The sequence below is a fragment of the Streptomyces sp. NPDC030893 genome (assembly GCF_055571535.1).
Map to the genome: position 1 here is coordinate 323,837 of NZ_JBVIFC010000003.1, position 56,952 is coordinate 380,788.

Sequence of the window (56,952 nt, forward strand, 5' to 3'; positions counted from 1 at the left end):
ACACGGCGCCGCCCCACACGTCGGCGGGCAACACGGGGGCACACCACACACAGGTGGGCACCATGACGGCGCCCAACACCTCGGCGGGCACCACGGCGGCACGCCACACGTCGGTGGACGACACCCCGGCACTCCACCCCCCGTCGAGGGACCACCGCCACCGCCACCGCCACCTCCGCCGCCACCGCCGGACGCGTACCCCGCTCCCCCGCCCTGGGCGTCCGCGTCGGACCCGGCCGTGTACCCGCCGCCTCCCGCCGCGCCGCCGGCGTCCATGCCGCGGTCCGCCGACGGCGGCATGGACGTGCGGCAGCCGGAGGGGGTACCCGCGGACCGGCTGACCTCGGCGCACCGGTCCCTGCTGGAAATGGACGCGCTGCCGGCGTTCCTCGACGGGCACAACACGGAGCGGTCCGTCCCCAAGCGCCGTTCCCTGGGTCGCAGGGAGCGACGGGAGCGCGCCGGCACGGCGGAGATCCGGCGCCTGGTGGACGACCTGACCTGCGCGGTGAACCCCTCGGGGCACCACGAGGACCTCCGTCGCGCGGTCGAGGAACGCCTGGACCGGGTCCACCACGAGGACCTGCTGGACCTGCTGGCCCAGCGCATGCCGTACGCGGCGCAGAACATCGTCCTGTCACGGCTCCCCGGAGCGGTACGCTCGGACGACGCCGCGCACGACCTGCTGCGCCGGCTGCTCGCCAGCGGGTTCGAGGTCGCCCCGGCGCCCGAGGAGGAGTCCCTGCGGCAACTGCACGCGCAGCGGGTCGCCCACATGGTCGGCTGGTTCTTCCACTGGCTCGTCGAGCCGCGCGCCGACGCCCACGCCGACGCGATCGCCCACTATCTGCGGACGGTCGCGTCGGACGCGGAGGACGGTGCCCAGCGGATCCTCCAGGAGCTCCTCGTCTACGCCCGCCACGACCGGATCCCCGAGCTGCCCGGAGCGGCATGGCTGGCGGTCGTGCGCGCGCTGTACGAACGCTGCGGCGAGCCCCGTGCCACGCCCCACGGGTACTGAGGAGGGCGGCCCCGGGCCGGGGTCGGTCAGGGCCGTCCGAGACCGTTCACGAACGCCTTGGTCAGGGCGGTCGGGGCCGTGATGGCGGTGCCCACGACGACGCTCGAGGCGCCCGCCGCGAGGGCCTGGGCGGCCTGCTCCGGGGTGGCGATGCGGCCCTCGGCGATCACCGGGACGGTGAGCGCGGCGGCGAGGTCGGCGACGAGGGCGAGGTCCGGGGCGGTCTGCACCGGCGAGCCCGGCACATAGCCGGAGAGCGTCGTCCCCACGAAGTCGGCGCCCTGCTCGGCGGCCGTACGGCCCTCGTCGAAGGTCGACACGTCGGCCATGACGAGGGCGCCGGCGGCGTGGACGGCCTCGACGAGTTCGGCGAAGGTGCTGCCGTCGGGGCGCGGGCGGGCGGTGGCGTCGGCCGCGACGACCGTGGCGCCGGCGTCCACGAGGGCGAGGGCGTGGCGCACGGTCGGGGTGATGAAGACGCCGCTGTCGCCGTCCTTCCACAGGCCGATCACGGGGAGGGCGACGGCCGCGACGGTGGCCGCGACGACGTCGGGGTCGTTGACGCGGACGGCCGCCGCGCCGCCGGCCTGTGCCGCGAGGGTCATGCGGACCAGGGTGTCGGTGTGCCGCATCGGGTCGCCGGGCGGGGCCTGGCAGGACACGATCAGTCGGCCCTCGAGGGCGTCGGCCAGGGGCGGGGTCATCGTGGGGCTCCGGTGGTGGTGTGGGGGTGGTGCAGGGGCAGGGTGCGGGTCAGCGCGGCCGCGCCGAGGACCGCGGCGTCGGGTCCGCCGCGCGGCGGCACGGGGCGCAACGTGCGCAGGGGGGCCATGAGTTCGGCGGCGAATCCCGCGTTCAGGGCGTCCGTGTACAGCGCGCCGATGCGCGGCACGCCGCCGCCGACGACCACGCGGTCGGCCCCGAGGGTGTTGGCGAGGCCGCCGAGGGCGCGGCCGGTGGCCCGGGCGCCGAGGACGATGGCGGCGGTGGCGTGCGGTTCGCCCTCGGCGGCCCGGGCGGCCACGGTCTCCAGGCGGTCGGCCGGGACTCCGCTCATCCGTGTGTAGTGGGCGGTGATGCCGGGGCCCGCCGCGATGGCCTCCAGGTGCCCGGTGGCGCCGCAGGTGCAGGGCAGTCCGTCGGCCTCGGGGCTGGGCAGGTGTCCGAGGTGTCCGGCGATCCCGGCCGCCCCGTGCAGCATCCGGCCGTCCACGGCGACGGCACCGCCCACGCCGGTGCCGACGGCGGCGTAGATCATGGTGATCCCGGGCCCGTCGGCGTCCCCGTGCGGGCCTGCCAGTTCCGTCGCCGCCGCCGCGCGGACGTCGTTGTCGCAGGCGACCGGCAGGCCGGTGCGCCCGGCGAGGCCGGTGGCCAGGGCGGTGCCGGCCCAGCCCCGGATGGTGTCGGTGGCGCTGGTGACGGTGCCGGTGGCGGGGTCGACGACCCCGGCGGCGGCGACGCCGATGGCCGTGGTACCCGGTGTCCACACCGTCCGGGCGGCCTCGGCGAGCGCGTCGAGCACCGCCTCCGCGCCCTCGGTCGCCGGGGTGGGCAGGGAGTGGCGGGCCAGGACGGTGCCGTCGGCCGCGACGAGGGCGGCGGCGATCTTCGTACCGCCGAGGTCGAGGCCGATCACCGGGCCGGCGTCGTCCGGGTGCGGTGCCGTCATCGGACCGGGAGCAGGCCGGCGCCGCGCAGCCGCTCCTCGACGAGGGCGACCGAGGCGTCGCCCAGCTGGATCTGCGGGGCGGCGGTGGTGCCCTCGGTGAACACCCCGAGCAGCCGCAGGGCGTGCTTGAAGGCGCCGATCGCGGAGGAGTTGCGGCCCATCTCGTTCTCCGGTCCGGCGTCGACCATGCCGAACAGCTCGACGAGCCGCTCCTGTTCCTTGACGGCGCCGTCGAAGTCGCCGCCGCGGACGGCCTCGTAGAGGCGTACGTAACCGGCCGGGTCGACGTTGCCGAGGCCGGGCACGACGCCGTCGGCGCCGGCCAGCAGGGCGGCGTCCACGGTGAGTTCGGAGCCGGTGAGGATGCTGAAGGCGGGGGCGGGGCCGTCGGCACGGCCGTGGCGTCCGCCGAGTGCGACGATGAGCCGGCGCAGGCCGCCCTCGTCGCCGCTGCTGTCCTTGAGGCCGGCCAGTGTGCCGTCCTCGGCGAGTTCGCGCACCAGGGCGGGCGAGAGCTTGCTGTGCACCGAGACGGGGAGGTCGTAGGCGTACAGCGGCAGGCCGGACCGCTCGCGGACGGTGCGGAAGTGGAGGGCGATCTCGCGGGGGTGGGTGCGGGCGTAGAAGGGGGCGGTCGCCACCAGGGCGTCGGCGCCCGCCTTGCGGGCGGCCTCGGCGTGGACGAGGACGCGGGGGGTGGTCATGTCGATGACCCCGGCGAGCACGGGGACGCGGCCGGCGGCGGCCTCGACGACCGTCTCCAGTGCCACGGCGCGCTGCCGTTCGGTGAGGAAGGCGACCTCGCTGCTGGAGCCCAGGGCGAACAGCCCGTGCACTCCCCCGCCGACGAGGTGCTCGACGAGCCGGGTGAGCGAGGCGGTGTCGACCTCTCCGGACGCGTCCAGGGGGGTGCAGACGGGCGGGACGACGCCGCGCAGGGGCTGGGACGAGGACATGGTGTCTCCTGGGGCTTGCGAGTGGTGGTACGGGGTGGACGGGCCGCCCGGCGCCGGGGTTGCCGGCGCCGGGCGGCCCGTGGCCCTACGACGCGGTGACGGTGAACGTCGTGTCGCCGTAGGAGTGCTGCCGGCCGCGGACTTCGTATTCCGCGGTGGCCTTCACACTGCCCGCGGCGGTGTTCGCGGGGACGGTGACGGGGATCTTCATGTTGGCGCCCTGGCCCGGGTTGAGGGCGGGGACGGCCACCTCGGGGGCGCTCCAGCCGGCCGGCAGGGCGAGGGAGACCGTTCCGCCGGGGAGGGTGACGTCGTTCTGGCTGACGACGCGGACGGTGACGGTGGTGGTCTTCCCGGCGGGCAGGGAGGCGGGCGGGGTGACGGTGACCGGCGCGCAGACCCCGCCGAGCCACTGGAGGTCGAAGGAGGAGTAGGTGATGTGGCTGACGCCGCCCCGCTCCCACAGCATGCCCACGCGGGGGTTGGCGCCGGTGCCGTCGCTGAGCTGCGTGAGTGTCGAGTAGGCGGCTCCGCCCGGCTCGACGGTCTTGCGCACGGGCCAGTTCCGTCCGTTGTCGCAGGAGAGCCGGACGGTGAGGTTGCTGCGGCCGCCCGAGTTCGCGGTGTTGCTGAACATCAGCCAGGAGGCCCGCGGATGCGAGGCGGGCACGTCCGGCGCGAAACGCATGACGGAGCCGTTGTTGGCCGGGTCGGGCAGTTCGGTGTCCTGCTGGAACGGGGTGTAGGTGACACCGCCGTCGGTGGAGTAGGCGACGGTGCGGTACGGCTTGGAGCGGTTGTTGAGCATGACGCGGCCGTCGGACAGTTCGACGGTCTTGTTCTCGTCGCCGCCGGGGCCGACGGGGGTGCCCATCCGCCAGGTGGCACCGTGGTCGTCGCTGTAGGCGCTGACCGCGTAGTTGGCGCCGTTGTTGCGGATGGCGTACTGCTGGATGAGCCGGCCCTTGTAGGTGCCGTGCCGCAGCTGGATGCCCTCGCCGGAGGCGGCGAAGATGCCGGCCCAGGCCGGGTTCTTGATCTCGGCGGTGATCCGTTCGTGCTTCCAGGTCACGCCGTCGTCGTCGGAGTAGCTGTAGTCGGCCTGCAGGACGTCCGGGTCGTTCTCGTCGTTGCCGGTGGCCGAGCCGAAGAAGCCCTGGTTCACGGAGGCGGCGTAGAAGACGAAGACGCGGCCGGTCTCCCGGTCGACGAGGAGGCTCGGGTCGCCGAAGCCCTTGGGGGCGGCCTCCTTGCGGATCACCTGCTGGGCCTGCCAGGTGGCACCGCCGTCGGTGCTGCGGCGCAGCACCACGCCCAGGTTGCCGGGCAGGTCGCCGAGGGTGGGGCGGGCGTCGTATGCGGCGAGCAGGGTGCCCTTGGTGGTGCGGGTCAAGGCGGGGATGCGGTAGTACGGGGAGCCCGTGCCGGCGGTGGCGATGTTCTGGGAGACCAGGGTGCCGGGAGCGGGGGCGGCCTGCCGGCCGGCCGTGTGCGCGGCGGGGGTGCCGGCGGCCAGCAGGGCCAGGGTGGCGCCCGCGGTGACGGTGGCCAGGGTGACTCTACGCTGCATGAACGGGCCTCTTCTCGGGTGAGGGGTCAGGCGAGCTGGGGATCGTGCAGGGTGGAGATTCCGGGGTCGTCCAGGGACCGGGTGGCGGTGAACCGCTCCCGGACCCAGGTGAGTTGCTCGCGGCGGTGGTGGCCGCCGCCGCCTTCGTGGCCGTTGAACTCGTAGACCCGCAGGTCCTTGGCGCCGCCGTAGCGGTGGTAGGCGGCGAAGCAGGTGGAGGGCGGGCAGATGTCGTCCATCATGGCGATGGAGAAGAGCGAGGGTGCCGTGGCGCGGGAGGCCAGCAGGGCCGCGTCGACGTAGGACAGGGTGGTGAGGACGGTCTCGGTCCGGTCGCGGTACAGGCTCAGGTACTCGGCGATCTCGGTGTAGGGGGGCGCGCCGGCGATCAGTGCCCCGCGGCGGATGTCGCACAGGAACGGGGTGTCGGGCATGACGCCGGCGAGGCCCGGGACGAGTCCGGCGACCGCGAGCGAGATGCCGCCGCCCTGGCTGTGTCCGGTCACGACGATGCGGTCCGGGTCGACGGCCGGGTGGGCGCGGGCGGCCTCGACGAAGCGCACGGCGTCGGTGTAGACGCGCCGGTAGTAGTGGTTGTCGGGGCTGTCGACGCCCCGGGTCAGGAAGCCGGGGACGTCGCCGTTGAGGGAGACCGTGTCGGGGGTGTCGCCCCCGGCGGTGGACCAGCCCTGGCCGCGGGTGTCCATGATGAAGTGCGCGTAGCCGGCGTTCGCCCAGAGCACCTGCTCGTGCGGCAGGCCGCGGCCGCGTCCGTAGCCGAGGAACTCCACGACGCAGCCGAGCGGTCCGTCCGCCCCGGCGGGCAGGTGCAGCCAGCCCCGGACGGGTTCGCCCGCGAAGCCGGGGACGGTGACGTCGTAGGTGGTGACCTGGGTCAGGCCCGTGTCGACGGGGGTGAAGCGGGGGGCCGCGCCGGTCGCGCGGGCCGTTCGCAGGGTCCGGTCCCAGAACGCGTCGAGGTCGGCGGGTTCGTCGAGGTCGGGCCGGAGGGCGAGGCACTCGGCGAGGGTGAGGTCCGTCAGTGGCATGGAGAGGGCCCCGGTGGGTGAGGCGTGCGCGCGGCGCAGCGCAGCGAATCGGGTCAAGAGCAGACGTCTGATGTCTGTTGTCCTGGGACCCTAGAGATCCGGAAGACGACCGTCAAGTGCCCCCGCCCGCCGGTCCGGCCGGCCGCCGGACGCCGGTACGACACGGCGGAGGCACCCCCGCACCGGGGCTGCCTCCGCCGTGGAAGTGCCTGGTCAGCGCCGGGCCCGCGCCTCCGCGATCCGGTGCCGTACGGGCGCGTAGTGCTCGGTGAGGGCGGCCGCGAACTCGGCGGGGTCGCGGTCGCGCACGGCGTCCACGATGCGCTGGTGGTTGGCGATGGTGGCGGCCTCGTGTTCGTGGGTGAAGACGTCGAGGTGCGGCGCGACGATGACGTAGACGTCCCAGAACGCCGAGGACAGCTGCCCGATGAGGTCGTTGCCGAGAGGGGCGAGGAGCAGCGTGTGGAAGGCCCGGTCCGCTTCGACGAAGCCGTGCCCCTCCCCGGCGCCCGCCCGGCGCATGTCGTCGACGAGCGCGGCCAGGCGGTCGATCTGCTCGCCGCTGAGGGACTCCACGAGCCGCTCCGCCATGCCGCGCTCGAACAGTTCGCGCACCTCGATGAGGTCGCTCATCACCTGGAAGTCGTCGTCGGGGCTGAGCAGACCGCGGAAGGCCAGGCTCTCCACCAGGGCGGACAGGCTCAGCCGGCCGACATAGGTGCCGTGGCCGTGCCGCACCTCGACGATGTCGAGCGCGGTGAGGATCCGGATGGCCTCCCGCACGCTGGAACGGCTGGCGCCGAGCGCCTCGCACAGGGCGGGCTCGGTCGGCAGCGGATCCCCCGGGCGCAGCTCATTGCGGAGAATGTACGACTTGATCCCGTCGACGACCTCCTGCCGCAGCGGTTGTCGTGCCGCTCTGGGCTCCGGTGCAGCACCCCGAATCGCCCTTTGTCCCACCGCCACCTCTTGACCCCTCTCCCTTGCCCGACTACGTTCCCACGCTATCAAGCATCAGACATCAGACGTCTGATGCATCCTGAACGAGATACGTTCGCGCCAGCCCCTTCGTAAAGAACCAGCCATTCCGCTTCCTCGCCCGTCAGACTCCCCGCCAGGAGGGTTCCTTGTCACCGCGCAGCGCAGCCGGCGTCGACCGCCGCACCTTCATGAGATACACCAGTGCCATCGGTGTGGCGACCGCGATCACCGCGGGCCTGTCCGCCTGCGGCGGCCCGAGCAGCACCGGTGACGACTCCGGCGGTTCCGGCGGCGGCACCGACACCATCGAAGCCGGGCTCTCGTACCCGCTGTCCACGGGCTTCGACCCCATGATCACCTCCGGCGCGACCCCGTTCGCCGCCAACATGCACATCTTCGAGGGACTGGTGGACCTCGACCCGGCCACGCTCGTCGCCCGGCCGACGCTGGCCACCGAGATGCCGAAGAAGATCAACGCGACCACCTACCGGGCCACGCTCCGCAAGGATGCCACCTTCCACGACGGCTCCCCGGTCACCGCCGAGGACGTGGTCTTCAGCTTCGAGCGGGTCCTCGACCCGAAGAACGCCTCGCTGATGGCGCAGTTCGTGCCCTTCATCGACCAGGTGACGGCGGTCGACACCTCGACGGTCGAGTTCAGGCTGAAGCACCCCTTCGCGCTCTTCCCGTCGCGGATAGCCGTGGTGCGGATCGTGCCGAAGAAGATCGCCGGCGCCGACGCCAAGGCCTTCGACGCCAAGCCGGTCGGCTCGGGCCCGTACCGCTTCGTCTCGGCGGTCCGCGAGGACAAGATCGTGATGGAGGCGTACGACAAGTACAACGGGCCGCACCCGGCCAAGGCCAAGAAGATGGTCTGGTACCTGATGTCCGACCCGTCGGCCCGGGTCAGCGCGCTCAAGTCCGGCCGCGTCCAGGCCATCGAGGACGTGCCCTACATCGACGTCAAGGGCTTCACGGGCCAGGACAAGGTGGAGTCCGTCCAGTCCTTCGGCCTGCTCTTCCTGATGTTCAACTGCAAGGACAAGCGCTTCGCGGACAAGCGGGTGCGCCAGGCGCTGCACTACGCGCTGGACACCGAGAAGATCATCTCCACGGCTCTGCTGGGCAACGCCGAGCCGGCCACCGGGTACGTCCAGGCCACGCACCCCGACTACCGCAAGGCCGCCACCGTGTACGGCCACGACCTCGCCAAGGCCAAGAAGCTGCTCGACGAGGCGGGCGTCGGCAAGCTCTCCTTCACCCTCCTGGTCACGGACACCGGCTGGGTCAAGGACATCGCGCCGCTGATCAAGGAGAGCTGGGCGGCGGCCGGTATCGACGCCGAGCTGGACATCGCCCAGTCCCCCGCCCAGTACGCCAAGGTCGACAAGGGCGACTTCGAGGTGCTGGCCGCGCCCGGCGACCCGTCGGTCTTCGGCAACGACGCCGACCTGCTGCTGCGCTGGTTCTACTACGGCTTCTGGCCGGAGAAGCGGTACGGCTGGACCGGCACCCCCGCCTACAAGCAGGTCAAGTCCCTCCTGGACAAGGCCGCTTCGGAGGCCGACGCCGAGCGGCGCAAGGAGCTGTGGGGCCAGGTCACCGACCTCGTCTCCGACGAGGCGGCCCTCTACCCGGTGCTGCACCGCAAGCTGCCCACCGCCTGGCGGGACGGAGCGCTGCAGGGCTTCAAGCCACTGCCCACGACCGGTCTGTCCTTCGTCGACGTCGGCCGCGCCTGAGCCCCACCCGCACAGGTCGCCGGTCCGCCGCCGCGCCACGGGGGCGGCGGCGGACCGGCCACAACCCCTAGGAACCTCACGATGGTTGCATTCCTCCGGCTCGCGCTGCGCCGCGTCGCGATGATGCCGGTGATGGTGCTCGGCATCGCGCTGCTGGTCTTCGTGGTGCTGCAGTTCTCACCGGTCGACCCCGCGTACAACGCGCTCGGGGACAGCGCGAGCCCCGAGGCGCGTGCCGCGTTCGCCGAGGCGCACGGTCTCAACGACCCGCTGCCGGTGCGCTACTTCGCCTTCCTGACCGATCTGGTCCAGGGAGACCTCGGGGTCACCGTGCCCCCCAGCCAGCCCGTCGCCGACCGGATCGCCACCGCGTTCCCGCTCACCCTTCAGCTGACGCTGCTCGGTCTCACGCTGGCCGTCGTGCTGGCCCTGGTCCTCGGCGTCACCAGCGCCATGTACCGGGACCGCTGGCCCGACCAGGTCTTCCGCGTGCTGTCCATGGCCGGCATCGCCCTGCCCTCGTTCTGGCTCGGTGTGCTGCTCATCCAGCAGTTCGCGCTGAACATGCCGCTGTTCCCGACAGGCGGTTACGTCAATCCGGCCGACTCCTTCGGCGGCTGGCTGGAGAGCATGACCCTGCCCGCGGTCGCCCTCGCCCTGCCCGTCGCCTCCTCGCTGGCCCGGCTGATCCGCACCGCGATGGTCGCCGAACTCGACCGGGACTACGTGCGCACCGCCCGGGGCAGCGGCCTGCCGCCGTTCCTGATCATCCGGTCGGTGCTGCGCAACGCCCTGGTCACCCCGCTGACCGTGCTCGGCGTCAAGGTCGGCTACATGCTCAGCGGCGCCGTCGTCATCGAGGCGATCTTCGACCTGCCCGGCATGGGCAAGCTGATCCTCGAAGGCGTCAACGGGGGCGACGTCGGGCTGGTCCAGGGCACGGTGCTCACCATCGCCATCGCGTTCCTCGTGGTCAACGTCGTCGTCGACCTGCTCTACCTGCTCGTCAACCCGCGCATCAGGACGGTGTGATGTTCGCCCCACGCTCCCTCGCCGAGCGGCTGAAGCCCGGCACCCGCCTGCGCCGCCTGCCCGTGCCCTCCCGGATCGCCCTCGGGATCCTCCTCGTCGTGGTGCTGGGAGCGGTCTTCGCGCCGCTGCTCACCCAGGACCCGCTCACCACCGGCACGCCCGCCCTGCCGCCGAGCTCCGAGCACTGGTTCGGCACCGACCGGGCGGGCCGCGACGTGTTCGCGCGGGTCGTCCACGGCGCCCGCTACTCCCTCGTCATCGGCCTCGGCGCGACCCTGCTCGCGCTGGTCATCGGCTCGGTGCTCGGCGCCCTCGCGGCCACCTCGCGCAAGTTCGCCGACGAGTCGGTGATGCGCACGCTCGACGTCGTGATGTCGTTCCCGCCGATCGCGCTGGCCGCCGTGCTGGTCGCCGTGTTCGGTCCCAGCGTCCCGGTCATCATCTTCACCATCGCCTTCGTCTACTCGCCCTCGCTCGCCCGTGTCGTACGGGCCAACGTGCTGGAGCAGTACGGCGAGGACTACGTCGCCGCCGAGCAGGTCATCGGCGCCCGCCGCCACTACATCGTGGCCCGGCACGTCGCCCTCAACTGCGCCGCTCCGGTGCTGGTGTTCGCGACCGTGATGGTGGCCGATTCCATCATCTTCGAGGCGAGCCTGTCCTTCATCGGCGCCGGTGTGCAGGACCCCGACCCCAGCTGGGGCAGCGTGCTGGCGTACGGCCGGCAGATCCTGCTCTCGGGCGGCTGGTGGGCGACCCTCTTCCCCGGTCTGTGCCTGCTGATCACGGTGCTCGCGCTGAACGTCCTGTCCGAGGGCATGACGGACGCCGCCGCCTCCCCGGACAAGGCCCGCGCCGACGGCGGCGACCCCGCCGTGAAGACCGCCGCCGAGGCCGCGCCGGCCGCCGACCGCGCCGACGTGGACGCCGCGCTCACCCGTCTCGCCACCCGCCTGGAGGCCATGGAGCCCGCGGTGCCGCCGCTGGCCGAGGACGCCCCCGACCTGCTCGTCGTCCGCGACCTGGCGATCCGCTTCCCCGACCGCTACGGCGACATCCGCGTCGTCGACGGCATCTCCTTCACCGTCCGCGAGGGCGAGACCCTGGGCCTGGTCGGCGAGTCCGGCTGCGGCAAGTCCATCACCAGCCTCGCGATCATGGGCCTGCTGGCCCGCAACGCCGAGGCCGCGGGCGAGATCCTCTACCGGGGCCGCGACCTGCTGAAACTGTCGCCGAAGGAGCGCCGGGCGCTCATGGGCCCGGAGATCGCGATGGTCTACCAGGACGCCATGTCGTCGCTGAACCCGTCGGTGCTGATCGGCACCCAGCTCAAGCGGCTCACCTCCCGGGGCGGCACCCGCACCCCGTCCGAACTGCTCGAACTGGTCGGCCTCTCCCCCGAGCGCACCCTGCGCAGCTACCCGCACGAGCTCTCCGGCGGCCAGCGCCAGCGCGTGCTCATCGCGATGGCGCTCTCCCGCAGCCCGCGGCTGCTCATCGCCGACGAGCCGACGACCGCGCTCGACGTGACCGTGCAGGCCCAGGTCGTCGAACTGCTGGTGAAGCTGCGCGACGAGCTCGGCTTCGCCATGGTCCTGGTCTCGCACGACCTGGCCCTGGTCGGCGACCTCGCCCACCGGGTCGCGGTGATGTACGCCGGCCAGGTCGCCGAGGCCGGCGACACCCGGGCCCTGCTGACGGACCCGGCGCACCACTACAGCCGGGGCCTGCTCGGCTCCGTCGTCTCGCTGGAGGCGGGCGCGCGGCGGCTGCACCAGATCCGCGGTGTGGTGCCGGCGCCCAAGGCGTTCGGCGCCGGCTGCCGGTTCGCCTCCCGCTGCGCCGCCGCGACCGAGCTGTGCGCCACCACCCCGCCGCCCGCCGCCGACCGCGACGGCGCGCCGGACCACCTGTTCGCCTGCCACCACCCGGCGCCCGTGCGCCCGTCGGCGAAGTCGCTGGAGGGTGCCCGATGACCGCCCCGAAGGACACCACGATGGACCAGCCGGCCACCACGAAGGACCCCCTGGACCGTACGGCGGGCTCCCCGGCCACCGCGGCGGACCCGCTCGTCCGGCTCGACCGCATCCACGTCCGGCACAAGGCGCGCAGCGGCGGCATCCTGCGCCGGGACGCGGTGCACGCCCTGACCGACGCCTCGCTGGAGGTCCGGCGCGGCGAGATCCTCGGCCTGGTCGGCGAGTCGGGGTGCGGAAAGTCCACCCTGGCCCGCGTGGTCACCGGGCTCCAGCGGCCGACCGAGGGCCGGGTGTACTTCAAGGGCCAGGACCTGTGGGAGATGCCGGCCGCGGAACGCCGCACCCGCTTCGGGGCCAGTGTCGGCGTGGTCTTCCAGGACCCGTCCACCGCCCTCAACCCGCGCCTGCCCGTACGGCGGATCCTGCGCGACCCGCTGGACGTGCACGGCCGCGGCACCCGGGCGGAGCGCGAGCAGCGCGTCGAGGAGCTGCTGGACCTTGTCGGCCTGCCCGGGCACACCCTGGGGGCGCTGCCCGGCCAGCTCTCCGGCGGCCAGCGCCAGCGGGTGGCGATCGCCCGCGCGCTGGCCCTGGAGCCGGAGCTGATCGTCGCCGACGAGCCGACCAGCGCCCTGGACGTGTCGGTGCGCGCGCAGATCCTCAACCTCCTGGTCGACCTGCGCTCCCGGCTCGGTCTCGGCATGGTCTTCATCTCCCACGACGTGCAGACCGTGCGTTACCTGGCCGACCGCATCGCGGTGCTGTACCTGGGCCGGGTGGTGGAGGAGGGCCGGGCCGCCCAGGTCTCCGGGGACTCCCGCCACCCGTACACCGAGGCGCTGCTGTCGGCCACGCCCAGCCTGCTGGAGCGTCCCGAGCGGATCGTGCTGCACGGCCCGGTGCCCTCGGCGACCAACCCGCCCTCCGGCTGCCCGTTCCGCACCCGCTGCTGGAAGGCGGACGACGCGTGCGCCACCGCGTTCCCGGCCGCCTCCGAGGGCCCGGACGGACACCGCTGGCACTGCGTGCACCCGCAGGAGGGAGCGGTGCCGGCCGCCGTCTGACCTGCCGGTACGCGGGTCCGGGAACGGGGACCGGAACGGGGGCGGGGAACATTCCCGCCCCCGCCGGTGTTTCCGGGTGCGGAGTTGAGGGAAAGGCGGAGCGGTGCACGGTGAGTACAAGGTTCCCGGCGGCAAGCTGGTCGTCGTGGACGTGGATGTGGAGGACGGGGCGCTGCGCCGCGTGCGCGTGGCGGGGGACTTCTTCCTGGAACCCGATGAGGCGCTGGACGCCGTGAACCGCGCCCTGGAGGGCGCCCCCGCCGACACCGACGCCGCCGGTCTGGCGGCGCGGATCGACGCGGCCCTGCCGGAGGGGACCGTGATGTACGGGCTCACCTCGGAGGGCGTCGGCGTCGCGGTCCGCCGCGCGCTGGCCCGTGCCACCGACTGGACCGACTACGACTGGCAGCTCGTCCACGAGGGCCCGCAGCCCCCCGCGCTGCACATGGCCCTCGACGAGGTGCTGACCGCCGAGGTCGCCGCGGGCCGGCGTCCGCCGACGCTGCGGGTGTGGGAGTGGGGCGCCCCGGCGGTGATCATCGGCAGCTTCCAGTCGCTGCGCAACGAGGTCGACGCGGAGGGCGCCGGACGGCACGGCGTCGAGGTCGTGCGCCGGATCTCCGGCGGCGGCGCGATGTTCGTGGAGCCCGGCAACACGATCACGTACTCGCTGTCGGTGCCGGAGTCGCTGGTGCAGGGGCTGTCGTTCCAGGACAGTTACGCCTACCTCGACGACTGGGTGCTCGGCGCGCTCGGTGAGCTGGGGATCCGCGCCTGGTACCAGCCGCTGAACGACATCGCCACCGACCAGGGCAAGATCGCCGGCGCGGCGCAGAAGCGGCTCGTCGGTCAGGACGGCGGCCCCGGCGCGGTGCTGCACCACGTGACGATGGCGTACGACATCGACGCCGACAAGATGGTCCAAGTGCTGCGCATCGGGCGGGAGAAGCTGTCCGACAAGGGCACCCGGAGCGCGAAGAAGCGGGTGGACCCGCTGCGCCGGCAGACCGGTCTGCCGCGCGAGGCGGTCATCGACCGGATGATCGACTCCTTCCGCGCCCGGTACGGGCTCGCCTCCGGCAAGGTCACCGACGAGGAGCTGTCCCGCGCGCGGGAGTTGGCGCGGACGAAGTTCACCTCGCCGGAGTGGATCGCGCGCGTGCCCTGACGCGCGTCCAAATCCGCTGTTTCCCAGAGGAATCCGAGCAACCGGCCCGCCCGGGCGGTACGCCCCCGTCACCACGCGCCTACGGAGCGAGTTGACCCTTCCGCGCCACAACAATGCGTGTGACACTGGCGTCCCGTCCGCAGTGCGGGCCCCTTCCGCACCAACCCCACGAGAAGTGCGCCGTGCGTTCCTTTCCTCTGCCGATCGCCCTGACCGCGCGCCTGTCCCCGGTGGTCGTCCTCGCCGCGGCGGGTTGGGCGCTGTCGTCCGGCCCGCTGGCCGCGCCCCAGGCCGCCGAGAACGAGCCGGCCCGGAAGACGAAGACCCAGTCCGCCTCCGCCCCTTCGGAGACCCAGGCGGTGAAGACGTACGCCGCCGCGCCGGCGCCGTGCGACAGCATCGCCGAGAAGAGTGTCAAGTCCCTTGTGCCGGGGGCCAAGACGGCCGGCAAGGAGATACCGTCCACCGACTCCGAGCTGCGCCGCACCTGCTCCTGGAACGCGCTCAAGGGCTACGAGTACCGCTGGCTCGACGTCTCCTACGAGGTGCTGGAGTCGGACCAGGCGGCGGAGGAGTCGTACCAGGGGCGGCTGGGGGAGAAGAGCGGCGGGGGCGAGGTGCCCGGGCTCGGGGACGCGGCGTACTCCGTCGTGAACCTCACCACCGAGGACAAGCAGCAGACGCGCGAGGGCGTGGTGCTGGCGCGCGCCGCCAACGCGCTGGTGATCGTGACGTACAACGGCAGCGACTTCGAGTCGAAGAAGGCGCCGGGCACGGACGAGATCAACAAGGGGGCGATCAAGGCCGCGAAGGAGGCGGTCGCCGCCCTGGGGAACGCTCCGAAGTGATCCGGAATTGACGGTTCCGTGACATCTGTCACACCGCGTTTCCGATCTGTGCGGGTCGCTTAGTAGGAACCGCCCCGACGACATGGGGGACTTGTCCGTCTTGCCGTGAAACCGGCCCGGGCGGGGAGGAGGGGCGGTGCGGCCGGGGGCCGGGCATCGGGTCTTCTTCGCGGTGCGGGCGATTCTGACGGGGCGGCAGGCCGTCCGGGCCGCCCCTCACCAGGGGGTCGGCACGCTCTTCCGCCCGCCGCAAGACCCCCGGGGACCTACGAGGCGAGGTAGTAGGAAGGCTCTTTGCGCCCGGTGCCGGGCCGTCCCAAGAATGACCAGCCTCCGGACAGCAGGGGTGAGGTCACGCATGGGAAAGCACCGCCATCAGCAGCAGTACCGCCGGACGGTCGTCGCGGCAGTCGCCATCGGCGTCATAGGCATACCCTCGGTCGCCATGGCCTGTACCGACTGGCCCGGCGGCGGGGAACGGCAGGGCAGGGACGGCGCCGCGCCGGCCCTGGACCACGACCGGTGGGGCGGTCCGGGCTGGTACCGCGAGTGGAGCGGCCAGCAGCACGGCACGCCCTCGCCGGCACCGTCGGACACCCCGGCCGCCACGCCGGGCCCGTCGAAGCCCGGCGCGCCGAAGCCGGGCAGCACCGAGCCGTCGCACAAGCCGACGAAGAAGGCCCCCGGGGCTTCCCCCTCCCGGCCCGCCACCACGGCCGCCCCGAAGCCCACCACGGCCGCCCCGAAGCCCACCACCCCCGCCCCGAAGCCGACCACGGCGGCTCCCGAGCCCAGCACTCCCGCCCCGAAGCCCACCACGGCGGCTCCCGAGCCCACCACCACCGCCCCGGGTCCCGCCGCGTCCGGCGCCGTCGCCCGGGTGGTGGAACTCGTCAACGCCGAGCGCGGCAAGGCCGGTTGCTCCCCGGTGAAGGTGAACTCCACCCTGACGAAGGCCGCGCAGGACCACAGCGAGGACATGGCGGCGAGCGGCACCATGTCGCACACCGGCTCCGACGGCTCCTCCCCCGGTGACCGCATCACCCGCGCCGGCTACACCTGGAGCACCTACGGCGAGAACGTCGCCTACGGCTACTCCACGCCCGAGCGGGTGATGCAGGGCTGGATGACCAGCCCCGGCCACAAGGCGAACATCCTCAACTGCGCGTTCAAGGAGATCGGCGTCGGCCACGCGCAGCCCGGCGACTACTGGACCCAGGACTTCGGCACGTCCCGGTAGCCGACCGCGGGCTCACGCCCGCCGCCGCCCCGCCATCAGCGCCACGTACACCACGAGCGACGCGGCGAGACCCACCGCCCAGCCACGAGGGGATGTTGTGTGCCATCCCCACCCACAGGGCGGTGAAGTTGTACGTCGTCCAGCGGCGCCGGGCCAGCGGCACGGGCAGCAGGTCGTCGTTGACGAAGCGGCTGTCGGTGAGGGTGGTGCCCGGCGGGAGCTCGACGCGTCCCGCCGGGTCGGGTATCGGTCTGTCGGACGGCGTGGGCGGGACGGTCGCGGTCATGGGCGTGCCCTTCGGCGGAGGCGGAGGTACGGGTTCAGCGGCTGAGTGCCGGGATGATCTCCGCGCCGTAGGCGTCGATCGTCGTCTCCTGCGCGTCGTGCATGTCGTAGACGGCGAACTGGTCCACGCCCAGTTCGCGCAGTGTCCTCAGCTTCTCGATGTGCGCCTCGGCCGGGCCCAGCAGACAGAACCGGTCGACGATCTCGTCGGGCACGAAGTCGGTGGACGGGTTGCCGGCCCGCCCGTGGTGGCTGTAGTCGTAGCCGTGCCGTTCCTTGATGTACGCGGTCAGCGCCTCGGGGACCATGCCGGAGTGCTCGCCGTAGCGGGAGACCAGGTCGGCGACGTGGTTGCCGACCATGCCGCCGAACCAGCGGCACTGCTCCCGGGCGTGCGCCAGGTCGTCACCGACGTAGGCGGGAGCGGCGACGCAGACGGTGACGGAGGCGGGGTCGCGTCCCGCCTCCTCGGCGGCGGCACGTACGGCCTTCACCATCCACTCGGTCAGGTACGGGTCGGCGAGCTGGAGGATGAAGCCGTCGGCCTTCCGTCCGGTGAGGGCGAGCGCCTTCGGCCCGTACGCGGCCATCCAGACGGGCAGGCTGCCCTCCTTCACCCACGGGATGCGCAGCCGCTGCCCGTCGACCTCGGCCTCGCGTCCCTCGGCGAGGTCGCGGATCGTGTCGATCGCCTCACCGAGGCGGGCCAGGGTGTTGGGCCTGCGTCCGGCGACCCGCATCGCGGAGTCCCCGCGGCCGATACCGCAGACGGTGCGGTTGCCGAACATGTCGTTGAGGGTGGCGAAGGTGGAGGCGGTGACCTCCCAGGTGCGGGTGCCCGGGTTGGTGACCATCGGGCCGACCTTCAGTTTCGTGGTGTTGGCCAGGATCTGGCTGTAGACGACGAAGGGTTCCTGCCACAGCACGGCGGAGTCGAAGGTCCAGCCGTGGCTGAAGCCGTTGCGCTCGGCGCGCTTCATCAGGCTGACCACCCGCGAGGCCGGCGGGTCGGTCTGGAGGACGAGTCCGAAGTCCATGCGCGGGGCTCCTAGGTGAGGTACTGGCAGGTGGAACGCGGGGTGTAGACGCCGTGTCCGGCACGCCCGGTGTACTCCCGCCCGGTGATGACGGGGACCCCGCGGGAGAGGACGGTCTCGACCCGGCCGGTGATCCGCCTGCCCTCGTAGGCCGAGTAGTCGACGTTCATGTGGTGGGTGTCGGCGGAGATGACCTGTTCGGCGGCCGGGTCGTAGATCACGACATCGGCGTCGGCGCCCGGGGCGATGGTGCCCTTCTTCGGGTAGAGGCCGAACATCCGGGCAGGGGTGGCGCAGGCGATCTCGATCCAGCGGCGGCGGGAGATGTGCCCGTCGACGACGGCCTGGTGGAGCAGGTCCATCCGGTTCTCCACGCCCGGCAGCCCGTTCGGGATCCTGGAGAAGTCGCCGCGGCCGAGTTCCTTCTGGCCGGCGAAGCAGAAGGGGCAGTGGTCGGTGGAGACCACCTGGAGGTCGTTGGTGCGCAGGCCCCGCCAGAGTGCCGCCTGGTGGTCCTTCGGCCGGAGCGGGGTGCTGCACACGTACTTGGCGCCCTCGAAGTCGGGCTCGGCGAGGTTGTCGGTGGACAGGAACAGGTACTGCGGGCAGGTCTCGCCGAACACGTTGAGGCCCTCGTCGCGGGCGCGGGCCAGTTCGGCGACCGCCTCGGTGGCGGAGACGTGCACGACGTACAGCGGGGCGCCGGCGACCTGGGCGAGCCGGATGGCCCGGTGGGTGGCCTCGGCCTCCAGGAGCGCCTTGCGGACCTCGCCGTGGTAGCGGGGATCGGTCTCCCCGCGGGCGAGGGCCTGTTCGACGAGCACGTCGATGGCAATGCCGTTCTCGGCGTGCATCATGATCAGCCCGCCGTTCTCGGCGGAGCGCTGCATGGCGCGCAGGATCTGGCCGTCGTCGGAGTAGAAGACGCCCGGGTACGCCATGAACTGCTTGAAGCTGGTCACGCCCTCCTCGACCAGCAGGTCCATCTCCTTCAGCGTCTCCTGGTTCACATCGGAGACGATCATGTGGAAGCCGTAGTCGATCGCGCAGTTGCCCTCCGCCTTGGCATGCCAGGCGTCCAGGCCCTCGCGCAGGGAGCGGCCGACGCTCTGCACGGCGAAGTCGACGATGGTGGTCGTACCGCCCCAGGCGGCGGCCCGGGTGCCCGTCTCGAAGGTGTCGGAGGCGAAGGTGCCGCCGAAGGGCAGCTCCATGTGGGTGTGGGCGTCCACGCCGCCCGGGATGACGTACTTGCCGGTGGCGTCGATGGTGCGGTCGGGGTCGGCGGTGAGGACGCCTGCGGCGGCGAGGGCTGTGATGCGGCCGTCCTCGATCAGGACGTCGGCGTGGATCTCGTCGGAGGCGGTGATGACGAGGCCTCCGCGGATGACTGTGCGGGTGCTCATGTCGCTCCTCGCGGTGTCGGGGGCGGGTGGTGGGTGGCTGGTCGCGCCCGCGCGGCGGCAGCCGCACAGGGGATACGGTCCCGCGCTCCTGGGGGTGTGCCGCTCTTCAGGGCGCTGTCAGGGGGCCGTACGTGCCCGGGGCGCGGTCCCGGTAGAACTGCCAGCGGTCGCGGACCTCCCTGAGTTTGGCCATGTCCAGGTCGCGGACGACGAGTTCGGTCTCCTTGTCGCTCGCGACGTCGCCGACGAACCGGGCCTCCGGGTCGACGAAGTAGCTCGTGCCGTAGAAGTCGTTGTCGCCGTACTCCTCGACGCCCACCCGGTTGATGGCGCCGACGAAGTACTCGTTGGCGACGGCCGCGGCGGGCTGCTCCAGTTGCCAGAGGTAGCCGGACAGGCCGCGTGAGGTGGCCGAGGGGTTGAAGACGATCTCGGCGCCCGCGAGCCCGAGGGCGCGCCAGCCCTCGGGGAAGTGGCGGTCGTAGCAGATGTAGACGCCGACCCTGCCGGCCGCGGTGTCGAAGACGAGCCAGCCGCTGTTGCCCGGGCGGAAGTAGAACTTCTCCCAGAACCCCCTCACTTGGGGGATGTGCGTCTTGCGGTACTTGCCGAGGTAGGAGCCGTCCGCGTCGATCACTGCGGCCGTGTTGTAGAGGACGCCGGGCTGTTCCTCCTCGTACATCGGCAGGACCAGGACGATTCCCAACTCCCGGGCGAGGGACTGGAAGCGCTGGACGATCGGCCCGTCGGGGATGCGTTCGGCGTACTCGTAGAACGCCGGGTCCTGCACCTGGCAGAAGTACGGCCCGTAGAACAGCTCCTGGAAGCAGAGCACTTGGGCGCCCTGGGCGGCGGCGTCGCGGGCGGCCTGCTCGTGGACCTGGATCATCGACTCCTTGTCGCCGGTCCAGGCGGTCTGGAAGACGGCGGCACGGATCACTCGGCTCATCGGGACCTCCGGTCGCTCGGTGTGCGGTGAGCCTAGGGAGGGGACGAGCCTGCCGTGAGTTGCACCGTGTCACGTCCGCGGGGGTGCGGCGTGTCACCGTGTCACCCGTCGACGAGCCCATGTGTCACCGCCGTTGTCGCTGGTGGGTCGCTTGTTTCAGCGCTGTTGCGCGTCGTGCGCGAGGAGCGCGATGTGTACCGAGGCGGCCTGCTCGAAGTCGTCGAGGTCCACGCCCAGCCGGGCCTGTATCGCTTCCAGCCGGCGGTAGAGCGCGGGCCGGGAGACGTGGTGGAGCTGGGCGGTGCGGGACTTGTTGCGGCCGGTGGCGAGGTAGGTGCGCAGCACGGACAGCAGGTCCTCGTCCGGGTCGCGGAGCAGGCCGTCCAGCTCCCGTTCCGCGAAGGACTGCACCTGGGGGTCGTCCCGCAACAGCCGGATCAGCCCCCGCAGATGGACGTCGCGCAGACGGACCACGGGCGGCAGGTCGAGCGCGGCGGCGGAGTCCGCCACGGCGTCGGCGACGTGCCGGGCCTCGCGCAGCCCGGCGGGCACGTCGTCGAAGGAGACGCGGGCGGCGGCCGCCGCCACCACGGCGGGCCCGGCTCCCGGCTCGGCGCGCAGCCGGGCCGCGAAGTGGCCGGTGAGGGCGTCGGCGTCCTGGTCGCGGGCGAGGCTGAGCAGGACGGCGGTCGCGGTGTCGCCCAGTTCGGCGGCGATCCCGGGCAGTCCCAGCAGACGCAGTACGCGGTCCAGCCGGGCCGCGTCCCGGCCGCGTACGACGAGCGGCACGAAGGTGCGCCGGTTCACCGGAAGCCCGGCCGCGCGCGCCCTGGGCAGCAGTTGCCGGGCCGGTACGACACCGCCGACCAGGTCGGTGAGCAGGCTCCGCGCGGACTGTTCCTCCCAGGAGCGGGCGGCGCCGCCGCCGAGCATGCGGTGCAGGACGAGGGCCTCGGCGGCCCGGTCGGCGAGCAGCCGTCCGGTGGCGGTGTCGCCCCGGTAGCCGCACAGTACGATCCGGCCCCACCGCTCGCCCCGCCCGCCGAGTTCGGCGCGGATCCAGCCGTCGCCCTCGCTGCCGCCGGCCTGCCGGGCGACGCGTTCCCAGTCGCGCAGGACGTCGTCCACGGCCGGCCGCTCCCCCGCCGTGCCGAGGACGCGGTGGGCGAGGTTGGCGACGACGACGGGGCAGCCGCTGTGCCGGGCGACCTCGTCGAGCAGGCGCTGCAGCGGGGCGCCGGTGGTGATCAGGGCGGTGAGTTCGGTGCGGACGGCCTCGGAGAGGCTGACGGCGGCGAACTTGCGCCGCACCAGCCGGGACTGCACCTCCTCGGTCAACTGGGCGAAGGGGAAGGGGCGGTGGAGCACCACCAGCGGCAGTCCGCACCGCTCCGCCACGCGCCGCATCGCCTCCGGCGGGGCCGGGAAGGCCCGGCCGAGTCCGAGGACCACGGCGGACGCCTCGGCGCGGTGCATGGAACGGACGTACTCGGCCTGTTTGACCTCGTCACCGGCGAGCAGCACCCCGGTGGTGAGCACCATCTCGCCGCCGCTGAGCATCACCCCGACGTCGGCCGCCTCGGCGACGTGCACCCAGCGCACCGGCCGGTCCAGCCGGCCCGCGCCGGCCACCACCTCGGGCTCCCCGGCGAGCACCCGCTCCAGGGCGAGGACCTGCCGGACCGAGAGGGCCGGTGCCGGTGGCTCCCAGGTGGTCATGGCAGCGTCCTCCCGCTCGGGTACCGCTCCTACCGGATGCTGCGCAGCGCGTGTTCGAGGATGTCGGCGCCTTCCTCGGCCTCGGCGACGTTGAGGGACAGCGGCGGGGCGACGCGCAGGGCGCTGGTGTCGTGTCCGCCGCCCTTGCCGATGAGCAGGCCGCCCTCGCGGGCCGCCTCCAGGACGGCGGACGCCGCCTCGGGGTCGGCCTCGTCGGTGCCGGGCCGGCTCAGTTCGATGCCGATCATCAGCCCGCGTCCGCGCACCTCCCGGACGGCCGGGACGTGGGCGGCGGCGGCCCGCAGCCGCTCGATGAGCAGTCCGCCGACCCGGCGGGCGTTGCCCTGCAGGTCGTGATCGAGCAGGTAGGTGAGGTTGGCCAGGCCCGCCGCCATGGTGATCTGGGTGCCGCCGAACGTCGAGATGCTGTTGGCGTCCAGGCAGTTCATGATCTCGGCGCGGGCGACGACCCCGCCGATGGACATGCCGTTGCCGATGCCCTTGGCGAAGGTGAGCATGTCGGGCGGCCCGCTGCGGCTGTGCGCCTGCCAGCCCCAGAAGTGCTCGCCGGTACGGCCCCAGCCGGTCTGCACCTCGTCGGCGATCCACAGGATGCCCCGCTCGTGCAGCACCTCGCGGAAGGCCGCGTAGAGCCCGTCGGGGGGCGAGGTGAAGCCGCCGACGCCCTGGATCGGTTCGGCGATCAGCGCGGCGGGCGGGCGGGTGTGGCCGAGGAGGTCCTTGAGGTCGTCGACGCAGGCCGCGACGTAGTCGTAGTCGTCGAGCGCGGCGAACGGGCCCCGGGTGCGCACGCCGCCGTGGACGTAGAGCGTCTGGAGCGGGGAGAGGGAGGTGGGGGACCAGCCGCGGTTGCCGGTGATGCCGACCGAGCTGAAGGAGCGGCCGTGGTAGCTGTTGCGCATCGCCAGGACCGTGTTGCTGCGCCGGTAGGTGGTGGCGAGCAGCAGGGCGGTGTCGTTGGCCTCGGTGCCGGAGGTGGTGAAGAAGACCCGGGCGTCCGGGATGCCGCTCAACGTGGCGATGCGTTCGGCGAGTTCCACCATCGGCCGGTTGAGGTAGAGGGTGGAGGAGTGGACGATCCGGTCGGCCTGCTCGCTCACCGCCTTGGTGATCTCGGGCAGGGCGTGGGCGGTCATGGTGGTGAGGATGCCGCCGAAGAAGTCGAGGTAGCGCTTGCCCCGTGAGTCCCAGACGTGGCGTCCCTCGCCGTGGGTGATCTCGAGGGGCTCCTCGTAGTAGAGGGCGAGCCAGTCGGGGAGCACGGAGCGGTGGCGGCCCAGCAGGTCGTCGGTCACGGCCGTACCAGCCCTTCGTAGGCGTCGGGGCGGCGGTCGCGGTAGAAGGCCCACTGCTGCCGCACCTCGTCGATGAGGCCGAAGTCGAGGTCGCGGACCACGAGTTCCTCCTTGCTGTCGCTGGCGACGTCACCGACGAACTGTCCGCGCGGGTCGACGAAGTAGCTGGTGCCGTAGAAGTCGTTGTCCCCGTACTCCTCCTGGCCGACGCGGTTGATCGCGGCGACGAAGTACTCGTTGGCGACGGCCGCGGCCGGCTGCTCCAGCCGCCACAGGTACGACGACAGGCCCCGGTGGGTGGCGGACGGGTTGTAGACCAACTGGGCGCCGTTGAGACCGAGTTGCCGCCAGCCTTCGGGGAAGTGGCGGTCGTAGCAGATGTAGACGCCGACCTTGCCGACGGCGGTGTCGAAGACGGGCCAGCCGAGGTTGCCGGGACGGAAGTAGAACTTCTCCCAGAAGCCCTTGACCTGGGGGATGTGGTGCTTGCGGTACTTGCCGAGGACGGTGCCGTCGGCGTCGATCACGGCGGCGGTGTTGTAGTAGTGGCCCGGCTGCTCGACCTCGAACACCGGAACGACGACCACCATGCCGGTCTCGCGGGCCAGCTCCCGCATCCGGTGGGTGGTGGGTCCGTCGGGGACCGGTTCGGCCCAGCGGTAGTGCCCGGGGTCCTGGACCTGGCAGAAGTAGGGGGCGTTGAACACCTCCTGGAACCCGATGACCTTCGCGCCCCGCCGGGCCGCCTCACGGGCGTGCTCCTCGTGTTTCGCCAGCATGGACTCGGTGTCGCCGGTCCAGGTCGCCTGGACCAGAGCGGCACGTACGACGTGGGTCATGAGCTGCTCCTTCGACGCGACGTCAGCGCCTCTACGCCCGTAGAAACGGGTCGTAGAGGGACGAACGTAAGCCCCTCGGACGGCCTTGCCAAGACCATCGTCGTCAAGGCCGCGGAGTCGATCACGTTTGACACCCCTGTGGGCGAGTCGGCCGGACCTCCGGACGACTCGCCGCGCCGCGAGGGGCGCCCGCTCCCGTCTGCCAGGGCAACGCGGTCTCCGCCCGACACCCGCCCCGGAGCGAACCGGTCCGACCGGGCGGCAGCGGGGCCGCCTCCCCACCCACCCCGCACGGGGACCGGCCCCCGTCCCCTCACGCCGCCATGCCCGCACGGCACCCGGCCCTTGGCAACCGCACGGGCGGGACGCCGGAAACCCACGACCGGCGCGAACCGCCCGCACACAAGCCGTCCCACGGCGGCTCACCCCGCGGTACGGCGGAACCCCCACCGCGCCGAGCGGGCAACCGGAACGAGCAGCCGGACGGCGGACAGCGTGGCCGCCTGGCCATGCGTCGGAAACCCACGACAACCGCACGCCGCCCTGCGGCGGAAACCGCCGGCGAGCGGGCGACCACAGTCACGGGTGCGTGCGCCCCCGGCCCGATCAGGCGGGCACCCTCCCCCGACAGGGCCACCCCCGCCCCCACACAAGCCGGCCCACGGCAGCCGCACACCTCCCCCACGCCGGAAACCCACCGCCGGCGAGCGGGCGAACCCGGGCAGGGGTGACGGCACCCCCCGCCCGCCCCCGGCAGGGGTCAGGCGGCGACGGACGTGCTGGGTGGTGCGCAGCGCCCCACCAGGTCGTCCATCGACAGGCCGAGCTCACCCGCCAGGGCGGCCACCGTGAAGAATGCCGGGGTCGGGGCCCGCCCCGTCTCGATCTTGCGGAGGGTCTCCGCGGAGAGGCCGGCCCTCGCCGCCACCTCGGTCATGCTGCGGCTGCCGCGCGCCTCGCGCAGCAGCCGGCCGAGCCGCTCGCCGCGTTCGCGCTCTTCGGGGGTCAAGGGGGTGCGCACCATGGCACCCATTCTAATACCGGTATAGTAATTGGCATGGTGGAACTCAAGACCGACACATCGATCGAGGCCATGCGCGAGGCCGGCCAGGTCGTCGCGAGCGCGCTGACGGCCGTACGGAAGGCCGCCGGCGTGGGCGTCTCCCTGCTGGAGCTGGACGAGGTGGCGCGGGACGTGCTGCGTGCGGCGGGTGCGACCTCGCCCTTCCTGGGCTACCGGCCCTCCTTCGCACCGACCCCGTTCCCCGCCGTGATCTGCGCCTCCGTCAACGACGCGATCGTGCACGGCATCCCGGACGGCTACCGGCTGCGCGACGGGGACCTCGTCTCCATCGACTGCGGCGCCCAACTGGGAGGCTGGGCCGGGGACTCGGCGATCAGCTTCGTCGTGGGCACCCCGCGCCCGGCCGACCTGCGGCTGATCGAGACCACGGAGCGGGCGCTCGCGGCGGGCATCGGTGCGGCCGTCGTCGGCAACCGCATCGGCGACATCGCGCACGCGATCGGCACGGTGTGCCGCGAGGCCGGGTACGGGATCATGGACGGCTTCGGGGGGCACGGCATCGGCCGCCGTATGCACGAGGACCCGTCCGTGCCGAACGAGGGCCGGCCGGGCCGGGGGATGCCGCTGCGGCACGGCATGGCGCTCGCGATCGAGCCGATGCTCATCGCCGGCGGCGGCGACACCTGGCACGCCGACCCGGACGGCTGGACCCTGCGCACGACCGACGGCACGCGAGCCGCCCACGCGGAACACACGGTGGCCATCACCGAAGCAGGCCCCCGCATCCTCACGGCATAACAAGCCCCAGCCCTCTCCCGCCTCCGCGGACCACCCCCTCCGCCTTCCGCGGGCAGTCGTGCCGCAGGGCGGCACGGGTGGGCGCGACGGCACCCCGCAAACGCCGGGCTGCGCAACACCCCCCGCCCAGCACCCGCACCCGCGCTCACACCGGCACACGCACCCACCCGCACCCGCACGCTGAACATGCCCACCCCAACGGATCGTGCCATCGTGGGCATGAGCGAGCCCAGACCGGGTTACCCGGCCCCGGCACGTCGACCCAGCGAAGGAACGGATGACGATGACGAGTGGTTTCGCCGGCCCGGAGGGTGACCCGTTCGCAGAATTCCTCGCCCGCTTCTTCGGCGGACAGCGCCCCCGCCAGATCGACATCGGCAGGCTCCTCAGCCAGCCCGCGCGCGAACTGGTCCGCGGCGCGGCCCAGTACGCCGCCGAGCACGGCAGCCGGGACCTGGACACCCAGCACCTCCTGCGCGCCGCCCTCTCCGCCGAGCCGACCCGGAGTCTGCTCAGCCGGGCCGGCGCCGACCCGGACTCACTGGCGTCCCAGATCGACGACCGGTCGGGCCCCGCCCAGCACGCCCCGGGCGACGCCCCGCCGCCGACCTCGCTCTCGCTGACGCCCGCCGTCAAGCGGGCGCTCCTGGACGCGCACGAGATGGCCCGGGCGAACGGCGCCGGCTACATCGGCCCGGAGCATGTGCTCAGCGCCCTCGCCGCCAACCCCGACTCGGCCGCCGGGCACATCCTCAACGCGGCCCGGTTCTCCCCCTCCGGCCCGCCGGAGGCACCGGAGGCCCAGCAGTCCCGCGCCGAGCGGCCCCGCCCCGCGACGGGCACGCCCACCCTGGACAAGTACGGCCGTGACCTCACCTCGATGGCCCGCGAGGGCCGTGTCGACCCGGTGATCGGCCGGGACGAGGAGATCGAGCAGACCGTCGAGGTGCTCTCCCGGCGCGGCAAGAACAACCCCGTGCTGATCGGCGACGCGGGGGTCGGCAAGACCGCCGTCGTGGAGGGGCTGGCGCAGCGGATCGCGGAGGGGGACGTGCCCGACGTGCTCCTCGGCCGTCGGGTGGTCGCCCTGGACCTCACGGCGGTCGTCGCCGGGACGCGCTACCGCGGCGACTTCGAGGAGCGGATGAACAACATCGTCGAGGAGATCCGCTCCCACTCCGACCGGCTGATCATCTTCATCGACGAACTGCACACGGTCGTCGGCGCCGGGGGCGGTGGTGAGGGCGGCTCGATGGATGCCGGGAACATCCTCAAGCCGGCCCTCGCCCGCGGCGAACTGCACATCGTGGGCGCGACGACGCTGGAGGAGTACCGCCGGATCGAGAAGGACGCCGCGCTGGCCCGCCGCTTCCAGCCGATCATGGTGCCGGAGCCGACTCCCGCGGACGCGATCGAGATCCTGCGCGGTCTGCGCGACCGGTACGAGGCCCACCACCAGGTCCGTTACACCGACGAGGCGCTGGTGGCGGCCGTGGAGCTGTCCGACCGCTATCTGAGCGACCGCCGGCTGCCGGACAAGGCCATCGACCTGATCGACCAGGCCGGTGCCCGGGTGCGGCTGCGGGCCCGGACCAAGGGCACGGACGTACGGGCCCTGGAGCGCGAGGTCGAGCAGCTGACCTGCGACAAGGACCAGGCGGTCGCCGACGAGCAGTACGAGCAGGCCATGCAGCTGCGGGACCGCATCGGGGAACTGAAGGAGCGGATCGCCCAGGCCGGCGGCGACGACGAGGTCGACGAGGGCCAGAGCCTGTGGGTGGACGCGGAGGCGATCGCCGAGGTGGTGGCCCGGCAGACGGGCATCCCCGTCAGCCGCCTCACCGAGGAGGAGAAGGACCGGCTGCTGGGCCTGGAGCAGCACCTGCACCAGCGGGTCGTGGGCCAGGAGGAGGCGGTGCGTGTCGTCTCGGACGCCGTACTGCGCTCCCGCGCGGGGCTCGGCAGCCCCGACCGGCCCATCGGCAGCTTCCTGTTCCTCGGGCCGACGGGCGTCGGCAAGACGGAGCTGGCGCGGGCGCTGGCCGAGGCGCTGTTCGGCAGTGAGGACCGGATGGTCCGGCTCGACATGAGCGAGTACCAGGAGCGGCACACGGTCAGCCGGCTGGTGGGCGCCCCGCCCGGCTACGTGGGGCACGAGGAGGCCGGGCAGCTGACCGAGGTGGTGCGCCGGCACCCGTACTCGCTGCTGCTGCTCGACGAGGTGGAGAAGGCCCACCCGGATGTCTTCAACATCCTGCTGCAGGTGCTGGACGACGGCCGGCTGACCGACTCCCAGGGCCGCACGGTGGACTTCACCAACACCGTCATCGTGATGACCAGCAACCTCGGTTCCGAGGCGATCACCCGGCGCGGCGCCACCCTCGGTTTCGCCTCCGGCGGCGCGGACGCGGACGAGGAGGCGCGGCGCGAGCAGATCCTGCGGCCGCTGCGGGAGCACTTCCGGCCGGAGTTCCTCAACCGGATCGACGAGATCGTGGTGTTCCGCCAGCTCACCGCCGAGGAGCTGCGGCGGATCACGGACCTGCTGCTGGAGGGCACCCGGCGCGGGCTCAAGGGGCAGGACATCTCGATCGACTTCACCGACGCGGCCGTGGACTGGCTGGCCGAGCGCGGCTACCAGCCCGAGTACGGCGCCCGGCCGCTGCGCCGCACGATCCAGCGCGAGGTCGACAACCAGCTCTCCCGGCTGCTCCTCGACGGCCGTGTCCACGAGGGCGGCAGGGTGACCGTGGACGTACAGGACGGGCGCCTGACGTTCCGTACGCAGGAGACGCCGGCACCCGAGCTGTAGGCAGCACCGGCGTCCCCCTCGCGGGAAGCTAGCGCGCCGGCCGGACCACCATCGCCGAGCCGCCGCCCCTGCGGGCCTTCTCGGCCGCCGCGAGCCACTTGCCGCCCGGCAGCCGCTGGACGGCGGTGGCCGCGCCGATCTCCGGGTTCTCCCGGAAGGAGTGGCCGATGGCCTCCAGGCCCCGCCGCACCCCGCTGTCGTGGAGACCGGGTTCGAGGTCCGTCTGCGCGGTGTTGCGCTGGCTGGCGCGCGGCGCGGCGATCGCGTCGGCCAGGGGGAGTCCGCGGTCGAGGAAGCCGGTGAGGGTCTGGATCACGGTGGTGATGATGGTGGAGCCGCCGGGCGAGCCGAGCGCCACCACCGGCCGGTCGTGCCGGTCGAGCACGATCGTCGGCGCGATCGACGACCGGGGCCGCTTGCCGGGGCCGGGCAGGTTCGGGTCGTGCACGGCCGGGTTCGCCGGGGCGAAGGAGAAGTCCGTCAGCTCGTTGTTGAGCAGGAAGCCGCGCCCTGGCACGGTGATGCCGCTGCCGCCGGTCTGCTCGATGGTGAGGGTGTAGGCGACGACGTTGCCCCACCGGTCGGCGGTGGTGAGGTGGGTGGTGTTCTCGCCCTCGTACGTCGTCGGCGCGGCCGTGCCGCCCGTCGCGCAGGGTTCCGGGTCGCGGGGGTCGCCGGGGGCGAGGGGGCTGGTGAGGACGGCGTCGTCCTCGATGAGGCACCCCCGCGCGTCGGCGAACCGCTGCGAGAGCAGTTCCCTCGTCGGTACGTCCTCGAAGGCGGGGTCGCCGACCCAGCGTCCCCGGTCGGCGAACGCGATACGGCTCGCCTCGATCAAGCGGTGCAGGTACTGGACGTCGCTCGCCTTCGACAGGTCGGTGCGCTCCAGGATGTTGAGGGCCTCGCCGACCGTCGTACCGCCGGAGGAGGACGGAGCGATGGAGTAGACGTCCAGGCCGCGGTAGGAAGTCTTCGTGGGCGGCTGGGACTTGACACGGTAGGCGGCGAGGTCGCGGGTGGACAGCTCGCCCGGGCGGGCGTTCCAGCCGGAATCCGGGTCCACGGGCGGCTTGCCGACCGTGTTCACGATGTCCCGGCCGATGTCGCCCCGGTACAGGGCGTCGACGCCCTCGCGGCGCAGTTCCCGGTAGGTGCGGGCCAGGTCGGGGTTCTTGAAGGTGGAGCCGACGGCCGGGAGTTCGCCGCCCGGGAGGAACAGCTCGGCGGTGTCCGGGAAGTGGCGGAAGCGGGTCTCGTTGGCGGCGGTCTGCGCGCGGAAGGTGTCGTCGACGGTGAAGCCGTGGCGGGCCAGGCGTTCGGCGGGCTCCAGGACGGTGCTCAGCCCGCGCTTGCCCCACTTCTCCAGCGCCCGCTGCCAGGTGGCGGGCGTGCCGGGGGTGCCGACGCCGAGACCGCTGCTGACGGCCTCGGCGAACGGGATCGGTTCGCCGTCCTCCAGGAACAGCGCGGAGTCGGCGGTCAGCGGTGCGGTCTCGCGGCCGTCGAGGGTGTGCACGGTGCGGGAGCGGGCGTCGTAGTGGACGAAGTAGCCGCCCCCGCCGATGCCGGCCGAGTAGGGCTCGGTGACGCCGAGCGCGGCGGCCGTGGCGACGGCGGCGTCGACGGCGTTGCCGCCCTTCCTCAGGACCTCGATGCCGGCGGCCGACGCGTCGGCGTCGACGCTGGAGACCGCTCCCCCGTGACCGACCGCCACCGGGACCTTGGGCGGGGTGCGGGGCGAGTGCGGGGCGGGCCCGTCGTGCGGGGCGGGCGGCGCGAACGCCGCCACCGACACCACGGCGGCACCGGCCGCCAGGACTGCGAGTTTCCGTGCCACGGGACGACGCATCCGCACCTCCGGTAAAGGGCCGTCCGCGCAGCTTAGTTCGTCGCCATGCCCTCGTCAGGTACGTCGGGGGGTGTGCCGTGCCGGCTGCCGGGGAGGGTCCGCCGCCCGGGTGTCGAACACGGGTTTGCTCCGGACCGCTAGCATGCGCGCCCATGACCGACGACGTACGCAATATCGTTCTGGGTGTGGTGGTCGCGGGCATCGGTGCCGCGCTGGGCTGGATCGCCCGTACCTATCTGTGGAAGCGCAAGCTCCGGCGCAAGCAGGCCTTCTTCGGCCTGCCGGAGAACTCCGAGTCGCTGCTCGTCGTCAACCGTGACGCGGCGACGGCGGAACCGGCGGTGCACCGCTTCGACGTGTTCGCGCTGCTGGAGCTCTCCGCGCTGATCAAGGACTGCGGGGCGCATGTCCAGGTGGTCACGCAGGACGCGGCGCACCAGGGCTTCGGCGAGCGGACCGAGTTCTGTGTGGGCGGGCCGGGGTCGAACCGGCGGATGGTGGCCCATATGGCGGCGATGCTGCCGGGGGTGCGGATGAACGTCGATCCGGAGCCGGGCCCGGACCGGGGCGCGTTCCAGATAGGCTCCGAGCGCTACCGCATGGACCCGGGCATCACCGAGTACGTCATGCTGGCCCGGCTGACCGCCGGTGAACGGCGCGAGACGCGGCCGGTGTTCCTGTTCTGCGGTCAGCGCGCGATCACCAACCAGGCCGCCACCCGCTATCTGGCCCGCAACCACGAGCGGCTGGCGCGCAAGCACGGGTCGAACTCCTTCGTGCTGCTGCTGAAGGTGATCAACTCCCAGGCCTACGGCCCCGATGTGGTCGAACTGGTCGGCGACGTGACCAAGCCGGCGCAGACTCCGCTGCCCGCTCCCGCGCCGCGCAAGACCCACCGGGCGGACTGATCCCAGGGTTTCCGGGGCTCCCGGGGTCCTCCGGGCCTTCCGGCCCGACGCCACCCGTCCGGCACGCAGCTGACCTTCTCCTCGCCGGCCGGCGACCCGTCGTAACCGTCGGTTCGCCGCGCGAGCAGTGATCTCCGGCTGCCGCCGGACGGGACCGGCCGATGTGACCGCCGCCCCCGCGGGCGGGGTCGCGGCGCCCCTCCCTGCGACGGTGTCCGCTCTCCTGCCGCGAAGTCCCCTCCCCAACGGGACGGAGGGAACATCCTAGTCGAGGTCCGTACGGACGGGTCAGGGGCGTCGCCCACTCAGTGCCCGCGGATCTCCGGCGGGCAGCCCCGGGCCCGGCCGCCGTGCCATCGCCGTGCCGATCGCCGCGGCGTCCGCCGGGCGTTCACGCCTCCGCGACCTCCGCGTACAGCTGGGACAGCTCGGGCACTCCGCTGGCCGCCCACTGGTGGCCCGAGTCCACGACGTCGAACTCCCGGCCGGAGGCGAGCCGTACGACCGGCTGTCCGTCCGGGCGGATCTCCCAGGCGGCTCCCGGCACGGTGCGCACGATGACGGTGCCGAGGTACAGCCCCGCGTCGTTGCCCAGCCAGGCCGACCGCTCCTCGTCGTCCCGCCAGCCCGGCACCAACTGGTCCAGCGCCTCCAACGAGGCCGGGGAATCGTCCAGTCGGATCCCCGCCCGGTGTGCCTGGGAGCGCAACAGCTCGCACTCGGCCAGGAGTTCGGCGATGCCCGCGGAATCGGGAACCCCGCCCTTCCGGCGCCGCTTGCCCAGGAATGGGATGTTCATACCTCCAGCCTGTCATTCGTACCGCCCCGCGCACCACAGGCGCGCGGGGTCGCCGGTCGGCGCGGGGGCGCGCTACACGTCGAGGTCCACCACGACCGGCGCGTGGTCCGAGGCGCCCTTGCCCTTGCGCTCCTCACGGTCGACGTAGGAGTCGGTGACCGCCTTCGCGAACGGCCCGTTGCCGTACACCAGGTCGATGCGCATCCCCCGGTTCTTGGGGAAGCAGAGCTGACGGTAGTCCCAGTACGTGAACGGGTGCTCGTACTTGAGGGGGCGCGGCACCACGTCGGAGAGGCCGGCCTCGCGCAGGGAGGCGAGGGCGGCGCGCTCGGCGGGGGTGACATGGGTGGAGCCCTCGAACGCGGCCCGGTCGTAGACGTCCTCGTCGGTCGGGGCGATGTTGTAGTCACCGAGGACCGCGAACGGGCGGCCGCCCGCCGCGTCGCCCGCGACGGCGGCCTTCAGCGTCTCGAGCCACTGGAGCTTGTACGCGTAGTGCGGGTGGTCCACCTCACGCCCGTTCGGCACGTACACCGACCAGACGCGGACCGGGCCGCAGGTCGCGGAGACGGCGCGGGGCTCGACGGAGCCGTCGTAGCCGGGGTCGCCCGGCAGTCCCTTGACGACGTCCTCCAGGCCGACCTTGGAGAGCACCGCAACGCCGTTCCACCGGCCGGTGGCGTGCACCGCCGCCTCGTAGCCCAGCTCGCGCAGCTCCTCCACCGGGAACCGGTCCTCGGCGACCTTGGCCTCCTGGAGGCACAGCACGTCCGTGCCGCTGCTCTCCAGCCAGGCCAGGAGCCTCGGCAGGCGGGCGGTGATCGAGTTGACGTTCCAGGTCGCGATACGCATGTTCCCCAACCTACCCGGCGGGTCCGACAACGCCCCCGCCACCTGCTCACCGCCCGTCGCCGCACGCCGGCCGGCTCACAGCTCGGCCGCGCCGCCCGGTGCCAGCCGCAGGTGCTCCGTGCCGCCGAGGGCGCCGATCTGACGGTCGTAGATCGGCCGGGCGAGGTCGGTGAGCAGGGCGTCGTGGATGTCGTAGGCGCGCCGCGGACGCACCTCGCGGACGTAGTCGATGACTTCGGAGATCTTGTTCCAGGGCGCCATGACGGGCAGCATCAGCGTCTCGACCGGGTGGCCGGGGACGGTGAGCGCGTCGCCGGGGTGGAAGAGCTTCCCGCCGTCGACGAGGTAGCCGACGTTGGTGACGCGCGGGATGTCCGGATGGATCACCGCGTGCAGTTCGCCGTGGACCTCGACGTCGAAACCGGCCGCCGTGAAGGTGTCGCCGTGGCCGACGGTGTGCACGCGGCCCGGGAAGGCCGCCGAGATCTGCTCGGCGACCGACTTCAGCGTCCAGATCCGGGCCGCCGGATTCGCCTCCAGGGCCGCCCGCAGCCGGCCCTCGTCGAAGTGGTCGGGATGCTCGTGCGTGACCAGGACGGCGTCCGCGCCGACGGCGGCGTCCTCCTCGCTGAACCCGCCGGGGTCCAGGACGAGGACGCGGCCGTCCTTCTCCAGCCGGACGCAGGAGTGCGACTTCTTCGTGAGCTTCATGCGTCCATCGTGCCCCCGCACGCCCGCGCCGGGCGCCCCCGGCTCACTCCCGGGGCGTGGTCTCCTCACGCACGACCTGCTGCGCCACCCGGAAGGCCCGGTTCGCCGCCGGGACGCCGCAGTAGACGGCCGCCTGGAGCAGCACCTCCCTGATCTCGGCCGGGGTGAGCCCGTTGCGCAGGGCGGCCCGGGTGTGGACGGCCAGCTCCTCCAGGTGGCCGCCGGCGACGAGGGCGGTGAGGGTGACACAGCTGCGGGTGCGCCGGTCGAGCCCGGGGCGGTCCCAGACCTCGCCCCAGGCGTAGCGGGTGAGGAGTTCCTGGAAGTCGCCGGAGAACTCGTCGGTCTGCGCCAGCACCCGGTCGACGTGCGCGTCGCCCAGGACCTCCCGGCGGACCTTGATCCCGGAGTCGTACGGATCGGGCCGGACCTGCGTCTGCTGCGGTACGGCGGCCGGGGCGATCTCGGCGACGGGGGCGGGCTGTACGGGGGCGACGGCCAGGGCGGGCGGCTGCCCGGCCGGGGCGACGGCCGGCGCGGGCAGCGCGATCTGTCCGGTGGCGGACTCGAAGGCGGGCTGCCAGGCGGTGGAGAAGTGCCGCACCAGCAGGTCGGTGACGGCGGCCGGCTGCTCCACCGGTACCAGGTGGGAGGCGCCGGGTACGACGGCGAGCCGCGCGTCCGGCACACCGGCGACCAGAGTACGGGCCTCGGCGGGGCCGGTGACCTGGTCCTCGGAGCCGGCCAGCACCAGGGTGGGCACGCCCACGCTGCCGAGTTCGGCGCGCACGTCGAACGAGGCGAGCGCCTCGCAGGCGGCGATGTAGCAGCCGGGGTCGGTGGTGCGCACCATCTGCACGGCCCACTCGGTGATCGCCGGCTGGGCGGCGGCGAAACCGCCGGTGAACCAGCGCTCGGGCGCGGAGCGGGCGATGGGGTCGAGTCCGTTCGTCCGTACGATCACCCCGCGCCGGCGGAACTCGTCCGCCGTGCCGAAGCGGGGCGAGGCGGCGATCACCGCGAGCGACGCGAGCCGCTCGGGGTGCCGCAGCGCCAGCTCGATGCCGACGGCACCGCCGAGCGCGCAGCCCGCGAACCCGAAGCGCTGTACGCCGAGGCCTTCCAGGGTGGTGAGCAGCCGCGCGGTGAGATCGGCGACGGACCCCGCGGGGTGGGCGGGGGCGCCTCCGTGTCCCGGCATGTCGAACCGGAACACACGCCACTGCTTCGTCAGCTCGGGAACCTGCCGGTCCCACATGTGCCATGTGGTACCCAGTGAGGGACCCAGGATCAGGACCGGGGCGTCTTCTGGCCCGTCAAAGCGGTATTGCAGGGTGTTCGGTGGTGTCTCACTCACGCCCCAGACCCTCTCACGTCTCACGAAATCTCACACAGCCCGGGGAAGCCGGCGGCTCGATGCACCCGCGGCTCGACTCGTCGGCCACTGCCGACGGCCTCGTCGATCGAGCTGAGCCTCTCAGCGTGTACGCGCGCCCCTGACGCAGCGTGGCCTGCTGGCCGCGCTCTCGCTCGGTCCTCACGTCGTCGCGCTGCTTCCTCCATCAGCACAGCTGCCAGCTGTCCCGAGTTTGCAGCAAAGCATGTGATGCCGTCCCGAGGGACGGGACAACGTAGCGGGAAACCTTTCGGGCCGCTCCGATCACCACCTGAAAACCACCCTTGGGAAACGCCGCCGAACTCACCCCCGACCCTCCGCCTCACCGTGCAGGCCGTCCCATGTAGTGGCGGCTTCGCGGAGGTCTTCCACATCTGGCTTCACGTACCACTTCTTCGTGGTCTTCACGTTCGTGTGCCCGGCCCACCGGGCGAGGATGTGATCCGGCACGCCGTTGTTGGCAAGGAAAGTGAGGCAGGAGGCGCGAGCGTCGTAGAGACGTACTCTGCGCAGGCCAAGGACCTCCATGAGCCGGTACGCGCGCCTGCGGAGTTGCTTGATCGTGAAAGCCTCCCCGGTCTCGTGCACCACGACGTATCCGGAGTCCGAGTAAGCCTCACCGAGGACGAGCCTCTCCTTGGCCTGGAGAGCCTTGAACGTTCTGAGGGCCATCAGTACTGGACCCGGCAAAGGAAGATCACGTTCTCCGGCCATGGACTTGGTGTCCTTTTCCACGACGTATCGATTCCCCATCATCGTCCGAGTGTTGGCTATGGTGATCGTGGCGTTGCCCAAGTCGACGTCCTCCCATCGAAGTCCGCAGACTTCAGCAGGACGCAGACCCATGAGGGACAGCAGTAGGGGAGCATAGAGCCGTTCCGTCCTGACGCCGTGAATGAACATCTGGACTTCCTGGACGTTCCATGGCTTCACTTCCTGCTTCTTCTTCCGATCCTCCTTACGCGCCCTACGTGGAATTGTGACGTGCTGGGCCACATTCATGGTCAGCAGCCGCCGCGTCACTGCCCGATTCAAGGCATCCTTCAATCGCGCAAGGCTCATTTCCACACTGGTCACCCCGAGCGGAGTGCCAGGTTTTCCGCCGCGTGCGCGCCCATACCTCAACGCCCAATGCATCCACTCTTCTACGTCTTCCTCCGTGAGCTCTTGAAGCCGGATGTGACCCAACTTCCCGCGAACCCGATCCAAGGTAATCCGGTAGTTGTAGATCGTGGTTTCTTCCAGATCATCCGCTTTCATGGCCAGCCACCGATCTAGCCACTCATTGACAGTGATCTGCTTAGGAGGAACGAGCGTCCCTTCCTGGCGACGGTTGGTGATGCGCGCGTACTCAACCTTCGCTTCCTTGAGCGTGGCGAACGTGCGAGTCAGCTGTCTGCGCTTTCCGGTAGCAGGGTCGACTCCCACGTCGACCACGAACCGGTATCGCACCTGCCCCTTCGAGTTGGGTGGGAGCTTCTTGATCGGATCGGACAGGAGGTACTCACTCTCCTTCTGTGCGTGGCCTACGCCGACTAGGCACTTGGCTCATCTGATTGGCAGCAGACCAGCGCCGTTCCGCGCCATGGCACAGAGCGGCATCTGCAGGTTCGCGCAGCTCCACCGCCAGCACAGCCGCGCACATGAACGTGCTTCGAGGATCGTCACGATCGCCGGTTTTGCTAACCGGCGATCGTCGTCTATGTTGCGCTCGCCGTCCGCACGCGATCCATGCTCTGAGTGCGTCGCGTACGTTGGTGGGGCCAAGAGAAGGCGGACGCATCGGCAACGTTCGCGGACAGGGTGAGCTCCTCGCTACGTCGGGGACGGGTTGACCGGCCACACGGTTCAGGGTGTTGTACGTTGACATACCCCTACGGCGACTTCCACCCTTTCCAGCGCCTTTCTCTTCTGCCGTGGGCGAATAAGGAAAGGCAGCTGCCGCACCGAGGGCAGGTACCGCGGCGTGTAGCGCCAGAACCTACCCATGAATCACCCGCGACGAGTCGCGACGAATTCCTGTCCTGCGATCCGGAGCCGCGATGAGCACCCGGCCAGGAAGAAGGCGGCGCAGATCACCACCAGTTCTGCAGCTGTTTCTCTTGGTGCGGTCCAGTCCCTCGACTCGCATGCTTCTCAGAGGAGTCAGCGCTCTGGATATGACCTACGGCCTAGTTGTTCGAGAAGGCAAGCGGTCGGCGGAGCACCTAGCGGGGGACGCGCCTGCGATGTCACCGCGCAGTGTCCGTTGTACGCCTAGCGGGCCGTGATTCTCGGCTCCGTTCCTGGGCCGCTGTCCTGCCGGTCCTGCCACCACACCTGGCTGAGCGCCGAAATCACGGCTGCCGAGTGCAGACCAGGCATCCATTTCGCCCAGTGCCCCGACTGCTACGAGACCGAGGTCCTGATCCACCTCGCCACCGTGCTCTCCGCCCCGCGCCAGCGGCAGTCGATGTGCTTCGCCGGCGTCACCGGATGCAACGTCCTGGAGGAGCGCGGAAGCTGCGAGCAGTGCTACTCCCCTAGGCAGGAAGAGGACGGACTCCGGGCTGTGCCCAAACTGCCTGGTCGCTCGATGGCCCAGGGCTGATCGCTCGGCCCACCTGATGTCCCCACATGCCGAACACCGATACCGCCCCTGCCTGAGTATCTGGTTGTCGGCCTGTCCGCGGGCTACATGATTGCCTTCCATCGCCACGGCGGTGCCCCTGTCCGGCCGCGCAGGCAGTCGATGCGGTACTGCGCCTCGCGCCGCCACTCCGGGCGTGTGGCGGCGTGCTGCGCGGCGTACGTCGCCATCCGCAGCTCTCGCGCGCCAGCCAGAAGTTCATACCCTTCCCACTCCGTGACGTCAGCGCCGTAGGTCTCGCAGAACGCGGCGTACTCCTCCGCAGACACCGCGCCGGTCGTGGTGAGCTTCACTGCGGTCGACACGAGATCCCACTCCGGTGGGCCAAACGAAGCGCGCTCGAAGTCCATCAACAACGGGCCGGCCTCCGTGCGCGCCACGTTGCCGACCCATGCATCCCCATGGACGACACACTCCGGCAGGCCCTTCGGCCTCGAAGCCCATTGCTGCTTGAGATCTTCAAGCCGGCCGTTCAGCCACAGCCGGTCATCGTCAGAGATTGTGCTCGCTGCGTCGATGCGCTCAGCCAGCCGGACGAACGGGTCCAGCTCGCCCAGTGGTAGGTCTGGTTTCGGCAGGGCGTGCAGTTGCTTGAGGAGCACGACGACGTCGGTAACGGTCCCGATTTCGTGTGGCGGCAGCTCTTGCCAGAACGTCACCGGGTGCCAGCTGGCTGCTACCGGCTGCCGCAGGTCAAGAGCGCGTACGGCGGGCACGCCCTGGGCGGCAAGCCAGCGGGCGACCTGAACCTCGCGCGTTGCGGCGGCGGCCTGGCCAGGCCGGGCGATACGCACCACCACTCCCCCGGGCAGACGCCATATGGCGTTCTCTGCGATTCGTATCGGTTGGGCGTTGGTCGCGTCGAGGCCGACGGCGAGGCACGCCTCCTCAAGTACGGCTTGGGTGGGCGTGGGCGAGGTAGTCACGCTTGCACCGTAGCCGCGATGCGCTCGCGCAGGTCGCTGGCCTCGGGGAGGTTCCGGTGCCGGCCTGCGAACCGGGCGAGTTCCCGCAGATCCTCGGCGGCCCGGCAGGAGGTCAGTTTGCCGACGTCGTCCAGCGCTCGGTGGCCGAGCACGACCGCATGCCGCGGGTCGTCGCCCTTTGCCATGACTAGGGAAGCGAGTTTTGTCTCGGAGATGGCGCGCGAGCGGGCAAATGCGTTGCCGTGTCCTTTAACCGCGATTTCGAAGCGGCGGGCCGCCTGCCCGGGGTCCTGGTCCGCGTGGACCGCGAGATCGAACAGCGCGTGGGCGGTGTCGCCGTGGTGCTGGGCGTAGTCGTAGTAGGCCATCCACGGCGGGTCCTGTGCCGGGTCGGACTGTGCGAACGCGGCGTCGGCTTCTCCGACCGCGCGCAGGGTGTTGGCTACGTCGCGCATCTTGCCGAAGGCGCGGGCACGTGCGGTGTGCAGCATGGCACGCTCGGTGGCGGTGAGTCGGTCGGAGCGCACCAGACCCTTCTCTGCGTGGGTTAGGCCAGTATCCGGATCTCCGACCCAGATTTCCTGCCGGGCCATGAACGAGTACGTCTTGGCGCGCAGGTGCCACTCCCCGGCTTCTTCCGCGCACTCAGCGGCTAGCCGGAAGCTGACTCGGGCATCGTCGTGGGCGTACGCGTCGAACTGCGAGGCGCCGACGACAATCCCTAACCGAGCCACAGAGGCCAGGAGTTCAGGCCGCAGGGGCTCGGGGCAGGGCACCGGCAGCAGGGAGGCTCCCCACATAATGGCGCCGCGGGCGAGTTCTCGCACCGCGCCGCCGCCTCCGTACTCGTTGTCCTGGCGATGGACGACATCGGCCAGCGACTTCAACTGCCTGATCTCGCGCGGGCGGATCTGAGTCGGGATCTCCCGGGGGGCTGCTGGGGTCACGAGGTGGACGAGGTCTATCGGGGCAATGGCGGCAAGGCCGCTCGTGGCAAGGAAGGCGCGACGGTCCACAGAGGCAGGGCTCCCGCTTGGAGGTGTTGTACTACCTCTGCCCAGGATGCGGCCGTCATGGACCTGAACCGGCACCTCCGTCCTGCCAGGGGGTGCACTTTCCGTTTCGAGGTGGGCTTTTTCCGTTTGCCCGAACACCATCCCCCACGCACGGGTGAGAACTCCGCCGGTCTGCAGGACCTTGTCCAAGCGCTCAGCCAAGTCCCTCGAACAGGTAGCAGTCGCCTTCTCGATCTTCTCGATGAGTGAGCCGCTGACCTGTACTTTCACGCCCAACTCGGCGTGTGTGAGGGGGCCGCGCTTCTTACGCCAGGTCCGCAGTTCATGACCGAACCAGTCACGCGGGGACGCGTCCGGAGTCAGTTGCTTCTCGGGTCTTGGCATGGGCTGTTCCTCGCTCGCGAAACGGAAGATCGAGGTTTCCGAATCAAAATCTGCACGCGGTCCTGTCGGCCTGGCTCAATGGTTGCTCACGGCCGCCGCCCCAGTACACACCGCGTCCGGCGCCGGTTGGAGAGATTTCGTCGAACGAGGGACTCCCCGTGAAGGCAGACTTGATGGAGGCTCAACAGCGCGTTACCGACGGCACAAGCGCTGCGGTCCGGACGCGTTCCGGAGCATGCGAAATCGACGTCGCTCTGACAGCCGCCGCCGTCTCGGGCGTGCGTGACCTCGTCAGTGCGTGCCTCCGTCTGTGGGGCCTGACCGAACTCGACTGGCGGGTCACTCTCACTGCGTCCGAGCTACTGACGAACGCCTTTCAGCACGCCCGCGAAGAGGATGAGTCCTCGGTTCCAGTGAAGGTCGTCCTCACCCGGACCCCCGACGGGGTGTTCCTGTGCGTCAGTGACCCGCACCCCTGGCTCCCAGCCCCCGTCTCGGCAGGCGACAACGACGAGGGCGGTCGCGGCCTGGTGTTGATCAAGACGCTCAGCGACAGATACGGCTGCTCGTCCACTGCGCACGGCAAAGACGTTTGGGTCACGATCCTGCACTCTGCGTAGTCGGAATCTCCCTTCCTCTGGCGAGACTCGAAAGGACCACCACTATGTGCCGGCACTCGCCGCCGTTCCCCAGCGCCGATGCGAAGGCCGACGGCGGTTCATCGTCAGCGACACTGCACTCGGAAGACTCGAATGCAGCTTCGGGTTGGGGCACGGACCTCGCGCGAGACCTCTTATGGGAGGGAGACGACAGCAAGGACGCTCGTCCGGGCTGCAGTGCCGTGGAGTTACGGCAAGCCTGCCTCCGGGCGCTCCGCCGGGTCGCGCCAGTAGTCGGCGAGCATCTCGCCCGGCCAGGCGGGCTGACGGACGGAACCCCGGGGCCCCATTTCCTGAAAGTAGGGGGCCAGGTCAATCACCGGCGTCCCGTCGACTGCGTCGAGGTCGGTCACCAGAAGGTCGCGGCCGTCCACGCTCAGCAGCCTCGGGTAGCTGACGGCCAACTGGTTGGGGCGCCGATGGTTTCGGTGGACGAAGGTTCCGGTCGCTGGCCACTGCACGTTACCCCTGGGGCTGCGGGCGTGGAGCTGCACGTCCTCGGGCTGTGCCAGGTGGAAGCGCCACGTCACAGTCAGGTGGGAGAACTCGTCGATTCCCAGCAGTGTTTCGAGGGGGTACGCATCGTTGAGTCGAATCACCGACTCAACCCCGCCCTGGTAGTCGTCCTGAACGCGGGTGTGTCCCCCGACGACCGTTGCGATCGACTCGACCTCGTACGACGTCACCGGTACTGGTTCCTCTCCTCGGGCAATGCTGATCCGCGGGCTGCCATGGGGCATCGAACGTCCGTGTCGCGATCAGCCTATGGCCCGAAGCATGCCGCGTGCCCGGCGGTCCAGCTCGGTGACGTGGCGGCCTCCGCGTTGCCGGACGGGCGAGAGGTCGCTCTGGATTCGGACGATGACGTCACGTGCCCGGCCGGACTGGACGCCCGTCATGGCGTCGAGTGCTTCGTTCCAGGTTGCGCATGCCTCGTCGAGGTTTCCCCGCTGCACCTGGACGGCGCCGAGGTAGCCGAGCGTCACGCTGTGGGTGCGGGCGAATTGCTGGCGCCGGCGCGTGGCCACACTCCGCTTGAAGTGGATCTCCGCGTCGCGGGGCTGACCTATGTCGCGCAGAGCGCAGGCCGTCTCGTGGGCGAGGGAGGCTTCCTGGAAGAAGCCGACGCGGTCCGGCGCCTCGGTGGTGTCGGCGCGGGCGAGGTCCCGCTCCGCGCGGCTGATAGCCGCGAGGGTTCCGGAGCGGTCGCCGTCAGCCGCGAGCGCGCGGGCGTACACGATCGCCAGCAGCGCCTTCTCGCGGTGGCTGGCCTGGCCGTAGCGGTCGCGAGACATCGAGGCGTCGGCCAGGGCCAGCGCCCTGCGTGGGTGCCCGAGGTCGACGGCCTGGTGAGCGAGGGCGCGCAGGACGTGGCCACCGAGCGGTCCGTCACCGGCCTCCGCCGCGATCCGGGCGGCGATGGTGAGGTAGCGCTGGGCGGTGCGGTGTTCGCCGGCGTCGAAGGCCATCCAGCCAGCGAGGTACGTCATCTCTGCGACGGCGGAGTGCGTGTCGCGGCGGAGCTGATCTGTACGAAATCGGCCGCCGAGCAGCGGCACCGCCTCGTCGAGCAGGTGGCTGGCGAGGGCTTTGCGGCCGGTTGCGCCGCCTCGCTGCTGGTCGCGCGCGGAGTAGTAGACCGTGAGGTCGCGGACGTCGTCGATGTCGGCTTGGGTCACCGAGCGCGAGGAGGACGGTCGGCGGTTCGCCGCTGCGGCGGGGGCAGCTGCCCACCACGAAGTGGTGGGCAGGGCGAAGCCGGCTGCGGAGTAGGCGGCGGTGGCCAGCAGCTTGCGTCGGTGCATGTCGAGATCGTCGCTTCCCAGCTCGGCCAGTGCGGTCAGAGGGTCGACGCTCCAGTCGGATCCGGTGTCGGTCGTGCCTGTCGGCTCTTCTTCCAGCCCGAGGTCGGCCAGGGAGAGCCGGCGGCCAAGCCTGCGGGACAGCGTCTCACGCAGGATATGCGGCGCTCTGCCACTCGGCTTCGTGCCGAGCACCCACATGGAGATGTGCGAGCGGGAGATCGCCTCCAGCTCACGCACTCCGCACTCCGCCGCCACGCGGGCAACGGCGGCGGCTGCTTGCGGCTGGGACCAGCCTGCTTCGCGCAGGAGTGCGGCAAGGGCGACGTTGCGGTCACGGGCCATGGACTGCCCCTCGGTTCCGTAATGATCTTTGGCGCCTTTGGCGGCGTTCCCGTCCACCAAGGCATACCCCTCGAACGGGATTCGCGGTTCGCTCAACGTAGCGGCCAGATCACTCACATCGCACGCCGACCGACGCCTCCGACGGGCGCTCTCGGCTCACTTTGGCTTGATCCGAACAGGAGTTGCGGCATGCGCCTTTCGCTGGACCCTCGCCGAGACGGCAGCCAGCTCGTGGGCGAGCGCGGGCGGCAAGCGCCCGCCACCGCGGCACCGGCGCCGGAGCGCGATCACGTGGTGGCCGCGTCGGAGACGGTGACGCTGGTACTGGGCGAAGATTCGCCACTACCCGAGAGCGCTGCCGACGTGGAGGACCTCGTTCGCCTTCTGCGCGGACACATTGCCCAGTTGGGCGCACGGACCGCTCCGCATGTTCCCGCCCTGCTGCGTGCGCAGCGGCTCTGCTCCGACAGCATCCCCGAGGGCTATGTGTCGAGCCGGGTGCACCTGGTCAGGCTCGCCAAGGCCACCCAGGAACTGACGGCTTACGTGGAACGCGGCGGCCCCGGGCCGAACAGCGGGGAGGCCGGGCGGCGTTGGCCGACGCCAACGCTCAACGTGCTGCGCGGCACCGTCTTCGCCCTCGCCCTGGCCTGCCTGATCTTCGCCGCTTCGGTGCCGCGGACATGACGGTGACCGGTGCCGTCGTCATCGCTCTGGTCCTCGGGCCGACGGCCTGGCTAATGCTTCGCGGCGAGCGGGCGGCCGACCCTGCACGAGCCGCCGAGCACCTGCCACCGCCCGGCAACGCTCCCTCTCTACCTGGCGAACACGGACCTACCTACCGCCCACCGTTCCCGGCCGCTGCGACGGCCCCGATACGGCCCCGAACTTGCGGGGCTAACGGAGATCCACACGATGAATCGGCTTCCGCGCATCGAGCAGTACGGCCTGATCGGCGACACGCAGACCAGCGCCCACGTCTGCGATGACGGTTCGATCGACTGGCTGTGCCTGCCCCGCTTCGACTCGCCGGCCGTCTTCGCCGGTCTGCTCGGCACGCAGAAGCACGGCTCCTGGCAGATCTCACCGGCCTCGTCCGCAGGCCGGTGGGGCTCAGAGAAGGTCGCTGAGCGCCAGTACCGCGGTGACTCGCTCGTCCTCGAATCGGTGTGGCGCACCCCAACGGGTTCGGTCCGCGTCCTGGACTTCATGCCGCCGCGCGACGGCACCCCACAGGTGATCCGGATCGCCGAGGGCCTGACCGGCGAAGTGGAGATGGTCTCGGCCATGCGCCCTCGGCCGGGATACGGCAGCGTCAGCCCGTGGATCCACGAGGTCGGTGGACGCATGGTCGCGGAGGCCGGCGCGGACGCTCTGTGGCTCGACACCTGCGTCCCGCAAATGGAGAAGGACGGCGTGGTCGTCAGCGCCTTCGTCATCGGCGCCGGGCAGAGCGTGGCGTTCGTGCTCAGCTGGTGCCCGTCCCACGCCGCCGCGCCCGACATTCCCGACCCGGATGCCGCGCTCGCCGAGACGCTCGCCTTCTGGCAGGACTGGACACAGGAGTGCACCTACAACGGGCCCTACCGCAAGGCCGTGGTCCGGTCCTCGATCGCGCTGAAAGCCATGACCTACGGACCGAGCGGCGGGATCGTCGCGGCGCCGACCACGTCGCTGCCCGAGGAAATCGGCGGCCAGCGGAACTGGGACTACCGCTACACCTGGCTGCGCGACGCCTCCACCACCTTGGCCGCACTGCTGGGGACCGGCTACCGGCAAGAGGCTCAGGCATGGCGACGCTGGCTGCTGCGTGCCGTGGCCGGGGACCCGGAAAACCTGCAGATCATGTACGGGATCACCGGGGAGCGTGACCTGCGGGAGCGGGAGCTGCCCTGGCTTCCCGGGTACGAGGGCTCGGCCCCAGTACGCGTCGGAAACGGCGCGGCGGACCAGCTCCAGCTGGACGTGTACGGCGAGGTGATCGAGACCTTGTACGTCGCGCACCAGAGCGGTGTCGCCCACTGCGCCGACACCGCAGTCCTGCACCAGCGGCTCATCGAGCACCTGGCAGAGCGCTGGCAGGAGCCCGACGAGGGAATCTGGGAGATCCGCGGGGCCCGCCGGCACTTCGTCCACTCCAAGGTGATGGCCTGGGTGGCGGTCGACCGCACCATCCGCCTGGCCGAAGCCGGCGCGCTCGACATGGACCTGGCCCCCCTGGTCGAGCTGCGGGCGGCGATCCACCGCGAGGTCTGTGACAAGGGCTTCGACCCGGTGCGCAACACCTTCACCCAGTCCTACGGCTCCCGGGAGCTGGACGCCGCCACGCTACTTATCCCCCGCACCGGCTTCCTGCCACCCGACGACCCGCGCGTCATCGGCACCGTGGACGCGGTACGTCGTGAACTCTCCACGGCCGACGGACTCGTGTACCGGTACCCGACCCGCGGCAAACGCGCCGGGGTGGACGGCTTGACCGGCGATGAGGGCACCTTCTTCCTGTGCGACTTCTGGCTCGTCGATGGCCTCGCCCTGACCGGCCGCGTCGACGAAGCCCGCGCCTTGTTCGAACGCCTCCTCGCTCTGCGCAACGACCTTGGGCTCCTGGCGGAGGAGTACGACCCCGTCCAGCAGCGCCAGCTCGGCAACTTCCCGCAAGCATTCAGCCACATGGGTCTGATCCAGAGCGCCCGGCTCCTTAAGCACCTGACGACGGGGCCCTCCCGCCACCGCGGCGCGGTTGCAGTTCCGGCTCCCCGATCGACCTCCCGCAGCACGCGCCAGAGCGCCGTAGCCCTGACGCCGCAGCACGCATAGCCACCCACCCTGACGAGGATTCCCATGTCTGACAGCGCCTTCCCGGCACGGCCGGCCACTACCGGCCACCGCAGACGGCGGCCCCCGGTCGACGCGATCACGCTGCACCGCGCCCGCCGCGCCGTGGCACTGCCCCTGGTGCTCCTGGCCGCGGTGCTGGTCGCCGCCTACGCCCTCTGCACAGTGTCCGTGGTGGGTAGCGGCTGGATCCTGGCCGGTCTGGTGTGCGGGTTGGCTGGGGTCGGCCTGGTGACGGCTCGTGGAGCGCGCACCGTCGCCGGCGCCGTGCAGTCGACCGTGGAGAAGTCCCAGGCAGCGGCACTGGAAGCGGTCGCAGGGGCAGCGGCAGCCGTCGAGAAGTCGGTGCACTGGTCGGCGGATGAGCTGTGCCGCGGAAAACGCCCACCGTTGCCGGACCCGCAGACGCCACAGTCGCCCAATCCGAACGCCGAGATCGACAAGGCGCTGAGTGCCCTCCAAACGCAGGCGATCGCGTCGCTGATCCGCGTGCACGACGAGTCCCAGTCCGTCGTCCTCCTGGAGGTGCTGCGCCGCCTGGCCATGCGCGAGCACGCCCTGGTCGGCAAGGCGCTCCAGGCCCTGAGCCAGCTGGAGATGCTGACCGACGACCCGGAGCTGCTGGCCAAGATCTTCGAGATCGACCACCTCGTGACTCGCATGCGCCGCCAGGTGGAGAGCACGGCGGTGCTGGGCGGGCAGTCCCTGCGCAGCGTGCGCCGACCCGTTGCCGTCACGACGGCGCTGCGCGGCGCCGTCTCCGAGGTCGTGCAGTATCCACGGGTGGCCGTCGCGGCCGGATCCGTCGGCGCCGAGCTGGGTCTTCCTGGCCATGTAGGTCCGGACCTGACGCACCTGCTGGCCGAGCTGATCGAGAACGCCTGTGAGTGCTCCGATCCGGCGACGAAGGTGACGGTGCGCGCGCAGCGGGTGGCCAACGGGCTGGCCATCGAGGTCGAGGACCGGGCCATTCCCATGCATCCTCAGACTCGGGCGCAGATGAACCACCTGCTCAAGGCCCCGGACGAGGTCGACGTCAGCGGCCAAGTTCGGGCCGGACAGCTCGGCTTGCTGGTCGCCGCGAAGATCGCCCAGTCACACGGGCTGTCCGTCCTCCTGCAGGAGAACGTGACGGGGGGCACGACCGCCCTGGTCGTCATACCGGCACGGCTCCTGGTAGCGATTGCCCCGGTCGATGACACGGGCCCGTTGCCGCCCGAGGAAGCCCGAACGTCCGGGCGTCAGCCGCAGGTTGCCGCGTCCCCTGTCGTCGCGAGAGCGGGTCAGGCCGCACGCCCCGGTGCTGCTGGGGTGCCGACCGCAGAGGCAGGTCAGTCGGCCGACGCGCCCGCCCTTCCCACGCGCACACGCCGGACGGGATCTTTCCGTGCACCACACGAGCGGGAGCAAGCCCCCGTGGCCGCACCCACGCCAGGGCTCGCAGCCGCCTTCCGCAACGGCCTCCAGGCCGGCGGGACCGCCGACGCCCCTACTGCCTCGACAGACCACCCCCGGCCCTAACCCTCCCCTTCCGCGTTCCCGGTGGCCCTGTACTTCCGCTGGCCCTTCCCCCTTCTGGAGCGATCCCTATGAGCACCCACCCCGCGATGAGCAACGTGACCGGCGACACGCCCGCATCCGCGACGACAAGCGGACAGCGGGAGAGCATGGTCTGGCTGCTGCGTCAGTTCGCCTCCGAGACGCCGGGCGTCACGCACGCCGTCCTGATCTCGCGCGACGGACTGCGGCTGCTGGACAGCGACGTCGACAAGGACTGGGCGGACGAACTGTCGGCCGCCTTCAGCGGGGTTGCCTCCCTCGCGGCGAACATCACCGGCCCCACCCACAAGAAGAGGCCGGCCCGGCAGGTGATCATCGAGCGAGACGACTGCCTGTTCTTCGTCCAGAGCGCCGGGCGCAGCGCGGCCTTTGACAACCACCCCGGCAACGAACGCGGTGAGGTGGACACGATCCTCGCCGTCATCGCCACCAGGGACGCCGACGCGGGCACCGTCGGCTTCGAGATGGGCCGCCTCGTCCACAAGTTTGCCCCGTACATGCTGATCCCCGTCCGTGTCGGCACGGGCGGAGAGGTCCGGTGACCCTGCGTGGCCGCGTGGCCGAGGAGTCGGCGTTCGTGCGGACCTACACGCTGACGCGCGGGCGTACCAAGCCGCGGCACCTGCTCGGTCTGGAAACCGTGCTGGAGGCTGGACCGGGAAGGCCCGGCCCGGCGCAGGCCGAGGAGTGCGAGGAGATTCTCGCCCTGTGCCGGGAGCGCCGACGGTCGGTGGTCGAGCTGGCGGGCCGCCTTGGCCGGCCCGTCACCGCCGTCAAGATTCTTGTCTCCGACCTCCTGGACGCCGACGTCCTGGTCGTCCCTCTGACTCACCCCTATGCCGGTACGGGCGAGGGTTCCGGTCCGTCTACCCAACTGCTGGCAGCCCTTTCAGCGGGCTTGAAGAGGAAGTGGCCTGATGCCGTCGCCTATCCCCAGGCCGGATGACCCGGCCGCGGTGCTGCGGAGTTCGCCGCACCCGCAGGCCAGTGCTCCGACTGTGCTGAAGATCGTGATCGCCGGGGGCTTCGGCGCGGGCAAGACCACCGCCGTGGGCGCCGTCAGCGAGATCACGCCGCTGAGCACGGAGGAGTACCTGACCCAGGCGAGCGCGGACGTGGACAGCTTGGCGGGCATCGAGGCGAAGCAGACCACCACGGTCGCCTTCGACTTCGGCCGCCTCAGTCTCACCGACGGGCCGACGCCTCTGGAGCTGTTCCTGTTCGGTACGCCGGGCCAGGACCGGTTCGTCGACCTCTGGTACGACCTCTCCCGCGGCGCCGTCGGCGCGGTGGTCCTGGTCGACACTCGTCGGCTGGAGAGCAGCTTCACCCCGGTCAGCTTCTTCGAAGACATCGGCCTGCCCTTCGTCGTCGCCGTCAACCAGTTCGACGGCGCGCACCGCTACCACCCCGAGCAGGTCCGCACCGCGCTCGAACTCCCGGCCGCCGTGCCGGTGGTCACCTGCGACGCCCGCGACTCGAACCACATCGCCGGCGTCCTGCTGACCCTCGTCGACCACGCCGTGAACAACGCCGCCACGGGCCGCGCTGGTCACGCCCCTTCTACCTCCCTCCAGGACGCCTGATGTCACAGCACCCCAGCGGCCCCTACGGCACGCCGCAGGCCGCACCGCCCGCACGGTCCTTGCCGCGACGCGATATCCGGGACACCACCCGAGGCCCGTTCACTCCGCCCGCCACCGCCCTCACCAGCCAGCCAGCCCATCAGGCGTCGGAGCTGGCACAGCGCTATGAACTGCTGCACCGTCTGGGCGTGCCCACCGTGGCCAACGAGGACTTCGACGACTTGGCCCGCAGCATGGCTGAGCAGGCCGGGTTCCTGTACGGGTTCGTCAACCTGTTCCTGGAGAAGCAGACCTTCGTCGGGCTGCACCAGCCGCCTGCGGACAGCGGGTACGTCGTCGTCGGCCGCACAATGAGCCGCGACCACGGCTGGTGCCCGGAGGTCATGGCTCGCAGGAAGGCCCTTCCGCTGCACGACGTGCACGCGTCCCCGCGCTTCAGCGGCAACGCGGTGGTCGACGCGGTCGGGATCCGCTCCTACTTCGGCGCCCCGCTCATCCACGACAGCGGCACCGTGCTGGGCACGGTGTGCGTCATCGACCCCGAGAAGCGGCCCCTGGCCGAAGCCCGCCGTCTGCGGGACATCGTCATCAACGCCAGTGCGCAGGTGATGGACCACATCATCCGAACCCCCGTCCGCTAGGCCGTTCCACACCCCCACCCGGGTGCCGTAGGCGATCCCCGGCCGCTCCGCGTTGCGACCTTCATCCAGGGAGAGGGAGACCATGTCCGCCACACTCACCGCATCACCACCGGCGCTGCGTCCCTACCTCACCGCCCGCCACGACCTGCTGTGGCACGAGGCGGACGCCTTCGCAGCCGAGCACGTCGTGCCGCGCGCCGCGCGGATGGAGGCCGCTCCCGGCAGGGTGGAGCGCAAGGTCGCCGACCTGATGGCCTCACGGGGATGGTTCGCCGTCACCGTCCCGGCCGCCTTCGGCGGGCTGGGCGCCGGGCACGTGGCCAAGACGATCCTGGTCCACCGCATCGCGCGGGTCTCGGCGGCTACTGCGGCCATCCTGCAAGCCACCCTCATTCCCGTTGGTGCCCTGTTGCACTTCGCCACCTACGAGCAGAAGGGACGCTGGCTGCCCCGTGTCGCGGACGGCTCCCTGCTGCTGTCGATCGCCGTGACCGAACCACTCGCCGGCGGCCACATCGGCGGCATCGAAACCACCGCCGAACGCGCCGGCAACCAGTGGGTGATCACGGGCAGCAAGGTTCATCTCGGCAATAGCCACCTCGCCGGGGCCCACCTCGTCGTCGCCCGCACCGCCGGGACGGGTGTGAGCACGTCCCAGGCGCTAACCGCGTTCATGGTCGAAGCCGACCGCCCAGGGCTCTCCGTCTCCGACCACTGTGCCGGCCTCGGCTTGCACGGCTTCTCCGCCGGCCGCCTCGGCCTCGATCACGTCCGCGTCCCCGACGACAACGTGGTTGGCGAGATCGGCCAGGGACTGGCCGTGGCCCAGAGCAGCAGCATTCTGTACGGCCGCCCCAATCTGGCCGCCGTCAGCCTCGGTATCCACGAAGCAGTCGTAGACACCACCACTGCTCGTCTCAAGGCCCGTCCCCGCTACCGGGGCGCCTTGTCCGACCTGCCCGTCCTGCGGGATCGCGTCGGCGGCATGGAGGCCCGCCTGCGCGCCGCCCGGATACTCGCCTACCAGGCAGTGCACCTCCTCGACCAGGGCCTGTCCTGCGACGCCGACCTGATCAACTCGAAATACCTCGGCCACCAGTGGGCCATGCAGTCCACTCAGGACGCCATGGAACTGCACGGCGCCCAGGCCCTCGATGGCGACTACGTCCTCCAGCGCCTGTGGCGCGACATCCAGCACACCTACCCGCCCGCCGGAACCGGTGAAGTCCAGCGCATACGCCTGGCCGACGCCGCCTTCGACGAGGACCACATCCAGTGGTCCGAACGCCTCGCCGCCGAAGCCGCCTGGGCACGCCCCGACCCGACGGCCGCATGAGCCCCCGTGCGCGGCACCCCGTGAATCCAAACCGCCGCGCACGGGCCCGTGCCGCCGGCCCCCGTCCCCCGCGGGGACCGGCGGCACCCCTTCCAGTGACCATCCACCCAGCCGAGGAAGAGACACCGTGACCCCGCCCGTGACGACGGCCCACGCACCGATCACGCCCTTGACGCCGACCCTGCAGCGCGTCGCCCAGCACCTCGCGAACGGCCTCACGGCCCAAGAGATCGCCACGCAGACCGGACTGGCGGCCGTGACTGTCCGCCAGTACCTCCGCGACATCCGCGAGAGCCTCCACTGCCCGCCCCGCTGCAAGCCCCCGGTGATCGTGCACCGCCTGTTCGCCGTCCAGCAGGTGGCCTCGCCCACGGCGGACAGGCCGACGCCACGGCTCAGCCCGGAGCAACTGCAGCTGCTCCGAGCCGTCGCCGAGCACAGCGATGCCCGCGACATCGCCGTCGCCGCCAAGCTCGCCCCGGCCGACCAGCGCGCCGCACTCGACCAGCTCCTCATCGACACGGGCGCACGGGACACCACCCACCTGGTGATTCTGGCCCACGGCTGGAAGCTGCTGGGAACCGATCCGGCAGCGCGGAGCGGAGCGAGCCAGTGAGCAGGCCCCTCACTCCCGTGGCCCGCGAAGAGCGTCCAGCTCCGGCATCGGACGCATCGGAGCCCCTGGGCGCCGTATACGCGGTGCGCACATTACGTACGGACGCCGAGCGCGAGGAAGCCGCTGCTCTCATTCAGGACCGACAGTGCTGGCTCACCGTGCGCGGTCTCCCCGTGCCCGCTCAAGCCGACGTGCCAGCCCTGTTCCGCGACCCGCAGACGAAGTCGGCCGGTCTGGTCGAGGACGGAAGGCTGCTGGCCTGCATGGTCCCCGAGCGCGACCCCGGCCTCAGCTGGGGCGAGGGCCCCTGCCTCTTCCTGGGACGCGTCCACACCCTGCCCGACCAGTCCGACGACATCACCCGGCTGATCACCCTGTGGGCCTCCGACTTCGCCGCCCGGCAGGGCCTCCCGCTCGTACGGGCCGAAGTCCTGGCCCGGCACGCCCTGCAAGCCGAGCCCGTTGCCGCCCTGCTGCGTCGGCTCACCGACATGGGCTGGGATGTACGCGGTTCCGGCCCAGGACGAGAGGGTGACCGAGTCGCCCGCCTCGAACTGACCGCCGAGCACCGCCCCGGACTCAGCGCTCTGATCAGCTGCCAGGCCCACGCTCCTCATCTGGCCGCGGACGATCGGAGCAGCGCGTGACAACCGACGAGCCGCAGCGCCCCGACCTCGCCCGCGAGCTGATCGCCCGCGCCACGAAATCGGCCGCGCACCGGGCCAAGCGCGTGCGCGACCAGCTCGACGCCGTCCAACTCGGGCAGGGCCGGCACACCGACCATGCCAACACCAACGTGTTGCGCCGCATCCTGGCCGAGCACGACTGGCCCGGCCATCGCCTCGTCGGCCCCAAAGCGGCCCGCGCCGCCTGGAGCATCGCTCTGCACAGCGACGACGTCCCCGCCTTCCAGCGCGCCGCCGCCACCCTGCTGGGACGTGCAGTCTGGGCCGGCGACGCCCCGGTCCAGCACTGGGCGCACCTGCACGACCGTGCCCTCATCACCAGCAGGCGCACTCAGGAGTACGGCACCCAGCTCCTGCTGTTCGCTGACGGCATCGAGCTGTGCCCACTGCGCGCGCCGGAGTCCGTCGACAAACGGAGGGCCACGGTCGGTCTGCCGCCGATCGCTGTCGCGCTGGAGACGGTGCGCCGCCGGTACATGCCTGACGGCTCTGCCGATGAAGTCCCAAGCGTCGTCCTCGCGGAGGCCGCGTGAACAAGCGGAACACCGTGGTCTCCACCAGTCGACCCTCCGGCCACAACTCCGCTCTGCGAAAGGATCGTTGACAGATGAAGCTCACCATCGCCGTCCTCACTGCCGGTGCTGCCCTCTCCCTCAGCTTCGCTGTGGTCGGAGCCGCCCGGCTCAGGCAGGACGCGCGGCACCAAGCCGAGCGCAACGAGGCGCTCCTCGCGGGCAACCAGCTCGACTGGCTGAACCGGGTGTCCACCAACGCCGACCTCGCCGAGCTGTGGAAGCCCGAGGACATGAAGGCCGGGGAGTACATGCAGCTCATGTCGGCCAACCGACTCATCTGCGCCCTCAGCCTCCGACACTGCCTCGGCCGTATCCGCGACGGACAGCTGCCGTTCTACGCCGCGATGGTCATGAGTCGCGACGTCTGCCGGCGCTACTGGCAGCGCTTCGGCGACCTCCGCGCTCAGGAGGCCGAGGGCGACGAGCGGGCCGAGTACTTCACCCGGGTGCTGGAGCAGGCCGCGAAAAACCACCCGCAGGCGCAGCCCGCAGCAGCTTGAACGCACCCCACCGGCCCCGGACGCGCGACGGCTCAGACGATTTCGCCACCGTCGCCGTCCGGCAGCAGACCCCGGGGCCCGACCGGGCCTCGGCATCCCGCACCATCCATCACTCCTAGGAGGCATGCATGACCGCCATCCAGGCCGAGAGGCCGACCGCTCCCGCGCAGGCGAACCTCGTGAAGGCCGACGACGACCCGTTCGGGCTCGACATCACCTTCATCGAGGGAACGCCGGCGACCGAGACGGTCCTGATGTGCAGCACGGGCGACAACTGCGGCAGCTCCTGCCCCAGCGCCTGCACCACCTCGTAAGCCGGATCACCCCGGCAACGCGGGCCGGACGGGGGCTTCCCCCGTCCGGTCTGCCCCGCCCGTCACGCAGAAGATGAGGAGAGCCCTGATGACACGGCACCGGCCCAGACTGTACGAGGCTGCGGGGCAGGCCATACTGCGCGCTGCGGTACACACGGCCGAGCCCGCCATGCCGCCCTGGCCGACGCACACGGCACCTGTGGAGGAGTGGCGCGCGTGGTTGAGCACGGTGTGGTCCGACACCGATTTCCGCCGGACCGTGTCGCAGGCGAGCCCTCACCTGGCGGACCAGGTGCAGGCCATCATCGACGGCCGTACACCGAAGGTGCGCCGGATGCGGCGGGCGGCGCTGGCCACCGCCCGCTACGCGATTCGTTACGTACGCCGCTCCACCCCTTACGGCCTGTTCGCTGGCGTCGCCCCGCTCGGCTTCGATCAGACCACGTCCGTCCGCATCGGCGACGAGCACCAGGCCGTGGCCCGCCCCGAGCCGATCGGGCTCGAGGAAGTTCTCAGTACCTGGGAGAGCGACGCTGCGCGTATGGCCGACGCCGAGGTCTGCGTCAATACCCTGATCCGACAGCGCGACCAGCACATCCACGTACCGTCCGAGGGCGACGCCGAATTCCGCCTCGCCCTGAGCCCCGCACTGCGTCTCGTCCTCGACCTGTCCCGATCGCCCATCAGGTACCGCCAGTTGTCCGACAAGCTGGCCGCGGAGTTCCCCTCCGTGAGCGGCACCGCGCGCGACCGGCTGCTCGGTGAACTGCTGCGGGTGCGGCTGTTGCGCTCCTCGCTGCGCGCGCCCGCCACCGTCGCCGACCCCACCGAAGTCTTATCGCCCGCGGCGCGCGCTCAGGCAGCCGGCCTGCGGACCGCATGCGACCTGCGGTTGGACGCCGAAGTGCGACTGCCCGAGCAGGTGCTGACCGAAGTGGAGACCGCGGCGACCGTACTGGCCCGCCTCGTCACCCATCCGACCGGGACACCGACCTGGCGGCGGTGGATCGAGCAGTTCACCGAGCGCTACGGCGAGACCACGAGTGTTCCGGTGGAGGTGGCCACGGATCCTGACCGGGGCGTGGGGTTCCCGGCAGGGTTCGTCACGGCGAGCGAACCGCCCCGGCCGATGTCCCGGCGTGACCGTCTGCTGCTGGAGCTGGCCGGCACCGCCGCCGCCGAAGGCAGCAGCGCCGTCGCGCTGACCGGGGCGATGATCGAGGAACTGGAGGCAGCGGCCGGCGACAGACCCCAGGACCTGGCGCCTCACCTCGAACTGGCCGGACAGGTCCACGCTCCCTCTATTCCGGCACTGGACCGGGGTGACTTCCGGCTGCGCGTTCTGACCGTCTCCCGCTCGGCCGGGTCTATGACCGGCCGGTTCTGGCACCTGTTCCCCGGAACCCAGGAGGCGTACGCGAACCTGCCCACCGTCGATCCGGCGGCGGAGCTCGCGCAGCTCTCCTTCCACGCCGGCCGGGTGCCTGCTGACCTGCTCACCCGCGCGCCCCAGGCCCTGCCCCGGATCGTGAGCGTTGGCGAATTCCGCCACCCCGGCCCGAACGTCCTCTTCCCCCGTGACCTGTCGGTCACCGTCGCCGACGGCCGCCCCCAGCTGGTGGAGTCCGCAACGGGCAAGCCGCTGGAGCTGCTGGCCCCCACGGCTATCAACTTCCTGTGGAACAACTACACCCCGCCGATGGCCCGCTTCCTCGGCGAGATCAGCCGGGCCGCGTCCGCGCAGGTGACCTGGTTCGACTGGGGCGCCGCCTGGACCCTGCCCTTCACCCCGGCCCTCACCTACCGGCGCACCACCCTCACCGCCGCCCGGTGGAAGATCCGCAGCCGCACGCTGCCCGCCCGCACCGCCCCACTCCAACAGTGGGCGGACCAACTCCACGCCTGGCGTGCCCGGTTCCGGGTGCCGGAGCGGGTCCTGCTCGCCGAGGACGACCAGCAGCTGCCCCTCGATCTGACCCGCGACGTCGACCTGGACCTCCTGCGCGCGCACCTGGACGCCAGCCCCTTCGGCATCGCCACCCTGCACGACGCGCCCCCGCCGGACGCCGACGGGTGGATCGGCGGCCGGGCCCACAGCATCGTCGTCCCCCTGGCCAGGCGCTCATGACCACGACGACCGTGCCCCGCACGCAGGACCTGTCCGAGGGCGCCCTGGGGATGGCCCTGCTCGACATCGAGCGCCGCGACCTGTCCACCGCACGCCGCCACCTCGCCCAGGCGACTGCCCGCGGGGTGAGCACCGGCAGCAACGCATCTCTCTTCCACGGTGCTCCCGCTCTGGAGTTCGTCCTGGCCCGCGCCCGCGGGGCCGACGACGACGTCCGCGCGGCCGTCGACCACGTCGTGGACGCCCGGCTCGCCGCCGCCCACCGCCGCCAGGCGGCCAGCGCGCTGCCCCACCTCGCCGAATGGGACCTCATCCGCGGCATGACCGGACTCGCCGCCCTCCTGCTCTCCCGCCAACCGCCCGCGCCACAGCTGCCCGACGTGCTCACCTGCCTCGTCGCACTCGCCCACCCCCTCCGCGGTGACGGTCGGATGCTGCCCGGGTGGTGGTCGCCGGTCGGCCCCGACGGGAAGACGATGGCCGGCGGGCACGGCAACAACGGCATGGCTCACGGCATCGCGGGGCCCCTGGCCGTGCTCTCCCTCGCCCTGCATGAAGGCGTCAGCGTCCCCGGCCAGGAGGAAGCCGTCGGCACCTTCGCGACCTGGCTCGACCGGCACGGCAGCCATTACTGGTCCACCGCAGCCCACCTGGACACCGACCAGCCGCCAGAGGCGGAACCGGCCCGCCAGTCCTGGTGCTACGGCCAGCCCGGCATGGCCCGCGCCCAGCAGCTCGCCGCGCTCGCCCTCGATGACCCCGCCCGGCGCCGAGCGGCAGAGGACACCGTCGCGACCATCCTGACCGACCCGCTGCACCTCGCCCGCATCACCGACTCGACCCTCTGCCACGGCTGGGCCGGCCTGCTGATGCTCACCCGCGCGGTCGCCGCCGACAGCCCCTCACCCGCACGCTTCACCCCGATCATCCAGGACCTGCACCGACGGCTGGCCGCCGACTGGAAGCGCCTGCCCAAACCAGGATTCATGGAAGGCCGTGCCGGAGCCCAACTCGCCCTGAACGCTACCGACAACACCGGCTGGACCCGCGCCCTCCTGCTCACCTGACCCTGCCGCCTCGCAAGGAGATGACTCCTCATGGCCTTCGACGACGAGAACCTGCCGATCCCTCCGGCCACGTCCTGGTGGCACGCCTCCGTGGCCTTCCCCGACCAGCACGCGGGCGCCGCCCAAGCCCTGGCGACCGCACTGTCCGGGCACCGCTTCCACTTCCTACGCAAGGACGCCGGCGTGCGCCTGCGCACCGAACAGCCTGCCACCAGCCTGCTGGACCAGCTCGTCGCCGACCGCGTGATCACCGGCTGGACGGGCGGAATCTACGAGCCGGAGACCCATGCCTTCGGCGGTCCCGAAGCCATGGCCGTCGCGCACG

General features: G+C 71.5%; 53 protein-coding genes (1 of these 53 running past the window's edge). 29 read left to right on the top strand and 24 right to left on the bottom strand.

All coding sequences use genetic code 11. From position 1 onward, the window contains the following. Positions 1-274 precede the first annotated feature (274 nt). Positions 275-1,021 carry a hypothetical protein gene (locus tag ACZ434_RS09080; RefSeq protein WP_468453420.1) on the top strand — a complete coding sequence of 249 codons (747 nt, stop codon included), beginning with the start codon at positions 275-277 and terminating at the stop codon, positions 1,019-1,021. Positions 1,022-1,047: 26 nt separating this feature from the next. On the opposite strand, the gene ACZ434_RS09085 is transcribed toward ACZ434_RS09080, so the two are convergent. From ACZ434_RS09085 to ACZ434_RS09110, 6 genes are all read right to left on the bottom strand, one after another. After that, positions 1,048-1,725 carry an N-acetylmannosamine-6-phosphate 2-epimerase gene (locus tag ACZ434_RS09085; protein ID WP_468453422.1) on the bottom strand — a complete coding sequence of 226 codons (678 nt, stop codon included), beginning with the start codon at positions 1,723-1,725 and terminating at the stop codon, positions 1,048-1,050. After that, positions 1,722-2,693 (bottom strand): ROK family protein, encoded by a 972-nt coding sequence (locus tag ACZ434_RS09090; protein WP_468453424.1) that lies wholly within the window; start codon positions 2,691-2,693, stop codon positions 1,722-1,724. The genes ACZ434_RS09085 and ACZ434_RS09090 overlap by 4 nt, the downstream gene beginning before the upstream one ends. After that, complete coding sequence (locus ACZ434_RS09095; RefSeq protein ID WP_468453426.1) at positions 2,690-3,649, bottom strand: dihydrodipicolinate synthase family protein; 960 nt, start codon at positions 3,647-3,649, stop codon at positions 2,690-2,692. The genes ACZ434_RS09090 and ACZ434_RS09095 overlap by 4 nt, the downstream gene beginning before the upstream one ends. 85 nt (positions 3,650-3,734) lie before the next feature. After that, positions 3,735-5,219, bottom strand: coding sequence for an exo-alpha-sialidase (locus tag ACZ434_RS09100; RefSeq protein WP_468453428.1), 1,485 nt, complete (start codon positions 5,217-5,219; stop codon positions 3,735-3,737). 26 nt (positions 5,220-5,245) lie between these two features. After that, on the bottom strand, positions 5,246-6,268 hold the full coding sequence (locus ACZ434_RS09105) for an acetylxylan esterase (protein WP_468453703.1): 1,023 nt from the start codon (positions 6,266-6,268) through the stop codon (positions 5,246-5,248). Between the two features lie 213 nt (positions 6,269-6,481). Next, positions 6,482-7,234: a FadR/GntR family transcriptional regulator gene (locus tag ACZ434_RS09110; protein WP_468453430.1), complete on the bottom strand. Its 753-nt coding sequence runs from the start codon at positions 7,232-7,234 to the stop codon at positions 6,482-6,484. A gap of 203 nt (positions 7,235-7,437) precedes the next feature. On the opposite strand from ACZ434_RS09110, the gene ACZ434_RS09115 reads away from it, so the two are divergent. The 7 genes from ACZ434_RS09115 to ACZ434_RS09145 all read left to right on the top strand — a co-directional run bounded on the left by ACZ434_RS09115 (position 7,438) and on the right by ACZ434_RS09145 (position 16,322). Continuing rightward, positions 7,438-8,991, top strand: coding sequence for an ABC transporter substrate-binding protein (locus ACZ434_RS09115; protein WP_468453705.1), 1,554 nt, complete (start codon positions 7,438-7,440; stop codon positions 8,989-8,991). An 81-nt stretch (positions 8,992-9,072) separates the two neighbouring features. Further along, positions 9,073-10,023 carry an ABC transporter permease gene (locus ACZ434_RS09120; protein ID WP_468453432.1) on the top strand — a complete coding sequence of 317 codons (951 nt, stop codon included), beginning with the start codon at positions 9,073-9,075 and terminating at the stop codon, positions 10,021-10,023. Further along, the gene (locus ACZ434_RS09125; protein WP_468453434.1) at positions 10,023-11,999 is read left to right on the top strand and encodes a dipeptide/oligopeptide/nickel ABC transporter permease/ATP-binding protein; all 1,977 of its coding nucleotides are present in this window, start codon (positions 10,023-10,025) and stop codon (positions 11,997-11,999) included. The genes ACZ434_RS09120 and ACZ434_RS09125 overlap by 1 nt, the downstream gene beginning before the upstream one ends. After that, complete coding sequence (locus ACZ434_RS09130) at positions 11,996-13,066, top strand: ABC transporter ATP-binding protein (RefSeq protein ID WP_468453436.1); 1,071 nt, start codon at positions 11,996-11,998, stop codon at positions 13,064-13,066. Before ACZ434_RS09125 ends, ACZ434_RS09130 begins: the two co-directional genes overlap by 4 nt. Before the next feature lie 103 nt (positions 13,067-13,169). Next, positions 13,170-14,234, top strand: a complete 1,065-nt coding sequence (locus ACZ434_RS09135; protein ID WP_468453438.1) for a lipoate--protein ligase family protein — start codon at positions 13,170-13,172, stop codon at positions 14,232-14,234. A gap of 182 nt (positions 14,235-14,416) precedes the next feature. Next, the gene (locus tag ACZ434_RS09140) at positions 14,417-15,082 is read left to right on the top strand and encodes a hypothetical protein (RefSeq protein ID WP_468453440.1); all 666 of its coding nucleotides are present in this window, start codon (positions 14,417-14,419) and stop codon (positions 15,080-15,082) included. Between the two features lie 358 nt (positions 15,083-15,440). Continuing rightward, positions 15,441-16,322: a CAP domain-containing protein gene (locus ACZ434_RS09145; RefSeq protein ID WP_468453442.1), complete on the top strand. Its 882-nt coding sequence runs from the start codon at positions 15,441-15,443 to the stop codon at positions 16,320-16,322. Here ACZ434_RS09145 and ACZ434_RS09150 read toward each other — a convergent pair. The 8 genes from ACZ434_RS09150 to ACZ434_RS09185 form a co-directional block, all read right to left on the bottom strand. Continuing rightward, the gene (locus ACZ434_RS09150; protein ID WP_468453444.1) at positions 16,252-16,608 is read right to left on the bottom strand and encodes a cytosine permease; all 357 of its coding nucleotides are present in this window, start codon (positions 16,606-16,608) and stop codon (positions 16,252-16,254) included. The two genes, ACZ434_RS09145 and ACZ434_RS09150, sit on opposite strands and share 71 nt — an antisense overlap. 34 nt (positions 16,609-16,642) lie before the next feature. Then, positions 16,643-17,644, bottom strand: coding sequence for a TIGR03842 family LLM class F420-dependent oxidoreductase (locus ACZ434_RS09155; protein WP_468453446.1), 1,002 nt, complete (start codon positions 17,642-17,644; stop codon positions 16,643-16,645). Positions 17,645-17,655: 11 nt separating this feature from the next. Continuing rightward, on the bottom strand, positions 17,656-19,050 hold the full coding sequence (gene hydA, locus ACZ434_RS09160; protein WP_468453448.1) for a dihydropyrimidinase: 1,395 nt from the start codon (positions 19,048-19,050) through the stop codon (positions 17,656-17,658). A gap of 106 nt (positions 19,051-19,156) precedes the next feature. Next, on the bottom strand, positions 19,157-19,999 hold the full coding sequence (locus ACZ434_RS09165) for a nitrilase-related carbon-nitrogen hydrolase (protein ID WP_468453450.1): 843 nt from the start codon (positions 19,997-19,999) through the stop codon (positions 19,157-19,159). 156 nt (positions 20,000-20,155) lie between these two features. Next, complete coding sequence (locus tag ACZ434_RS09170; protein ID WP_468453452.1) at positions 20,156-21,718, bottom strand: PucR family transcriptional regulator; 1,563 nt, start codon at positions 21,716-21,718, stop codon at positions 20,156-20,158. A gap of 29 nt (positions 21,719-21,747) precedes the next feature. Continuing rightward, positions 21,748-23,034 (bottom strand): aspartate aminotransferase family protein, encoded by a 1,287-nt coding sequence (locus tag ACZ434_RS09175; protein ID WP_468453454.1) that lies wholly within the window; start codon positions 23,032-23,034, stop codon positions 21,748-21,750. Further along, positions 23,031-23,873: a nitrilase-related carbon-nitrogen hydrolase gene (locus ACZ434_RS09180; RefSeq protein WP_468453456.1), complete on the bottom strand. Its 843-nt coding sequence runs from the start codon at positions 23,871-23,873 to the stop codon at positions 23,031-23,033. Before ACZ434_RS09180 ends, ACZ434_RS09175 begins: the two co-directional genes overlap by 4 nt. A 760-nt stretch (positions 23,874-24,633) precedes the next feature. Beyond that, positions 24,634-24,897, bottom strand: coding sequence for a helix-turn-helix domain-containing protein (locus ACZ434_RS09185; RefSeq protein WP_468453458.1), 264 nt, complete (start codon positions 24,895-24,897; stop codon positions 24,634-24,636). A 33-nt stretch (positions 24,898-24,930) separates the two neighbouring features. On the opposite strand from ACZ434_RS09185, the gene map reads away from it, so the two are divergent. Beyond that, positions 24,931-25,695: a type I methionyl aminopeptidase gene (gene map / locus ACZ434_RS09190; RefSeq protein ID WP_468453460.1), complete on the top strand. Its 765-nt coding sequence runs from the start codon at positions 24,931-24,933 to the stop codon at positions 25,693-25,695. A 283-nt stretch (positions 25,696-25,978) separates the two neighbouring features. Continuing rightward, positions 25,979-28,507 (top strand): ATP-dependent Clp protease ATP-binding subunit, encoded by a 2,529-nt coding sequence (locus tag ACZ434_RS09195; RefSeq protein ID WP_468453707.1) that lies wholly within the window; start codon positions 25,979-25,981, stop codon positions 28,505-28,507. Positions 28,508-28,535: 28 nt separating this feature from the next. Here ACZ434_RS09195 and ggt read toward each other — a convergent pair whose 3' ends face one another. Continuing rightward, a complete protein-coding gene (gene ggt / locus ACZ434_RS09200; RefSeq protein WP_468453462.1) occupies positions 28,536-30,356 on the bottom strand; it encodes a gamma-glutamyltransferase in 1,821 nt (606 codons plus the stop codon). A 152-nt stretch (positions 30,357-30,508) separates the two neighbouring features. Here ggt and ACZ434_RS09205 point away from each other — a divergent pair, with 152 nt between their 5' ends. Further along, entirely contained in the window at positions 30,509-31,264 is a 756-nt protein-coding gene (locus ACZ434_RS09205; RefSeq protein WP_468453464.1) for a hypothetical protein, read from the top strand. A gap of 391 nt (positions 31,265-31,655) precedes the next feature. On the opposite strand, the gene ACZ434_RS09210 is transcribed toward ACZ434_RS09205, so the two are convergent. The 5 genes from ACZ434_RS09210 to ACZ434_RS09230 form a co-directional block, all read right to left on the bottom strand. Further along, a complete protein-coding gene (locus tag ACZ434_RS09210) occupies positions 31,656-32,063 on the bottom strand; it encodes a DUF6278 family protein (RefSeq protein ID WP_468453466.1) in 408 nt (135 codons plus the stop codon). Positions 32,064-32,135: 72 nt separating this feature from the next. Beyond that, positions 32,136-32,915 (bottom strand): exodeoxyribonuclease III, encoded by a 780-nt coding sequence (locus tag ACZ434_RS09215; protein ID WP_468453468.1) that lies wholly within the window; start codon positions 32,913-32,915, stop codon positions 32,136-32,138. Positions 32,916-32,990: 75 nt separating this feature from the next. Continuing rightward, entirely contained in the window at positions 32,991-33,626 is a 636-nt protein-coding gene (locus ACZ434_RS09220; RefSeq protein ID WP_468453470.1) for an MBL fold metallo-hydrolase, read from the bottom strand. 43 nt (positions 33,627-33,669) lie between these two features. Continuing rightward, positions 33,670-34,983: a bifunctional 3-oxoadipate enol-lactonase/4-carboxymuconolactone decarboxylase PcaDC gene (gene pcaDC, locus ACZ434_RS09225; RefSeq protein WP_468453472.1), complete on the bottom strand. Its 1,314-nt coding sequence runs from the start codon at positions 34,981-34,983 to the stop codon at positions 33,670-33,672. A 342-nt stretch (positions 34,984-35,325) separates the two neighbouring features. Beyond that, the gene (locus ACZ434_RS09230; RefSeq protein ID WP_468453474.1) at positions 35,326-36,459 is read right to left on the bottom strand and encodes a tyrosine-type recombinase/integrase; all 1,134 of its coding nucleotides are present in this window, start codon (positions 36,457-36,459) and stop codon (positions 35,326-35,328) included. 829 nt (positions 36,460-37,288) lie between these two features. Here ACZ434_RS09230 and ACZ434_RS09235 point away from each other — a divergent pair. Then, complete coding sequence (locus ACZ434_RS09235; protein WP_397726040.1) at positions 37,289-37,612, top strand: hypothetical protein; 324 nt, start codon at positions 37,289-37,291, stop codon at positions 37,610-37,612. Between the two features lie 83 nt (positions 37,613-37,695). Here ACZ434_RS09235 and ACZ434_RS09240 read toward each other — a convergent pair whose 3' ends face one another. Together ACZ434_RS09240 and ACZ434_RS09245 are read right to left on the bottom strand one after the other, a co-directional pair. Beyond that, complete coding sequence (locus tag ACZ434_RS09240) at positions 37,696-38,577, bottom strand: aminoglycoside phosphotransferase family protein (RefSeq protein WP_468453477.1); 882 nt, start codon at positions 38,575-38,577, stop codon at positions 37,696-37,698. Then, positions 38,574-39,977, bottom strand: a complete 1,404-nt coding sequence (locus ACZ434_RS09245) for a helix-turn-helix domain-containing protein (RefSeq protein ID WP_439454080.1) — start codon at positions 39,975-39,977, stop codon at positions 38,574-38,576. Before ACZ434_RS09245 ends, ACZ434_RS09240 begins: the two co-directional genes overlap by 4 nt. Positions 39,978-40,135: 158 nt before the next feature. On the opposite strand from ACZ434_RS09245, the gene ACZ434_RS09250 reads away from it, so the two are divergent. Further along, the gene (locus ACZ434_RS09250) at positions 40,136-40,597 is read left to right on the top strand and encodes an ATP-binding protein (protein ID WP_439454079.1); all 462 of its coding nucleotides are present in this window, start codon (positions 40,136-40,138) and stop codon (positions 40,595-40,597) included. A gap of 227 nt (positions 40,598-40,824) precedes the next feature. Here the strand turns inward: ACZ434_RS09250 and ACZ434_RS09255 are convergent, their stop codons facing one another. Then, positions 40,825-41,322, bottom strand: a complete 498-nt coding sequence (locus ACZ434_RS09255; RefSeq protein WP_390994206.1) for an SAM-dependent methyltransferase — start codon at positions 41,320-41,322, stop codon at positions 40,825-40,827. 72 nt (positions 41,323-41,394) lie between these two features. After that, positions 41,395-42,783 carry a Tat pathway signal protein gene (locus ACZ434_RS09260; protein WP_390994207.1) on the bottom strand — a complete coding sequence of 463 codons (1,389 nt, stop codon included), beginning with the start codon at positions 42,781-42,783 and terminating at the stop codon, positions 41,395-41,397. Between the two features lie 189 nt (positions 42,784-42,972). Between ACZ434_RS09260 and ACZ434_RS09265 the strand changes: the two genes are divergently transcribed. The 16 genes from ACZ434_RS09265 to fxlM all read left to right on the top strand — a co-directional run. Then, a complete protein-coding gene (locus tag ACZ434_RS09265) occupies positions 42,973-43,470 on the top strand; it encodes a DUF6415 family natural product biosynthesis protein (protein WP_468453481.1) in 498 nt (165 codons plus the stop codon). Between the two features lie 228 nt (positions 43,471-43,698). After that, positions 43,699-45,600 (top strand): glycoside hydrolase family 15 protein, encoded by a 1,902-nt coding sequence (locus ACZ434_RS09270; protein WP_468453483.1) that lies wholly within the window; start codon positions 43,699-43,701, stop codon positions 45,598-45,600. A gap of 24 nt (positions 45,601-45,624) precedes the next feature. After that, positions 45,625-47,139, top strand: coding sequence for a sensor histidine kinase (locus ACZ434_RS09275; protein ID WP_216717411.1), 1,515 nt, complete (start codon positions 45,625-45,627; stop codon positions 47,137-47,139). A gap of 68 nt (positions 47,140-47,207) precedes the next feature. Further along, positions 47,208-47,720, top strand: coding sequence for a roadblock/LC7 domain-containing protein (locus tag ACZ434_RS09280; protein ID WP_030422130.1), 513 nt, complete (start codon positions 47,208-47,210; stop codon positions 47,718-47,720). Then, a complete protein-coding gene (locus ACZ434_RS09285) occupies positions 47,717-48,124 on the top strand; it encodes a DUF742 domain-containing protein (RefSeq protein ID WP_030422129.1) in 408 nt (135 codons plus the stop codon). Before ACZ434_RS09280 ends, ACZ434_RS09285 begins: the two co-directional genes overlap by 4 nt. 52 nt (positions 48,125-48,176) lie before the next feature. Beyond that, positions 48,177-48,764: a GTP-binding protein gene (locus ACZ434_RS09290; RefSeq protein ID WP_216717414.1), complete on the top strand. Its 588-nt coding sequence runs from the start codon at positions 48,177-48,179 to the stop codon at positions 48,762-48,764. After that, positions 48,764-49,405, top strand: a complete 642-nt coding sequence (locus tag ACZ434_RS09295; RefSeq protein WP_216717415.1) for a GAF domain-containing protein — start codon at positions 48,764-48,766, stop codon at positions 49,403-49,405. Before ACZ434_RS09290 ends, ACZ434_RS09295 begins: the two co-directional genes overlap by 1 nt. Positions 49,406-49,487: 82 nt before the next feature. Then, entirely contained in the window at positions 49,488-50,741 is a 1,254-nt protein-coding gene (locus ACZ434_RS09300; RefSeq protein WP_468453487.1) for an acyl-CoA dehydrogenase family protein, read from the top strand. Positions 50,742-50,868: 127 nt separating this feature from the next. Next, a complete protein-coding gene (locus ACZ434_RS09305; RefSeq protein ID WP_308295269.1) occupies positions 50,869-51,357 on the top strand; it encodes a LuxR C-terminal-related transcriptional regulator in 489 nt (162 codons plus the stop codon). Positions 51,358-51,530: 173 nt separating this feature from the next. After that, positions 51,531-52,004 (top strand): hypothetical protein, encoded by a 474-nt coding sequence (locus ACZ434_RS09310; protein ID WP_397726068.1) that lies wholly within the window; start codon positions 51,531-51,533, stop codon positions 52,002-52,004. Next, complete coding sequence (locus tag ACZ434_RS09315) at positions 52,001-52,576, top strand: DUF6624 domain-containing protein (protein WP_468453490.1); 576 nt, start codon at positions 52,001-52,003, stop codon at positions 52,574-52,576. The genes ACZ434_RS09310 and ACZ434_RS09315 overlap by 4 nt, the downstream gene beginning before the upstream one ends. Positions 52,577-52,650: 74 nt before the next feature. Beyond that, positions 52,651-53,118: a DUF6082 family protein gene (locus ACZ434_RS09320; RefSeq protein WP_468453492.1), complete on the top strand. Its 468-nt coding sequence runs from the start codon at positions 52,651-52,653 to the stop codon at positions 53,116-53,118. Between the two features lie 128 nt (positions 53,119-53,246). Then, entirely contained in the window at positions 53,247-53,432 is a 186-nt protein-coding gene (locus tag ACZ434_RS09325) for an FxLD family lanthipeptide (RefSeq protein WP_030422121.1), read from the top strand. 229 nt (positions 53,433-53,661) lie between these two features. Then, positions 53,662-55,560, top strand: a complete 1,899-nt coding sequence (locus tag ACZ434_RS09330; RefSeq protein ID WP_468453709.1) for a lantibiotic dehydratase family protein — start codon at positions 53,662-53,664, stop codon at positions 55,558-55,560. Continuing rightward, positions 55,557-56,627, top strand: coding sequence for a lanthionine synthetase C family protein (locus tag ACZ434_RS09335; RefSeq protein WP_390994216.1), 1,071 nt, complete (start codon positions 55,557-55,559; stop codon positions 56,625-56,627). Before ACZ434_RS09330 ends, ACZ434_RS09335 begins: the two co-directional genes overlap by 4 nt. 30 nt (positions 56,628-56,657) lie before the next feature. After that, on the top strand, positions 56,658-56,952 hold the 5' end (the start) of the coding sequence (gene fxlM, locus ACZ434_RS09340; RefSeq protein ID WP_468453494.1) for a methyltransferase, FxLD system. Its footprint extends 1,748 nt past the window's final position; 295 of the gene's 2,043 nt are visible here — the first part of the coding sequence; the start codon lies at positions 56,658-56,660; its stop codon lies beyond the right edge, outside the window.

Coding starts and splice junctions, on each gene's coding strand:
- ACZ434_RS09215 (WP_468453468.1), bottom strand. CDS start 32,915: ATGCGTATCGCGACCTGGAACGTCAACTCGATCACCGCCCGCCTGCCG.
- ACZ434_RS09205 (WP_468453464.1), top strand. CDS start 30,509: ATGACCGACGACGTACGCAATATCGTTCTGGGTGTGGTGGTCGCGGGC.
- ACZ434_RS09170 (WP_468453452.1), bottom strand. CDS start 21,718: ATGACCACCTGGGAGCCACCGGCACCGGCCCTCTCGGTCCGGCAGGTC.
- ACZ434_RS09120 (WP_468453432.1), top strand. CDS start 9,073: ATGGTTGCATTCCTCCGGCTCGCGCTGCGCCGCGTCGCGATGATGCCG.
- ACZ434_RS09145 (WP_468453442.1), top strand. CDS start 15,441: ATGGGAAAGCACCGCCATCAGCAGCAGTACCGCCGGACGGTCGTCGCG.
- ACZ434_RS09100 (WP_468453428.1), bottom strand. CDS start 5,219: ATGCAGCGTAGAGTCACCCTGGCCACCGTCACCGCGGGCGCCACCCTG.
- ACZ434_RS09270 (WP_468453483.1), top strand. CDS start 43,699: ATGAATCGGCTTCCGCGCATCGAGCAGTACGGCCTGATCGGCGACACG.
- ACZ434_RS09095 (WP_468453426.1), bottom strand. CDS start 3,649: ATGTCCTCGTCCCAGCCCCTGCGCGGCGTCGTCCCGCCCGTCTGCACC.
- ACZ434_RS09220 (WP_468453470.1), bottom strand. CDS start 33,626: ATGAAGCTCACGAAGAAGTCGCACTCCTGCGTCCGGCTGGAGAAGGAC.
- ACZ434_RS09325 (WP_030422121.1), top strand. CDS start 53,247: ATGACCGCCATCCAGGCCGAGAGGCCGACCGCTCCCGCGCAGGCGAAC.
- ACZ434_RS09280 (WP_030422130.1), top strand. CDS start 47,208: ATGAGCACCCACCCCGCGATGAGCAACGTGACCGGCGACACGCCCGCA.
- ACZ434_RS09165 (WP_468453450.1), bottom strand. CDS start 19,999: ATGAGCCGAGTGATCCGTGCCGCCGTCTTCCAGACCGCCTGGACCGGC.
- ACZ434_RS09210 (WP_468453466.1), bottom strand. CDS start 32,063: ATGAACATCCCATTCCTGGGCAAGCGGCGCCGGAAGGGCGGGGTTCCC.
- hydA (WP_468453448.1), bottom strand. CDS start 19,050: ATGAGCACCCGCACAGTCATCCGCGGAGGCCTCGTCATCACCGCCTCC.
- ACZ434_RS09180 (WP_468453456.1), bottom strand. CDS start 23,873: ATGACCCACGTCGTACGTGCCGCTCTGGTCCAGGCGACCTGGACCGGC.
- ACZ434_RS09335 (WP_390994216.1), top strand. CDS start 55,557: ATGACCACGACGACCGTGCCCCGCACGCAGGACCTGTCCGAGGGCGCC.
- ACZ434_RS09105 (WP_468453703.1), bottom strand. CDS start 6,268: ATGCCACTGACGGACCTCACCCTCGCCGAGTGCCTCGCCCTCCGGCCC.
- ACZ434_RS09115 (WP_468453705.1), top strand. CDS start 7,438: ATGAGATACACCAGTGCCATCGGTGTGGCGACCGCGATCACCGCGGGC.
- ACZ434_RS09320 (WP_468453492.1), top strand. CDS start 52,651: ATGAAGCTCACCATCGCCGTCCTCACTGCCGGTGCTGCCCTCTCCCTC.
- ACZ434_RS09150 (WP_468453444.1), bottom strand. CDS start 16,608: ATGACCGCGACCGTCCCGCCCACGCCGTCCGACAGACCGATACCCGAC.
- ACZ434_RS09260 (WP_390994207.1), bottom strand. CDS start 42,783: ATGGCCCGTGACCGCAACGTCGCCCTTGCCGCACTCCTGCGCGAAGCA.
- ACZ434_RS09125 (WP_468453434.1), top strand. CDS start 10,023: ATGTTCGCCCCACGCTCCCTCGCCGAGCGGCTGAAGCCCGGCACCCGC.
- ggt (WP_468453462.1), bottom strand. CDS start 30,356: ATGCGTCGTCCCGTGGCACGGAAACTCGCAGTCCTGGCGGCCGGTGCC.
- map (WP_468453460.1), top strand. CDS start 24,931: ATGGTGGAACTCAAGACCGACACATCGATCGAGGCCATGCGCGAGGCC.
- ACZ434_RS09275 (WP_216717411.1), top strand. CDS start 45,625: ATGTCTGACAGCGCCTTCCCGGCACGGCCGGCCACTACCGGCCACCGC.
- ACZ434_RS09130 (WP_468453436.1), top strand. CDS start 11,996: ATGACCGCCCCGAAGGACACCACGATGGACCAGCCGGCCACCACGAAG.
- ACZ434_RS09155 (WP_468453446.1), bottom strand. CDS start 17,644: ATGGACTTCGGACTCGTCCTCCAGACCGACCCGCCGGCCTCGCGGGTG.
- ACZ434_RS09090 (WP_468453424.1), bottom strand. CDS start 2,693: ATGACGGCACCGCACCCGGACGACGCCGGCCCGGTGATCGGCCTCGAC.
- ACZ434_RS09085 (WP_468453422.1), bottom strand. CDS start 1,725: ATGACCCCGCCCCTGGCCGACGCCCTCGAGGGCCGACTGATCGTGTCC.
- ACZ434_RS09295 (WP_216717415.1), top strand. CDS start 48,764: ATGTCACAGCACCCCAGCGGCCCCTACGGCACGCCGCAGGCCGCACCG.
- ACZ434_RS09265 (WP_468453481.1), top strand. CDS start 42,973: ATGCGCCTTTCGCTGGACCCTCGCCGAGACGGCAGCCAGCTCGTGGGC.
- ACZ434_RS09080 (WP_468453420.1), top strand. CDS start 275: ATGCCGCGGTCCGCCGACGGCGGCATGGACGTGCGGCAGCCGGAGGGG.
- ACZ434_RS09300 (WP_468453487.1), top strand. CDS start 49,488: ATGTCCGCCACACTCACCGCATCACCACCGGCGCTGCGTCCCTACCTC.
- ACZ434_RS09245 (WP_439454080.1), bottom strand. CDS start 39,977: ATGCCAAGACCCGAGAAGCAACTGACTCCGGACGCGTCCCCGCGTGAC.
- ACZ434_RS09195 (WP_468453707.1), top strand. CDS start 25,979: ATGACGAGTGGTTTCGCCGGCCCGGAGGGTGACCCGTTCGCAGAATTC.
- ACZ434_RS09185 (WP_468453458.1), bottom strand. CDS start 24,897: ATGGTGCGCACCCCCTTGACCCCCGAAGAGCGCGAACGCGGCGAGCGG.